The sequence below is a fragment of the Epilithonimonas sp. genome (assembly GCF_032054305.1).
In the GTDB taxonomy this organism is placed as follows: Bacteria; Bacteroidota; Bacteroidia; order Flavobacteriales; family Weeksellaceae; genus Epilithonimonas.
Genome location: NZ_DAMBSX010000002.1, coordinates 288,358 through 346,028 on the forward strand (window position 1 = coordinate 288,358; position 57,671 = coordinate 346,028).

Below are 57,671 nucleotides of genomic sequence, written 5' to 3' on the forward strand. Positions count from 1 at the left end.
GATGGCGCTTACGGACAATATATGTTGGTTTTGCCAGAACAGGATGCGGTTGTCGTTATAACAGCAGAAAGTAATAATTTGCAAGAAGAATTAAATGTCATTTGGGAAAATCTTTTACCAGCTTTTCAACCGAAAGCACTTCCTGAAAACAAATTGGCTTATCAGAATCTGAAAGATTTAGAAAGTAAGATTTCTATTGAAGCTTTAAAAAGTGACATCTTCCCGAAAATCAATAAATCGTATTCATTCACTGAGAATAACGATAAATATCAATCTGTTTCATTAATTTCAAAAGGAGAAAAATTAGAAATGAAATTGACCATTAATGGAAAAGCTTATCCTTTCGAATTCACTTCAGGTAAGTGGAATCAGCAAGAAACAATGAGGATTCAGCCAACATCGGATAGAAAATCTTTAACGGATAGTTACAAACTTTATCCTGCAAAAATCACAAATAGTTTCCGTTGGAAAGATGAAAATACTTTGGAGCTGAAAACAATTTATCTGGAAACGCCGCATTCACATTGGATGACGATTTCATTCAAAGATAATTCTATTGATTTCGAAATAAAAAACAGTGCAGATTTTGGTGCAAAAACAACGACTTTAAAAGCCACAGAAATAAAATAAATGAAACATTGGATACAAGCTGCAAGGCTTAGAACTTTACCACTTTCTTTGAGTGGAATTATTATGGGAGCTTTCATTGCAAAATGGAGACTTTCTGAAAATGGAGGAACTTGGGATTGGAGAATTTTCGCTTTGGCGCTTTTAGTGACATTATTATATCAAATCCTTTCCAATTTTGCCAACGATTATGGCGATGGTGTAAAAGGAACAGACAAAAATAGAATAGGAGAAGCTGAGCAACGAGCTGTGGCTTCTGGTAAAATTACAGCCAATCAAATGAAAAATGCTGTGATTTTGTTATCGATTTTATCTTGTATTGCAACGGTTGCATTATTATATGTTGCTTTTTATCCAGCGAATATCAAAGAATTCTGGATTTTTATTGGCTTAGGAGTGGCTTGTATTTTGGCTGCGATTGGTTATACGGTTGGTAAAAAACCTTATGGATATTTAGGATTGGGAGACGTTTTTGTATTCATTTTTTTCGGATTGGTTTCTGTTTGTGGAAGTTATTTTCTCTTCACAAAAACCTTCGATTATGATATTCTGATTCCAGCTTCCGCTATAGGAATGTTGAGTATGGCAGTTCTAAATCTCAATAATATGAGAGATATCGTGAATGACGAATTATCAGGTAAGAAAACTTTCGCATTGAGATTAGGCTACAAAAAAGCAATGATTTACGAAATCATCTTGTTACAATTACCAATTCTATTAATGCTAGCTTTTCTGATGTACAATGGATTTCAGGAAAGAGGTCTTTATTATCCTTTTATCGTGATGATATTGATATTTCCTTTCATGAAATTGAGAAGAAGTGTAATGGCAATCAAAGAACCCAAATTATTAGACCCATTTCTAAAACAAGTCGGAATCTTAACTTTTATGATGGCTGTTTTGACGGCTGTCGGACTTAATTTTGTTATTTAATGATATGAATAAATTCCAAAAAATAATTTCTTTTTTATCAATAGTAACTTTTGCAACCTTTTGTTTATTGTTGCTTAAAGAATTATTATTTAGTGGATTATCAATATCGGAAATAGATGTTCTTCCAATTTTTTTAGGAATTGTTTTGTTAATTGATTTTATAATTTCATTACAAATTTTAAAAGAAAGAATATCACACAATATAATTATTTTAATAATTCAAATTTTAATAATCATTTTTTGTTTATATCTGATTTATTATTTTAATTATGAAGCAGTAATAATTGATTAAATTTAGTATAAAATGAAAATAAAATTCTTAGGACAAAACTGTTTTTTGTTCACATACAATGGAAAAACGATTCTTGCTGACCCTTTTTACAACTATCAGAAAGAGCAATCTGGTTTTGATATCAAAGCTCAGAAAATCGATTATGTTTTGATTACTCACGCACACGGTGACCACATTGCTGATGTGAAAGAAGTCCTTGAAAATCACCCTGATGCGACCGTTATTGGGCAGCCGGAGATTTGCGGATATTTTGGACATTCTAATAATATTGATATTAATTTTGGAGGTTCTGCAAAAATCGATGATTTGAAGATTTCTATGGTTCCTGCATTACACACAAGTTCTTTCCCAGACGGAAGTTATGGAGGTTTAGCAGCTGGATATATTTTCAGATTTCCGGATAGAAGAAATCTTTATTTAGCTGGAGATACTGGTGTAAGTTCAGAAATGAGCTTGTTCCCGCAGGTTTTTGGGACTTTAGACCTTTCAATCCTTCCTGTTGGGAAACATTATACAATGTGTCCTAGAAAAGCGGCTTTTGCAGCATCAGAATTATTGAAGACACCAAAAGTTATCGGTTGTCATTTCGATACTTTTCCACCGATTGAAATCAATCACGAAGAAGCGAAAAAGCATTTCTCAGATAAAAATATCGAGTTTTCTTTACCAAAATTAGGAGAGGAGTTCGAATTCTAACAAAAAATTAAGAGATTAAGTAATTTCAAAATCTTGAATATTGCTTAATCTCTTAAAATATAGAAATAAAAAATGGCAAGCTACCTAAATCACACCGCTACAACCGATTACCTTTGCTGCGTTCCCACCCTGGAGGATTCTCAGGAGCTGGTTGTTTAGGACTTGCCAGGGCAAAGATAAAATTTAATATTGAATTAAAAAATGAGAAACACAGAATATTAAGATTATTAATCCAATTATGATTTTAAAAAACTGATTCTCAGAATTAAAAATTTTCAATTTTTTAGAAAAATAAAATTATGACAAAAAATCCGGTAGCCATTGGCTTTGGTTTATTTTTAGCGACAATGTTGACTTTCTTCGTTGTTTATTACTTTTTCGCAGATGCCAATTATTTTGATACTAGTATGAAAGTCAATGCTTTTGGGATGACTTTTCTTTACGTATTAGCTGGATTTCTTTCAGTTCTTTGGTTGCGTGGAAACAATAAAATCACTTATCCGCAAGCTTTCAAGCAATGTTTCTTGACTTTGTTCGTTGGAGGTGGACTTTCTATCTTGGCGATTTTTGCTTTTCTGAATTATGCAGATACAGAAGCAAGAGAAATGCTGAATCATCAATACATCCAAACAGAAATGAAAAATCTGGATGAGTCTTATGCAAAACTGAAAATTGAAGCGGCCAATCAAAAAGATAGAAATAAAGTAAAAGAATTAGAAGATAATTATAAAGAGCAAAAATTAGCAAGAGACATTGCAAAAAAGGAAAACAGAAACTATTTTTCTTTCCAATTTTTGTCAGCTATTTTTGGTGGATTTTTACTATTTTATTTACTTTTGTCTATTATCATCGCTGGATTTTTGAAAAACAAAAAACGATATGAGTAAGATGTTGGATAATAAATAATTATAGGGTTTTATTTAAATTAATGATTTACTCTAAAATTAAAAATCTAATATCTGATATCTAACATCTAACATCTTTTTATAAAAAATGAATCTTTCTATAATCGTCCCATTACTTAACGAGCAAGACTCTCTGGAGGAGTTGTTCACCAGAATCGACAACGTTTGCCGAGACAACAAATTATCTTACGAAGTCTGGTTCATAGATGACGGAAGTACGGATTTATCTTGGTCTATCATAGAAAATATGAAAATCCAAAATCCACAAATTCACGGGATTAAATTTTCCAAAAACTATGGGAAATCACAAGCGCTTCACGCCGCTTTTGAAAAAGTGAATGGTGACGTGATTATCACGATGGACGCTGATTTACAGGATTTTCCAGAAGAAATTCCTGAACTTTACGAAATGGTAAAGACAGGTAATTACGATATTGTAAGCGGTTGGAAAAAGAAACGTTTTGATAATGTGATGACCAAAAATATTCCATCAAAACTCTTCAATGCAGCAGCTAAAAAAGTGTCTGGAGTTTCGCTTCACGATTTCAATTGTGGCTTGAAAGCTTACAGAAAACAAGTTGTAAAATCCATCGATGTTTATGGCGATATGCATCGTTTTATTCCGGTTTTAGCAGCAAATGCAGGTTTCAGAAATATTACAGAAAAACCGGTTCAGCATCAGGCAAGACCTTATGGAACTTCGAAGTTTGGGACAGAACGTTTTATTCGTGGTTTTTTGGATTTGATAACGCTTTGGTTTGTCAGCAGATTTGGCGGAAGACCGATGCATTTTTTTGGTGCAGCAGGAACTTTGATGTTCATCATCGGATTTTTATCAGCCATTTGGTTAGGAATTTCGAAACTGATTGACGTTTACATTTTCAAAATCTATGGAAATCTGATTGCCGATAATCCTTGGTTTTTTATCGCATTGACGATGATGATTTTGGGAAGTTTACTTTTTGTAGCGGGATTCTTAGGCGAATTAATTATCAGGAGCAACCGCGACCACAAGAATTATCATATTGAGGAAATGATATAATTATTTCATTTTAAACGCTGTTTTTGTCATTCCGTAGGAATCTCAACAGTATTTATTAAACGATTAATTATAAAAATTTAGATTCCTACGGAATGACAAATATTATGTTTTATATTTCGTCAATTAACAAATTCAAAGAATGAAAAAAATATTATACTTATTTCTAATCCTAACAATCGTTTCTTGCGGAAAAGTCTCTCCAAAAGGAGAAATCCAATCTAAAGATGTAGAATTGTCTGAGTTTTCTAAATTAGATTTAAAAGGAAAATTCAGAGTGTTTTATGTTCAAAGTCCACACAACTTTGTGAATGTAGAAACTTATCCTAATTTCTTTGATAATCTTAATATTGAAGTTAAGGATAAAAATTTGTCAATCACAGAGAAAAGCGAAACAGACAAAGTGGATTTTTATAATATCACGATTTACGGAAAAAATCCTTTTGATGTGATTAAAATAGCTGATTCTGTAGAACTTAACATTTCAAGTCAAATGAAAGTTGAAAATTTCGCTCTTCATTTAAAAGATAATGCTAAATTTATCGGTTCAGTGATTTCAGAAAAATCTGAGATAGAAATGACGAACAAAAGCCGAGCTAATCTGTTGGGAAAAACAACTTTAGCCAAGCTTAATATCAAAGATACTGCGAGTATTATTTCGCCGTATTGGTATATCAAAGATTTGGAAATTGAGTCTCAGAACGGAAATTATGCAGAACTGAACGTAGATGAGGAGATCAAAGGAAAAATCGGTAATACATCAAAATTGATTTATTATGGAAATCCTTCGAAAAATCTGAAAGTGACTGATAAAGCGACTTTGGAGAATAAGAAAATTAATTAAGAAACAAAAACTATAAATAATGTCAGAATTATCAACATTAGATAAAGCAAAACTTTGGCTTGCAGAAGCATTTGATGTAGAGACCAGAAATGCAGTACAAACATTAATCGATTCTAATTCTCCGGATTTGGAAGATTCTTTTTACAGAGAATTAGAATTCGGAACAGGAGGAATGCGTGGCGTGATGGGCGTTGGAACCAATCGTTTGAACAAATATACTTTAGGTCAGGCAACTCAAGGTCTGGCAAATTATCTTCATCAATCTTTTCCGAATGAAGAAATCAAAGTAGCAATTGCTTATGACGTTCGTAATAACTCGAAAGAATTCGGAAAAATCGTTGCTGATGTTTTGACAGCCAACGGAATCAAAGTTCTGTTGTTCAAGGAACATCGCCCAACTCCGGAATTGTCTTTCACTGTTAGAGATAAAAAATGCAATGCGGGAATCGTTTTGACGGCTTCTCACAATCCACCGGAATATAATGGATACAAAGTGTATTGGAATGACGGCGCACAAATCGTACCACCAGACGACGAAAATATCATTAGAGAAGTGTATTCGACGAAATTTGAAGATATCAAATTTAACGGAAATGATGACCTTATAGAGTGGGTTGGCGAAGACCAGGATGATATTTACATCGATGCGTGTATGGAAAATTCTCTTTATCAAAATGTGGGAAGAGATAATCTGAATATCGTTTTCACATCCATTCACGGAACAACTTATACAACTGTTCCAAAAGCATTGAAAAAAGCTGGATTTACTAAATTGGATTTAGTTAAGGAACAAATGATTCCTAGCGGAAATTTCCCAACAGTAGCTTCCCCGAATCCGGAAGAACCCGCTGCTCTTTCTATGGCAATGGATTTGGCAAGAATTACTAATGCAGATATCGTAATCGGAACAGACCCAGACGGTGACAGATTAGGAATTGCAGTTAGAAACCTTGAAGGCGAAATGCAGCTTCTGAACGGAAATCAAACCAACACCATCTTAACTTATTATATTCTTGACCAATGGAAAAAAGCCGGAAAAATCACAGGAAAAGAGTTTATTGGTTCTACGATTGTGACTTCTGATGTTTTCTTTGATGTTGCTGGGAAATTCGGAGTGGACTGCAAAGTTGGATTGACTGGTTTCAAATGGATCGGAAAAATGATTCGTGATTTTGAAGGTCGGGAAAAATTCATTTGTGGTGGTGAAGAAAGTTTCGGTTTTATGACCGGAGATTTCGTTCGTGACAAAGATTCTTGTGGTTCAATTTTGACGGCTTGTGAAATCGCAGCTTGGTGTAAAGCCAATGGAACAACGGTTTATGAATATATGATTGACATCTACAAAGAAGTTGGTTTCTATTACGAAGGTTTGATTAATGTCGTGAGAAAGGGTAGAACCGGAGCTGAAGAAATTACGAAAATGATGAGTGATTTCAGAAGTAATCCCCCAAAAGAAATTGCAGGTTCTTTTGTAGAAGAAGTGAAGGATTTCAAAGAGCAGACTTGTTTTGTTGTTTCTAAGAATGAGAAAAAAGTAATGGACGATATTCCAAAGTCTAACGTATTGATTTTCTATACTCAAGATGGAACTAAAGTTTGTGTTCGTCCTTCAGGAACTGAACCAAAAATCAAATTCTATGTTTCTGTAAAAGACAGCATCTCTTCAAAAGAAGATTTTGTGGCAAAACTTCCTAAGCTTGAAGAGAAAATTGCTAAGGTAAAACAGGATTTGAATCTGTAATTGAAAATTTTTATCAGATAAAAATATAATCTAAAATATTTTTAAAATAAAGTTCTCAATTACTGATTTAATTTAGTTTTGAGAACTTTTTTGTTATGTAATTTGATTTACTCAGTTGCATTTAAGACTTTTGTAAATCATAAAAAGTAAAAATCCGAATTAAGTTTCGGAAAAACATCAAAAAATAATTAAGTGAAAGTATCTAAACTCGCATCTAACCTGATTGGTTCGGAAATTATCAAAATCGGAAATGAAGTTAACGATTTGAAAGCCAAAGGTGCACAAATCTCAAATCTTACAATTGGCGACCTTAATTCCAACATCTATCCAATTCCATCGGAATTGAAACAGGGAATTGAGAAAGCTTATAAAAATAATCTGACCAATTATCCACCGGCAAACGGTTTACAATCTCTAAGAACTTCCGTAAGCAATGACTTGAAAAAGCGTTGGAATCTGGATTATTCAGCTAATGATATTTTGATTACAGCTGGTTCAAGACCTTTGATTTATGCAATTTTCAAAACAATTGTTGACGAAGGCGATAAAGTGATTTACCCGATTCCTTCTTGGAACAACAATCATTATGCTTATTTGACGACAGCGAATGCTGTTGAAGTTCAGACTCAGGAATCTAATAATTTCCTACCGACAGCGGATGACCTTCGTCCTTATGTTGGCGGCGCAGTTTTGCTTTGCCTTTGTTCTCCACTGAATCCAACTGGAACGATGTTCACAAAAGAGCAATTATCTGAAATTTGCGAATTAGTTTTAGAAGAAAACAAAAAAAGAGGTGCAGACGAAAAACCGCTTTATTTGATGTACGACCAAATCTACGCAATGCTGACTTTTGGCGAAGACCATTACAATCCGGTTAGTCTTTTCCCAGAAATGAAAGATTACACAATCTATGTTGACGGAACATCTAAATGTTTTGCTGCAACCGGAGTTAGAGTAGGTTGGGGATTCGGACCGAGTTTGGTAATTGATAAAATGAAAGCTCTTTTAACGCACGTTGGAGCTTGGGCGCCAAAACCGGAACAAGAAGCAGTTGCTGAGTTTTTAGCTGATGATTCTGCAGTTGATACTTTCTTAGACGATTACAAACAAAAACTGAATACAAGTTTGAAAGAACTTCACGCAGGAATCCAGGATTTGAAATCAAAAGGTTTTGCTGTGGAAAGCATCTCGCCAATGGGAGCACTTTATTTGACCATCAAATTAGATTATTTAGGAAAAACTGCTCTACACGGTAAGGTTTTGGATGATTCTACAGATTTGGTTTTCTATCTGATTAATAATGCAGGAATGGCTTTGGTTCCGTTCTCAGCATTTGGAAATGATAAGTCAGTTCCTTGGTTCAGAGCTTCCGTTGGAGGTTGTTCTTTGGATGATATTAAGGATTGTCTTCCGAAGTTGGAGAAAGCTTTAAACAATTTAAAATAAATGGAAAAAATTCGTTTTATTTTTGGAAAAAATTCTATATTTGTATAAAGAAAAACAGAAATGGGAAATTATAAACAAAACGAAAATCCAAAAAAATCAAAAGTAGAAGAACCAATGGCCAATTACGGAGTGGGTACTTCCATTTTTAATCGGTTTTCTATACAAGACGATTACAAACTTTTGAAAAAAGCAAGAGAAGGCCTGAAAACAGATGTTTTTTACTCTCTCGCAGATGCTATCAAGATGCCGGAAAAAACTTTGGCGTCGGTTATCAATCTTTCTCCGAGAACTATTAGTAATTACAGAGACCAAGAGAAAGGCTTAGACCCGATTTATAGTGAACATTTATTAAAATTAATCAATCTCTATAGCTTTGGAAAAGAGATTTTCGGAAACTTGGATGAATTTACACTTTGGATGAACCGTCCATTTTGGAATTCCGAAGAAAAACCAATCGATTTTATCTCTACTTCGGGAGGCGTAGATTTGATTTATGAGGAAATAGAAAAATTGGCACAAGGTTATCCTGTATAATAATGCTTGTTTACAGAATTGTTCATAAAAAATACGCAGATTCACTTTTTGCAAGCGGATTAGAAGGTAGATGGAACTCGGAAGGTAAAAAAGTACTCTACACAGCAGAAAGTATTTCCCTAGCTTATTTGGAAACATTGGCTCATCGCAAAGGTTTGGGTTTTAATAAAGATTTCAGGATTATGGTCATCAAAATTCCTAATAATTCAGAATGTCAAACTGTTGAAACTTCAGAATTATCTGAAAACTGGCGAGATTTTAGGAATTATTCCGATTGTCAGAAGATTGGAAATGCTTGGTTTGAAGCTGATGAAAAACTTTGTCTGAAAGTTCCGTCGGCTGTGGTTCCTGAAAATTGGAATGTCGTAATCAATACATTTCATAAAGATTTCAAAAAAGTTAAGCTAATTGATGTACTCGATTTTGAACCAGATGATAGATTGGAACAAATTATAAAACAATATAAATAATGAAGACTATAGCAGTTATTCCTGCTCGTTATAATTCAACAAGATTTCCTGGGAAATTAATGAAAATTTTGAGAAATAAAACCGTCATTACGACCACTTATCAAAATGTGATGGAAACTGGTTTATTTGATGAAGTTTTTGTTGCTACAGATTCAGAATTGATTTTTGATGAAATTTCAAAAAACGGTGGAAAGGCCGTAATAACAGGCGAACACGAAACGGGAAGTGATAGAATTGCAGAAGCTGTAAAAAATATCGATTGTGATATTGTCATCAATGTTCAGGGTGATGAACCTTTTCTTAAAAAAGAACCTTTGAAGCAATTGATTGACGTCTTTCTTAATGATAATAAAAAAGAAATTTCCTTAGCTTCATTGAAGATTCAATTAAAAGAATCTGAGGAAATTCAGAATCCTAACAATGTCAAAGTGATTACGGACAATAATGGCTTTGCTTTATATTTTAGCCGTTCCGTAATTCCTTTTCTGCGTGAGCTTGATTTTAATGTTAAATATTACAAGCATATCGGTGTTTATGCATTCCGAAAAGAAGCTTTGCTGGAGTTTTCGAAACTTCCGATGTTGCCATTGGAAACCTCTGAAAAACTGGAGCAACTGCGTTATCTGGAATATGGAAAACGTATCAAAATGATAGAAACGGATTTTGTAGGTGTCGGTATAGATACACCGGAAGATCTGGAGAAAGCTAAAAGACTAATTAGCTAATTGCAAAAGCCAATTGCTAATAGCTAATTAAAATCCTATCTTTGAAATCCTAAAATTTTTGAATGAAAAGAATTATCGTCCTTTTTGCTATCATATTTTCACAAATTATTTTTGCTCAAACTGCAAAGGAAATCATCGATAGAAATATTGAAAGCTCCGGAGGTCTTACCAATTGGAAACTCCTGAATACTGTTCAGATACAAGGGCGAGTAACGCTTGGCGTGAATGATTCGTATATGATGAAAATCTACCAACAGAGACCAAATCTTACAAAAACGGCCATCATTTTAGCCGGAAAAGAGACACCTGTTGAAGGTTTTGACGGAAAGAACGGTTATGCGATGAACTATGCTCAGAACAAACTTCAGCAATATAATGACTACGTTCCTGAAAACTTCGATAACGACTTTATTGATTATGAAAGTAAAGGTTTTGAAGCAGATTTGTTAGGGAAAGAGAAAATTGGAGAACAATATTATTTCAAAGTAGAATTGACGAAAAACGTTAATAAAACCATCTATTACTTTGATGTGAAAAACTATTCGCTTTTCCGTGAAATCAAGAAAGATGAAACTCTGACCTATTCCGATTATAGGAAAGTTGGCCAATTATTAATGCCCTATAGAATTGAGTCGTCTTCGCCAAAAAAAGATAGCGATTATGTGATGATGATTAATAAAATCGAAATCAACAAAGAACTTCCGAAGAATACTTTTAAGTTCTAATTTCATAAAATGGAAATAGAAGAAATCCGAGATTACTGCCTGCATAAAAAAGGAATTACCGAAAGTTTTCCTTTTGACAATGAGACTTTGGTGTTCAAAGTTGGTGGTAAGATGTTTCTTTTGATTTCCTTAGAAAAACATCCTGAAACTTTTGCCGCAAAGGCTGACCCGGAGTGGAGCGAGGAACTTCGTGAAAATCATCCTCAGATTTCCGGAGCTTATCATATGAACAAAACGCATTGGAATTCTGTTACTTGCGAAGGTCTTAAAAAAGAGTTGATTCTCAAACTCATTGACCATTCCTACAATCTGGTATTTGATTCTTTGACAAAAAAATCAAGAGAAGAAATTAGCAACAGTTAATTTCTTTTTTTCGTTAATAAAGCGTTTATCTAACAAATTTCTAATTTTAATTTTAACTTTCCAGTTGCCTTAATTCTTACAAATTTTTATTTTCTCATTTTGAGATAATAAATTAATTTGTATATTAGGCATTCAAAAATTTTGATTAGAAAAGTGTAAAATTTATGATAAAAAAATTAATATTACTTTCTGTATTGGGCTGTATGATGCAATTTGGCTTCGCTCAGAAAAAAACACCAATTTATCTGGACGATTCCAAACCTGTGGAGCAACGTATTGAAGATGCCTTGTCAAGGATGACTTTGGAGGAGAAGATCAACGTTATCCACGCGCAATCCAAATTCAGTTCACACGGCGTTCCAAGATTAGGAATTCCTGAACTATGGACTGCTGACGGCCCTCACGGTGTGCGTTCGGAAGTGCTTTGGGACGAGTGGGATCAAGCTGGCTGGACCAATGATTCTATTATTGCTTATCCGGCTTTGACGGCTTTGTCTGCAACCTGGAACCGAAATATGTCCTCTATCTATGGAAAATCTCTTGGTGAGGAAGCAAGATATAGAAACAAAAACGTAATTCTCGGTCCTGGTGTCAATATTTACAGAACACCGCTCAACGGTCGTAATTTCGAGTATATGGGAGAAGACCCGTTTTTGACTTCCCAAATGGTCGTTCCTTATATCAAAGGTGTTCAGGCTAACGGCGTAGCGACAAGTGTGAAACATTTCGCCTTGAATAATCAGGAGACTTTCAGGCATTCCAGCAATGTGATTGTGGATGACAGAGCATTGTACGAGATTTATTTACCACCATTTAAAGCGGCTGTTCAGGAAGGTGATTCCTGGACGATAATGGGTGCTTACGATTTATACAAAGGACAACACGCCAGTCACAATCAATATCTGTTGAATGATATTCTGAAAGGTGAGTGGGGCTATAAAGGTGTTGTGGTTTCCGACTGGGGTGCAGTTTTGGACACCAATCAGGCTATTCACAATGGTCTTGATTTAGAATTTGGAACCTGGACCAATGGTCTTTCTCAAGGGACAAGCAACGCTTACGAAAATTATTACCTGGCAAAACCTTATCTTGATTTGATCAAATCAGGAAAAGTCGGAACCAAAGAGTTAGATGATAAAGTAAGAAGAGTTCTTGGTTTGGCATATAAAACCTCGATGAACAAAAATAAGCCTTTTGGTTCTATCGCTTCGGAGGAGCATATCGCAGCGGCAAAACAAATTGCTTCTGAGGGAATCGTTCTGCTTCAGAATCAAAAAGCGACATTGCCAATTAACTTAGCCAAGACTAAAAAAATCGCAGTAATCGGAGAAAACGCTATCAAAATGATGACCGTTGGTGGAGGAAGTTCTTCTTTAAAAGTGAAATATGAAACTTTACCGCTCGACGGAATCAAGGAACGTTTCGGAAAACAAGCCGTAGTTAAGTATGCGAGAGGTTATGTTGGTGATGTTGGCGGCGATTACAACGGTGTAAAATCTGGTCAAAATCTGAAAGAAACACGTTCTTCCGCCGAGTTAATCGCAGAAGCTGTGAAACTGGCAAAAGAATCGGATTTCGTAGTTTTTGTTGGCGGACTTAATAAAAGTGATCATCAGGATGCAGAAGGAATGGACAGAGAAAGCTATGGTTTGCCTTATGACCAAGATAAATTGATTTCTGAATTGTCTAAAGCCAACAAGAATTTGGCAGTAGTTTTAGTTTCTGGAAATGCGGTTGCAATGCCTTGGATCAAGAATGTTCCGTCGGTTCTGCAATCCTGGTATTTGGGTTCGGAAGCGGGTCATGCAATTGCAGCCGTTTTGGCTGGCGATACCAATCCTTCCGGGAAATTGCCTTTCAGTTTTCCAGTGAAGTTGGAAGATAATTCGGCGCACGCATTGGGAGAATATCCCGGGAATAAAGAAGAATTGGCTGCCGGAAAAGGAAAAGATTTGAAAGACCCGATTAACATTACTTATAATGAAGGAATTTTTGTAGGTTACCGTTGGCACGATACGAAAAACATCAAACCATTATTCAGTTTCGGACACGGTTTGAGTTATACAACTTTCGAATATGGAAAAGTAAAAGCGGATAAATCGGAACTGACTTCGAATGATAAAATAACTTTTACGGTTAATGTTAAAAATACTGGTAAAGTAGATGGTGCAGAAGTGCTTCAATTGTACATCAGCGACTTAAAATCATCTTTGCCAAGACCTTTGAAAGAACTGAAAGGTTTCGATAAAGTCTATCTGAAAGCCGGAGAATCCAAAGACGTTTCTATCACAGTTGATAAATCTGCATTGAGTTTCTTTGACCCTGTAAAACACGATTGGGTTGCAGAACCGGGAGATTTCGAAGCGTTGGTAGGGAGTTCATCTTCTGACATCAGAACTAAAATCAAGTTTACTTTGAAATAAGATTCATTGAAATATAAAATTAAAGGATAGCAGCTGCTATCCTTTTTTGTTTCTTAGAATTGAAATTCTTCAGTTAATCTCTTATCTTCATCCAGTTTTTCAACCAGTTTTTCCAAACCTTCAAATTTGATTTCATCGTGGAGAAAATCTCGAAATTTGATTGTTATTTCCTTATCATAAATATCCTGGTCAAAATTGAGAATGTAAACTTCGGTATGTAAAGATTCGTTTTGGTCATCAATAGTTGGATTCGTTCCGATGCTCAGCATCCCTTTATAAAATTGATTATCAATATAAACTTCGACAATATAAGCGCCTTTTTTTGGAAGTAATTTATTGATTGGAACTTCGATATTTGCGGTTGGATAACCAATTGTTCTTCCCAATTTTTTTCCATGGATTACTTTTCCTGTTAAAGGATAATGGTAACCCAGCATTTCATTAGCATCAGTGATTCTGGCTTCCGACAGCGCCATTCTGATTTTGGTAGAACTGATATTAAGGTCATTCGTCTGAACGGCTTCCAGTTGATTTACTTTAAAGCCCAATTCATCAGACAAAGATTTCAGCAATTCGAAATTCCCGCTTTTATTTTTCCCGAATGTATGGTCGTGTCCTATTATAATATGCTTCACATTGAGTTTATCTACCAAAACTTGTTCACAAAACTCAGTTCCTGTCAGATTTCTGAATTCTTCATCAAATGTCTTTAGAAAAATATTCCTGATGCCGCTTTTCTCAAGTAATTCTAATTTCTCTTCAAGTGTATTGAGCATTTTCACGTTATCATCAGGATTCAGGAATTTTCTTGGATGTGGCCAAAAACTTAGAATTGCAGATTCAAGATGTTCTTTTTCTGCAATTTCATTTAATTTATCAATAATAGACAAATGTCCCAAATGAACACCGTCAAACATTCCTAATGATAATGCTAATGGTATTTTTAAGTGGTAATCTGTAAGATCTCTGATGATTTTCAAATTCTGGATTTTTGCTTGCACAAAAGTATCTCTTTTTTGACTAATATCGAAAATTGATTATATTTAATTTATTTGATTTATTGTTGATTATTTTTCAAAAATCATTTACATTTTAATTTTTATTTTTCATTATATTTATTAAATAAACCATTAAACAATAATCGTATGAAAACAAGGGTCTTTTTTTTATTATTATGTATAATATTTTGCTTTTCAAATGCGCAAAACAATTATTATTACTATTACAAGGGACAAAAAAAATATTTGACTCTTGACAAAAAATCTTTTTATATTTTTACTAATAATCAATTTCAGACTTCTTCAACCAGTCGTCTTGATGTTAAAGATTATGTCCTAGTAGATGACTCAGGTTCTGAAAACTCAAAATTTGCACACATAGAATTAAATGCAGAACCTAAGGATGCTTTAGCCTACAATCAAAAGCTTGAAGACTTGAAGAAATTACCGAATGTAAATCATGTGGGTATGTTTTTTGAAAATGGTGATGCAAAATCTGTTGGTATTTCAAAATATTTTTATGTTAAACTGAAGGACAATAAGGATTATAAGATTCTACAACGGATAGCATCAAGAAAAAATGCAGATATTGTAAAACAGGTACCATATATGTCCAAATGGTATATCATGGCAGTATCTAATGGAAACACCGCTTCATCACTGGAATTGGGAAACCAATTTTATGAGACAGGATTATTTGATGCTGTAGATCCGGCTTTTATGTTAAATTTCACTAGTGATCTAGATGAAAGGGAAATAACGGATAGTAATTCTAACAAAGCAGTTCCTATTGGTGGGGGAAATAATGACGCAACGTGTTCTTATGATCCCGATTTTTATAGATTATGGGGATTAAAAAACAGCGCAAATTCTGCTATTGATATTAATGTTTGCCAGGCTTGGCAAGTTTCACAAGGAATGAATGTCAAAGTTGCGGTTGTAGACCAGGGTATTTATTTTCCTCACTCTGATTTGAGTGCAAATATAGGAAGTGCAGGCTATGATGCACAGTCTGGAAATAGTGGCAGTGTTTATATTGCTGGAAATACACACGGAACAAGAGTAGCAGGAATAATAGCTGCAGAGCGTAATAATCTACAAGTCGTAGGTGTCGCACCAAAATCCAAAATTATTCCGATTAGCCACGATTTAAAAAAAGATACGAATGATGCAATTGTTCTCAATACTTTTTCAGCTCAGCTTGCATCCGGAATCAGTTGGGCCTGGGAGATGGAGAATGCGGATATAATCAATAATTCATGGTATTCTAGTGCAGGATGGCTGGATAGCCAATTATTAGAAGATGCAATAATAAATGCTATGGAATATGGCCGTGACGGAAAAGGATGTATAGTTGTTTTTTCTGCGGGCAATAATGGGTCGAATGTACTTTATCCGGGTAGTTTCGACGATAGAATTATAACTGTTGGCGCAATTGCAAGTAATGGTGCCAAGGCTTCTTTTTCAGCGTATGGTACCAAATTAGATGTTGTTGCCCCTGGTGTCGGAATCTGGACAACTACTCCTACACAAAGTATCATATCAGATGATGGAACATCTTACGCTGCTCCTCACGTTTCCGGTGTAGCAGCTTTAATTTTATCTGTTAATCCTTGTTTAACGGGTCAGCAGGTCAGGGATATTATAGAACAAACCTCACAAAAAATCAGAACAGATTTATATACATACAACAATAACCCAGCAAGATCCAATGGAACTTGGAATGAACAAATGGGCTATGGTTTGGTAGATGCTCAGGCTGCTGTTTTGATGGCTAAAAATATGCTTTTATCTGATCCATGCACGTCAGATATACCAAAAATAAGAAAAAGAGGTGCTTTAGAAATCATTGCTCCAAACCCTTCAAGTAACAATATTAATGTAAAGTATAATTTGAAAGGGGCAAATTCTGCATCTCTAATGATTGTAATGCAAGCTGGCAATAATTTATCATATAATTATACTTTAGATGTTTCTAAAACAGAAAGCAATATAAATATAAGTAATTATTTTACTGGATATTATATAGTTACACTAATTGTGGATGGAGAAGTAGTAGATTCTAAAACTTTAATTAAAAAATAATTAAAAACATTTTTTCCAAAGATAAAAAAGGAGATAAAGAATATGATAAAAATCTTTTTTTCTGACAATGCTCATTTATAAACTTTTATTATCTTTGCGCACAAGTAAAAATTTAGTAATGGCAAACCAAATTAAAGGAAAAATTTCACAAATTATTGGACCAGTTATTGACGTGGTCTTTAATGAAGTCGAACAATTACCAAAAATATATGACGCTTTAGAAATCATTAAAACTAATGGTGAAAAAGTTGTATTGGAGGTAGAGCAGCACATTGGAGAAGATATGGTAAGATGTATCGCAATGGATGCTACCGATGGACTTCAGAGAGGACAAGAGGTTACTGGTACTGGTCTTCAAATTACTATGCCAATAGGAGAAGGTGTTAATGGACGTCTTTTCAACGTGGTTGGAGATGCTATTGATGGAATTCAGTCTTTATCTAAAGAAGGAGGTTTGCCAATCCACAGAGAAGCACCGAAATTTGACCAGTTATCAACTTCTGCTGAAGTTCTTTTCACAGGTATCAAAGTTATCGACCTTGTTGAGCCTTATGCAAAAGGAGGTAAAATTGGATTGTTCGGTGGAGCTGGTGTAGGAAAAACAGTATTGATCCAGGAATTGATCAACAATATCGCAAAAGGGCACGGTGGTCTTTCTGTATTCGCAGGAGTAGGAGAAAGAACAAGAGAAGGAAATGACCTTTTAAGAGAGATGTTGGAATCCGGGATCATCAAATATGGTGATGACTTCATGCACTCTATGGAAAATGGAGGTTGGGATCTTTCTAAAGTTGATCTTGAAGCTATGAAAGATTCTAAAGCTGCTTTCGTTTTCGGACAAATGAATGAGCCGCCTGGAGCAAGAGCTAGAGTAGCATTGTCTGGTTTAACTTTGGCAGAATATTATAGAGATGGTGGAGAAAGCGGACAAGGTAGAGATGTATTGTTCTTCGTAGATAACATCTTCCGTTTTACACAAGCTGGTTCTGAGGTGTCTGCACTTTTGGGGCGTATGCCATCAGCGGTAGGTTACCAACCAACTTTGGCTTCAGAGATGGGAGCTATGCAGGAAAGAATTACTTCAACTAAAAACGGATCTATTACATCTGTACAAGCAGTTTACGTACCTGCGGATGACTTGACTGACCCAGCTCCGGCAACTACATTTGCCCACTTGGATGCAACTACAGTATTAGATAGAAAAATTGCTTCATTAGGTATTTACCCAGCGGTAGATCCATTGGCTTCTACGTCAAGAATCTTGGCTCCTGAGATTATCGGTGAGGAACATTATAACTGTGCTCAAAGAGTAAAAGAAATCCTACAGAGATACAAAGCATTGCAAGATATCATTGCTATCCTTGGTATGGAAGAGCTTTCTGAGGAAGATAAATTGGTAGTTTACAGAGCCAGAAAAGTACAGAGATTCTTATCTCAACCTTTCCACGTTGCTGAGCAGTTTACAGGTATCCCGGGATCTTTGGTTGATATCAAAGATACTATCAAAGGTTTCAATATGATCATCGATGGGGAATTAGATCAATATCCGGAATCTGCATTCAACTTGAAAGGAACTATCGAGGAAGCTATTGCTGCAGGACAGAAAATGCTTGCTGAGAACGCTTAAGAAATTTTAAATGTCAAATTTTAGATTTTAGATTGAATTTCAATAATTTATAATTTAAAATCTACAATCTATAATTTCATAAAAATGAATATAAAAATTTTAACTCCGGAATTTGTTATCTTTGAAGGTGAGGTAGATTCAATTCTTCTTCCAGGAAAAAGTGGACAATTCCAGATTTTCAAAAATCACGCTGCTATTGTATCAGCTTTGGTTGGTGGGAAAGTAAAAATCTATACGGAAAAAGTAGGTTCTGCTTACCAAAAATATCTTACTAAAGAAAATGAAGCTAAATCTTCTTATTCTTATGAGATTAAGAGTGGAGTGTTAGAATTCAATAATGATAAAGGAATTATTCTTTGCGAATAGATTTCCAATTCATATAAATCAAAAATCCCGAAAATTATTTTCGGGATTTTTTGTTTTTTACTTAGATTACAAATGATCTAATTTTTAAAGTATTAGAATCACCCCATTTTCCTTCAACTGTTGAATAGGTTTTGAGAACCAGAACAATTCAAAATCTTCAAATCTTTCTTCGAAGTTAGTTTTGAGCTGACCAAGAATTATTTTTTTTGGATTGATGATAGAATTTTCATGCATCACTCTCATTAACCAATTTGCTTTTTCTTGATCCAATTCGATTTTTATAATATTGGTTTTCAAATGGAACGTCAATCTGCTTAATTCCCAAGAATTACCTTTTTTAGTTTTAATAAAATCTTCTTTGATAGCATTTTTATCAAGGAAAGTTACTTTGGAATTAGTATTAAATTTAAGGTCATTTTCTTCCAAAAGACAGTCATGAATATAATCCGGATGAACTGTTGTTCTCGGAATTTTAAAATCAAACCAATCCTGCAAAGGCAATTCGAAATTGATTCCGTGCATATAATTAAACAAAGATTTCTTCAGTCCAAAACTGAATTTACTGTGATCAATTCCTGTTTTATCAATAAAATCAATATCATTATTTGCAAATAAAATTTCTTGTTTTACAGGAATCACACCATATTCTTCAGGGTTAATACCAACAGGTGAGTGCGCAGTCATTGCAAACTGATGCCAAAAACCACTTTGCAGAATTCCCATTTCGAACAATTGTCGAACCATTTCCAAGGAGTCAATTGTTTCCTGAATGGTTTGAGTCGGGTAGCCGTACATCAGATAAGCATGAACCATAATTCCAGATTCAGTAAAGTTTCTTGTAACTTTTGCCACTTGATCGACAGAAACACCTTTGTCGATCAATTTTAGAAGTCGGTCACTTGCCACTTCCAATCCACCGGAAACAGCTACACAACCCGAAAGTTTTAATAGAAAACAAAGATCTTGAGTAAAACTTTTCTCAAATCTGATATTAGTCCACCAAGTTACAACCAAATTACGTCTTAAGATTTCCAAAGCAATTTCACGCATCAAAGCTGGAGGTGCTGCTTCATCTACAAAATGAAATCCGGTTTCGCCAGTTTTTGCAATAATTTCCTCCATTCTGTCAACTAGAATTTTAGCAGAAACAGGCTCGTAAATCCTAATATAATCGAGAGAAATATCACAAAAAGTACATTTTCCCCAGTAGCATCCGTGCGCCATCGTAAGCTTATTCCATCGCCCGTCACTCCATAAGCTGTGCATTGGATTAGCAACTTCTATTACAGAGATATATTGATTTAATTTCAAATCAGAATAGTCCGGTGTTCCGACTTGAACTTGTCTATAATCGTGTCTGGTAGAATTGTTTTTATAAGTAATTTCTTCATTTTCAATTAAAAAAGTACGCTTATAGGTTCTTTCAGAGTTTAATTCTTCCTTATTAATTATTAATTCCAAAGGTAATTCCCCATCATCCAAAGTAATAAAATCAAAAAATTCAAACACTCTTTTGTCTTTTATTTCTCGAAGCTCAGTATTCGGGAAACCACCACCCATTGCCGTTGTGATGTCAGGATAATTTTCTTTGATGAATTTTGCACACCTGAAAGAAGAATATAGATTTCCTGGAAAAGGAACCGAAAAACAAACCAATTTTGGCTGAATCAAGGCTAATTTCTCATCGAGGATCTTTAGTGTTATCTCATCAATAAAAGTTTCTTTAGAATTGATCTTTCCATATAATTCATCGAAAGAATTGGCACTTTTCCCAAGTCGCTCCGCATACCTGCTGAACCCGAAATCAGAATCAATGTTTTCTACAATATAATCCGAAATATCTTCTAAATATAAGGTCGCCAGATGTTTTGCCTTATCTTGTAAACCCATATTTCCAAAAGCAAATTCCATATCATCGAGTTGATTAAAACGAGAAGCTTCTGGAAGGAAATTCATAGAAAAGATCTGTCTTGCCAACGTCGGGTTTTGATTCTGCAAAAAAAGAATGACCTGATCTATGGTTTTGATGTATTCATTTCTTAAGGCAAATATCCGTTGAGAATTTTCAGAGATATCTTTAGTATCAATTTCTTTATCAAATATTTTATGGAGACCATTTCTAGAAAACAACTTCAAAATCACTTCTATACCAAGATCCATTTGATAGCTGGAAATATTCTTGGTATTCAGGAAACCTTTTATGTAGGCTGTTGCCGGATATGGCGTATTAAGTTGAGTAAAAGGTGGTGTGATAAGAAGCAGATCTTTCAAAAGATGAATTTTCTTGCAAAGGTAAGGTTTAAAAAAAAGAAATCTATATGCTTCTATGATATTAAAAATGAAAATAAAATGTAGCCTCACCAAGAATCGAACTTGGATCTAAAGTTTAGGAAACTTCTATTCTATCCGTTGAACTATGAGGCCAAAATTATATGAATAAAGTTAACTAATTTTCATAAGTCTCAAAAGTTCCGTCATCATAAAAAAATACAATCCGTCTGATTTTTTTTGAAGAGTTTTCTTGTGTTTTATCAAAATTCTCTAATGGCCGAGAATCCGCTAAAATATTTTTCACTGACATTGGCTTAGAAATATCAGATTCTCGCGGTTTTGATTTTTCGGATTTATCTTCACTTTCTGTGAGTCCAAAATTCTCATCACTAATCAAAGAGAAAAGATCTGGCAGTGATGATTTCTTTTTTTCAACAATTTCCGGCTTTTCTTCGATAATAGGATTAACTAATTTTTCGGAAACAAGCATTTCACCTTGTCCATTGATTAGCCAATCCCATTCGATATCGGGAAAGGCAACTTTGATCTTGGTAATGAAATCTAAGGACGGTTTGTTCCTCCCAGAAATAATATGAGAAATACTTGAACGCTGAACATTGATCTCTTCTGCAAATTCTGCCGGAGACAGCTTAGAATACTCGATTACTTTTGTAATTCTATCATTAAAATCCATATTACAAATGTAATAAAATTAATTTTAATTGTTTTTACATTTGTAATGCGCACTATTTACTTTTGTAATTATGCTTATAATGTATATAATTTACTGATATTTAGTAAATTATGATTATAAATGTTAATAAAATATTATTGTTTGCTTATTTAGAAGGTTTTGTGAAAAACTATCTGTGGAAAACAAATATGTATATAAGAATCTATTCTATCTCTAAAGAGATATTCCTATTTATATAGCTTTAAATTAATCCATCTATAATACTTAAAATCAATAAATTAAATTTTAGTAAGTTTGAATTATCTTGTAAATATTAACAATTAACCATTAATAAATAAAGTTTTAGCTTTTTATAATGATATTCGCCATTTCCATTATATATTTTTCGGTTGATTGATTGGATACTTCATTTAATTATATCTCTATCCAATATAAATCAAGTATTAAAACTTTATATATACTTTTTTTAAGCTTATTGATTATGAGTGGAGCAGGGAAGTGTTGGGTAGAAATTTAGTTAATTGTGAGTAATTCTGCATAATATATTCTTTTCTAAATATTGAATAAAAAGATAAGGATTTTAACTGTAATTTAATTATTTATACATTTGTAAAAATCTATAATTTTTCCTAAATTTATGTTTAATGATTTGACAAACAGATGAAGTAAATAAACATTAAACTACATTAAAGTAAATTTATAAATTTACTTTATATAAATTTTATAAATGACTGATATTCAATAAATTGATTTTTATAAATACTAATAATGTAATCCACAAAAAAATCAACAGACAAACTGTCAATAAGCAGTGTTTAGGTTTTTTCACAAATGTAATTTGGTTTTATGGATGATTAAATCTTATTTTTGAAAAAATCAAAGAGTCAAAAAATGAATTTTAGTTTTCCATATTTTAAAAATGTAAATTTCCCTGAACGCTATATTTTCCCTGAAAAATTATTTTCTTACCTACAGAGCAGCTACAACGATTATATAAAAGAGGTCGGAAGATCCAGTTTGGGGAAACCTATCTATATGATGACTTTAGGAAATGGCAAAACCAGAATTGCCGCATGGTCTCAAATGCATGGTAACGAATCTACGGCAACATTGGCAATGCTAGACTTGTTATCAATCTGGGAGAAACATCCGGAACTGAAAGAAAAGCTTTTTGATTCGATTCAATTGGATTTCATCTTTATGCTGAATCCTGATGGTTCTGAGGTCTGGACAAGAAGGAATGCTTTTGATATCGATATCAACCGGGATTTTCTGAGAATGTCAAGCGTTGAAATGAAGATTCTGAAAACTATTGTTCTGGAAGGAAATTATGATTATGCACTGAATCTCCATGATCAGCGTACAATTTTTACAACAGATGGTAAACATCCGGCAACCTTATCATTTCTTGCACCGTCGGAAAATATGGAAAGAACCGTTACGGAAAACAGAAAAAAAAGTATGGCTGTAATTGCTGCGATCTATCTGCAGATGAAACAAATTCTACCAAACAGAATCGCTAAATATACAGACGAATTTTATCCGACATCCAGCGGTGACAATTTTATGAAAGCTGGCGTTGCACCGATTTTGTTTGAAGGTGGTTTTTTTGAAAATGACCTGAACAGAGAAAAAACCAGAGAGTTTTATACGCATGCATTGTATTTTGCTTTGAAGGCAATCTCAGTACTTAAAGGCGATACCTATAGCTACGAAACTTATTTTGATATTCCGCAAAACAAGGAAACCCATTTTGATCTGATCTACAGAAATGTCAAGCTCAATACTGAGTTTGAATGTATTTTAGATATTGCTGTACAATACAGAGAAATTTTAGACAATAATAAAATTTTGACATATCAGCCATTTGTCGTTGAAGTTGGTGATTTGAACCATAAAAAAGGCTGGTCAGAAATCGACTGTACTGATAAAAAGTTTGTATCTGTTAAAAGATTTCCAAAGCTGGACGCTTTAGTAGATTTTAAAATCGAATAAATTTTTTAATATGTAATATATTATAATCACATGATAATATATGAGTTATACACTCTATTTAACATAATATAAATTATAGGACGTTTTATGACTGTCGAAAAAGTAGAGATATACCTCTATCTCTGTCGAATATTTTGGTATAATATTTTCTAAATTCATTCTATCCTAAAATAAACTATTATGAAAAATTTATTTTTAGTTCTTTCCGGAATCATACTTTTAAATTCCTGTGAAAAAAACGACGGCAAACAAAAACACGTTGAAAATAGAAAACCTGATACGTTAGCCACACCAAACCAAGAAAAAAATGTTATTTCAAAAGCCGAAAATATTGACTATTGCTATCTTAATGTTCTGGCTAAGGATTCCATGTTTATGACTTACAAAGTTACTAATGGCATTGTTAAAGGAAAACTGAAATACAAGAATTTTGAGAAAGATTCATCATCTGGTGAAATTACAGGAACCATTTCAGCAGATACATTAAAAGTAAATTATAAGTTTGTTTCTGAAGGTATTACAAGCGAACGAGAAATCTATTTTTTGCAGGATAGCGGCGTTCTATTGGAAGGAATTGGAAGCTATGCTGATAATAATTCTGCAAAACTCGTTTATCAATCACCAAAAGCAATCAATTATTCCACAGGACGCAGACTGAATCCAGTTGATTGTAAATCGATTAAATAAAAACAGCAGCTAATCAGCTGCTGTTCGTACCCTTAAAATATATAATTTATAAAACTATAGTCTGTATAGAATGTGCCGGTGCAGACAGCTTAGAAGCCTTACCTTCAATCCAAAGATTGAAATCTGTATTTGCATCGCCTTCGTTCATTACGATTACCACCAATTCTCCATTTTCATTCATAAAACTTGTTGACAGAAGGAAATCCTTATTGGTCGAAGTTCCTATTCTCTGAGCATTGGGTTTTACGTATTTTGAAATGTGCCCGATATAGTAATACTCGTAAGTATAATGTAGCTCCCCTGTTCTCGTATCTGCAATAATTGGCGCAAAACAAAGATTGTTAGCATGATTCGGACCGCCTTTTTCATCCAAAAGAATGTTCCAGTCTGTCCAAGCTGCTGTTCCTTTGTTAAAGTCATTGATCATATTCCTTCCGTAAAGTTCACCCAGACTTACATCATAGATTTTGTTAAAATCAAATTGTTCTTTGCAGCCTTCTGTAAAGATCAGGAATTTGTCAGGAAAAGCTCTTTGTGTTTCAGCAAGATTGTCGAATAACTGAGATTTGTTGTTCCAGGTCTCATACCAATGATAACCTATTCCGGAAGCATATTTCGAAGTTTCGGCGTCTTGTAAGGTTGTAGTTGCTCTTTGATAGATCAGATCTCTGTTATGGTCCCAGATAATCACTTTTTTATCTTTATAACCATTTTTCCACAGTGTCGGGCCAAGATTTTCTCTAAGGAATTTTCCTTCCTCATCAGCTGTATAGATACAAGATTCCCACGTCTGTGTTGCCATTGGCTCATTCTGAACCGTCAATCCCCAGATTGGAATATTTCTCTTTTCATATTCCTGAATGAATTTAACATAATAATGTGCCCAAACCTGATAATAATTATCCAATAATCTTCCGCCTTTCAGCATGCTGTTATTCGATTTCATCCAAGCTGGCGGGCTCCACGGGCTAAAATAGAACCTGAAATCTTTTGGGTCAATTTCTTTCTGAGCTAATTTGATCAGAGGAATTTTGTATTTTTCATCGTGCTTTATGTCAAAGGAATTCAAAGATGTATCACTATCTTTTACGTAAGTGTAATTGTCGCTGGAAAAATCACAGGAGTTCATATTGGTTCTAACAAGATTGTAGCCAATTCCGGATTTACCATAATAAGCTTCTATGAATTCTTTCTGTTTGTTCTTTGGTAATTTGGCGAAAACCTCTGCTGATGCATCTGTAATGGCACCTCCGATTCCGATCAATTTCTGATATTTGAAATCAGGGTCAACAAAAACACAAACATCGGTTTCCTTTGGCTGAGGAAAATCTACGAATTTTGCGTTCCCTTTTTTCGCAAATTTTTCATTGTTTTTTTGAGAAGTGATGATAACTCTCCCCTCTTTTACGCCATTTTTCCAGTAATTCTGCGCATTACTATTAATGATAATTCCTGTCATAAAACAAGATATGATCAATCTTTTCATTCGTTGATATTCTAATTAATAGAATTTTTATTAATTAATTATTTAATTTATAGATTCTTACATAATCGATCAAGAACTTCTGAGGATAAATTCCGGAATCGACGCCCTCTTTTCCTCCCCAATTTCCACCAACAGCTTGATTCAGTATCAGATAAAATGGCTGGTCAAATGGCCAAGCACCGTAAGTCTTTTCTGTATTGATGTAAGTAAAATATTTTTTGTTATCCACATACATTTCGATTTTCTCAGGTGTCCAATCTGCTCTGTAAACATGGAAATTTTCCGCAACATCTTTGATGAAAATCGTATCCGTCTTTTGAGTATTAATGATATGATTATACTTTTTGGTATGAACCGAAGCGTGGATAAAACCTTCATTATAGCCAACATGTTCCATAATATCAATTTCTCCATCGTCCGGCCATTCTTTGATATTCTCGCTCAACATCCATATTGCCGGCCATGTCCCCTTCCCTTTTGGTAACTTTGCTCGTACTTCTACACTTCCATATTTGAAAGGAAAAGTTTCCTTGGTTACTAATTTTGCAGAAGTATAATCATTGTTTTCCCATTTTTCTTTTCTGGCTTCGATAACGAGTTTTCCATCTTCGATTCTTGCATTTTCCTTTCGGTCTTTGGTATAGAATTGAAGTTCATTATTCCCGAAACCGTTACCCCCAACTTCAAAAGTCCACTTTGATAGATCAAGAGAGTTTTCATTGAACTCATCCTGAAAGATCAAAACTCGCTTTTCCTTTGCTACAGAGCAAGAAAGCGTAATTGAAAATAGAATGATACCAGAAATTAAAATGATGTTCTTCACTATAAATGATTTTTCAGATTAAAAAATGAAAGTTGCTACAGACCTTGGAGACAAAGAAGTTGCTGCACTTTTATTGTTATATCTGATATTGAAGTTTTCGGTATTGTTACCTTCATTCAGAACAATAAGTGTGATTTTTCCGCCAGGTGTTACAAATGCTACAGAACTTAGACTTCCAGGTTGTGTAGAAGCAATTCTTTGGGAATTCTGAGGGACAAATTTTGAAGCCTGTGCAATAATATAATAGGCAACATTTTTTGTAAACATTTCACTGGAGTTGATCGTTATCGCTCCCTTACATTCTGTACAACCACCAGGCGTATGAGGATTATAGGAAGCATCGTTGGCAACATTCCATTCGAGAGCAACTTTGCTCCAGTTTCTCATAGAGCCGATAATGACATTTTTCGTGTGCCAGATCAGATCATCAGAAAATTTGGAATTCGCACCCGTCCATTGCTCTGTGAAATAGAGATTCTTTGTTGGATATGCCAAATGGACATTGCTAAGAACACCAATATTCCCCGCATATAAATGGAACGCAGAACCATCAACATACTTCGCTGCTTCTGCATCAGCTAAGATATCCATCGGATAATCCGGCTTGTCACAGTTGTGGTCATAAAGAACAATTTTGGTATTGATTCCTGCATTCTGAAAAGCAGGACCCAAATGATTTTTTATAAATTCACCTTGCTGTGAAGATGTCATATACATACTTGGATTATTGCCCGGATGCAAAGGTTCATTCTGAGGTGTAATGGCATCAATAGTAATGCCTTGCGCTTTCATTGCTTGAATATATTTAACAAAATATTGAGCATAAACTCCGTAATATTGAGTTAAGAGACTTCCACCAACACTGCTCTGATTGTCTTTCATCCAAACCGGTGGCGACCAAGGTGTTGCAATGATCTTGATATTTGGATTGATGGTCAGAATTTTTTTCAGCATATCAATAACCGCTTGGTCTTTGGCTAAAGAAAATTGGGCTAGAGATGTATCGGTTTGACCTGTTGGTAAATCATTATAAGAGAAAACTTCTCCATTAAGGTCGGATGCGCCAATACTTAATCTCAAATAACTGACAGCTATAGAATTATCATTACTATTTGAAAAAAGCTGTTGCAACAATTCCTCTTTCTTGGCAGAAGATAGTTGATTGATTACCTGAACACTTCCGCCAGTCAGAGTATAACCAAAACCATCGATGATCTGGTATTTTTGTCCTGCATCAATCTCAATGATCTGATAATTATTAGAAATATTTTTAAAATAAATATCGCTTTGCTTCTGAAGTTTTACGGTTTCATCTGCTTTTGTGAGCCAAACGCTTGCAGCAACATAACTTCCATTATCCTCACCATTGTTTGAAGAAGTATTGGATTGGTCATCTACACTGCTACTTTGGCAAAACAATAATGAGAAAAATGTGACTCCTAAAAAGAATAATTTATTGGGAGATATTTTGTTATTATACATTTATTAGATATATAGATATCAAAGCTTTTATAAAAGAATTGTATTGAAATAATGATTTTTTTCAATACAGCACTTTTTTAAGAGAAGCTTATTGATATTGGTTTGAAAAGAAAAAATGAAAGAGGTTTTTTGAGGACCTCTTTCACCCTAAGAATATGATAAGAAAAAATTAGTTTACTCCTCGGAATTCAACTTTTGTAATAGAAATCCCATCTTTCATATCGTTACCACCAGACCTGATTGCAAAATAGGCTACTCCGCTTTTGGTTGCCGTAAAAGTCCCATCAGGATTGTTTGCATTTTTGGATCCTACATTTGAGATTTTCCCTTCAAAGGCAGAAGTTCCGCTACCAGCCCAAGTATTGATAGCTCTCAACCAAGTTGAATCATTGCCATCCCCAGTATAATCATTATTAGCGGTAGGTTTTGCATAACCGACATAAATTTCAAACCAAGAATCAGCAACACCTTTAGAGCTAACAACAGCATCTGCTGTATATTTACGTCCTTCTACAACATTCACTTCCTGATACATTACATTTCTATCCCAATTTTTTGCGGTAAAAGTAGCTTTACCATTTGTAAAATCCCAAATCCATAAAGCAGTATTAGAAGGATTAGGAAAGGTCAAAGACCATTTTGCCACATCTGTTGCGTCTGCAAATTTCCCTCCTTGGATCATATTTCCGGCAGCGGGATCTGATTTGTCAACAGTAATTGTTTGACTTGCTGTACCGCCAACAATTCCTCCTTGTCCGATAATTTGGTGCTGGACAGTGTAAGTCCCTTCATCAGGAATAAAGACATCATAGACATTTGGACCAACTCCTAATCCGCCTCCGTCACCTAAATCCCATCTGGATTGGATATAGTTGTTATTGGAAGCACTTAATCTATAGTGATTTTCAGAAGTTTTTGTAACTGTAAAAGAAGCATCTGAATTGGTAGGTGTAAGGCCATTACCGTCTCCTTCTACTCTATCTGGAGTACAGGAAACTGAAAGTATTGCAATAGCTGTTCCTAACAATATTTTTGTAAAATCTATTTCCATTGTTTTATTATTTTTAGTTATAGCCTGGATTTTGCTTTATTGCTGTGTTTTGCAATTCAGTATAAGGAATTGGAAGTATTTCATTTTTACCAGCAACAAATCCCTTAGCTGCTAAGACAGAAGGAGCATCACCCCATCTTACCAAATCAAACCAGCGAATACCTTCTCCGGCAAATTCTCTTCTTCTTTCACTTTTAATTGCCTGCAATGAAACAGGAACGGAAGAAAGCCCCACTCTTGCTCTTACTGCATCTAATAAAGCTTGAGCTCGTGCTCCTGTTGCACCTAGAGCTTCGGCTTCCATAAGATAGGTATCTGCCAGGCGGATAGCTACATAATTTTGATAAAAATTTAATTCCATAGCTCCTGGCTCAGGTGATTTTGCAGCAGTATATGGCGCATATTTTTTAAGAAAGTAACCTGTATCTAAATAAGCGGCAGAATAGCTGATTTTTCCATCTTGCACTAATTTTTTGGCATCTATAATAGTAGCATCAAAGCGAGGATCTCCTGCCATGAAATTATACAAATTTCCTGTGACAGTATTAAAAGACCAACCAGCCACCAAATCTGGTGCATCGTTGTTGGAAACATTTTTTAATGTATAAGATCTTGGACCGGTCATAATACAAATAGAGTTACCTTCATCCCTACCTTGACCCCAGAAATCCCAATCAGAATGTCCTTTGTAGCTATAAACTGCCTCCAAAACAGATTCTGTGGTAAATCTGTTATCATATTTAAAAAGGCTGCTGTAATTATCCACTAATTTATATCCATATTGGCTTGTTTGTCCTGGAGTTCCATTTACTTCTGCAAATTGAGCTGCTGCAAGATCATTCTTCTTATCATATAGATAAATTTTTCCCAGGATTGCTCTCGCACTCCCTTGTGTTATACGGCCCCTCTCAGAAGGTGTAGTGGAAGGAATTGTCATTGGTAAATCTGCAATTACTGCAGCAATATCCCCCTCAATCTGGCTGTACACATCTTTAGGATTCGCTTGTGGTATATTCCAGTAATCGTCATTAGAAGTGATAGGTTTAAGAATCAACGGGATATTACCGAACATTCTTACAAGTTCAAAGTAATATAATGACCGTAATACCGTCACTTCTGCAAAAATCCTTTTTTTGAAGTTTTCTGAAACCGGCGCATCAGGTATTCTGCTAATTACCCAATTTGCTCTTGCAATTCCCTGATAATAGTCTTTCCAATAACTTGCAGGCATTGTAATTGGATTAATAGTATAATTATTAAATCCTTGAATTCCTGCTCCATCTCCAGAATTACCACCACCAGAATAGAAATCGTCCGATCCGGCATTGAAAAAGGTTACCATATTCTCAAAACCTCCAGCATACTTTTTCATAATGTCGTATACAGATGCTGTAGCACTAAGGCACTGCTCCTCGGACAAGAAGTAATTTGTATCATCAAAAGTTCCTGTATTTTCTATATCCCCGATATAATCTCCAGTACAGTTTACACTCCCAAAACTTAGTCCGGTTAACATAATTATTGCCAATCCTTTATATATAAATCTTTTATTTTTCATTTTTTTCTACTATTAAAATTGAATGTTTGCTCCTAATAAGAATGTTCTTGCCTGTGGATAATAGGCACGGTCTATACCATATTCATTGCCTCCCGCAATTTCTGGGTCATAGCCTGTATATTTTGTAAAAGTAAATACGTTCTCTCCAGTAATATAAAGCCTTACCTTATTGGATCCAAATTTTTCAGAAACATCTTTTGGAAGTGTATAACCTAACTGAATGAGCTTCAGTCTCATATAATCTCCTTTTTGAAGATAATAATTAGACATTCTGTTATAATTGTGATTGGGATCCTCTCTTGTTATTCTAGGGTTATCATTGGTAGATCCTTCACCTGTCCATCTATCGAGAATAGAGGTTTGCCAGTTGGCATCCAACATATCAAATCTTCTAAGCCCCTGAACAATTTTATTTCCACCTTGTCCCTGCGCAAAAACCATTAAATCAAAGTTTTTATAATTCAAATTCACTGTAAAACCATATGTGAATTTTGGAAGGGAACTTCCAAGGTCCACCATATCACCAGCAGAATCTAAATCAATTTTTCCATCCCCATCGTTGTCTTGCCAAATAAAATCTCCGGGCTTAGCATTTGGTAAAAGCTTTACTCCATTAGAATTGACATAAGCGTTGATTTGTTCCTGATTTTGGAATACACCACTGTATGTATAACCATAAAAAGTCCCCATTGGTTTTCCTACCTGTAGTCTGGAAACTGTTCCCAAAGTGTGTATAGATGAAAAATCTCTCCATTCAACATCATCTTCGAGACGAAGAATCTTATTTTTATTATAAGAGAAATTACCATTAACCGAAATACTGAAATCCTCCCAATTCTTTTTATAACCTAGCTCAAACTCCATTCCTCTATTTTCCATATCACCAATATTGGCAAAAGGATTTACAGGAACACCAACGTATCCTGGAATCGCAACTCTACGAAGAATATCAGTAGATTTTTTATAATAATAATCCACACCAAGTGTAAAATTATTTAAAAAACGAATGTCTGCTCCTATATCAGTTTGTGCAGTTTCTTCCCATTTTAAATCTGGATTTCCAAGCGTATTAGGCGCATACCCAATTATAATCTCTGTATTATCAGGGTTATTACCATTAGGATAATTACCGCCTGAAACCAATGAACTTCTAAACATAAAATTATCAATTGCATCATTTCCTAAGACTCCATACCCTCCTCTTATTTTAATTGTATTTATAATATTATTATCTCTCCAAAAATCTTCTTTATGTACATTCCATCCTAAAGAAAAAGAAGGGAAATTTCCCCAATATTTTAGGAATTTCGAAGAACCATCACGTCTGAAGGTTCCAGTAAATAAGTATCGATCTTTGTAATCATAAATTAAACGTCCAAAATAAGAAGCTCTTCTAGTCTGTACGTAGTCCCATGCATCACCTAATTTGTACTTGGCATCAACTGCATAAAAAGCGGCATCTTCCCAGTTGTTCACAGGAAGATGGGTATAGGTTATACTTTCTCCTGAGCCTATGTCATATCGATAAACTCCCTGTCCAACTAATAGACTGAAATTATGATCCTCTAACTTTTTTTGCCATGTTAAAGTGTTTTCAAAACTCCATTCAAATTTTGTATTAGTTGTTCTGTTCAGGCTATTAAATCCAAGGTTACTTAAAGTAGAACTCAGATAGAACAAAGGAGTAAATCCTTGACTTCCCCAAAAAGATTTTTTACCATTTAGTGTTGTTTTAAAATTCAGACCTTGTGCAAGCTTAAGATCTGCAAATACATTACCCACAAAGTCATCAGACCAATTATTTTTACCTTGTTGAGTATATCTATAGGCCAAAGGATTTGACATTTCCTGGTTTACCCAAGGAGAAATTCCATAAGGATTCCCATTTGCATCGTAGATTAAAGGTCTATTGTTAGGATAAGTATCCGAATCTACTAATGACCAGTCTGTCACTACAGCCGGAGTTGTAGGGTCTAGATTTATCGCTGAACTTAAAGGTCCCCCGAATGTTTCATTGACGCCAATTCCTTGGTTTTTCTGATGTGTATATAAAAATGTCTGACCAATAGTTAAGTAATCCATTACCTTATGAGTAGAATTTAACCTGGCATTTATTCTTTTATAGTTGGAGATATCGCCCATTACAATACCTGTCTGATCAAAATAACCAAAAGAAGCGTAATAAGTGGATTTGTCACTCCCTCCATTAATTCCTATTTCGTGGGACTGTCTCTCCCCCGTATTAAAGATTGTGCTTTGCCAATCTGTACCTACTCCAAATGATGTAGGATTTGAAAATCTCGGAGCTTTACCATCGTTTACAAAACCTTCATTGATTATTGTCGCATATTGTGTAGCATTTAGTAAGTCAAGTTTCCTAGCAGCATGAGATACACCATAACTACCATTATAAGAAAGACTTAATAATCCCTTCTTACCTTTTTTAGTTGTTACCAATATTACACCTCTTGCAGCTGAAACTCCATATATTGCAGAGGAGGCACCATCTTTTAGAACTTCAATACTTTCGATATCGGATTGATTTAACCATCCAATACCATCTACAATGATACCATCCACAACCCACATTGGATCATTACCTCCAGCTCCAAAACTAGTAATACCACGTACTCTTACAGTTGCTGCAGAGCCTGGTTGTCCGGAATTAGTTACAACAGAAACACCCGCTGCCCTACCTTGTAGAACCTGTTCCGGTTTACCTGCGGGGATGTCTTCAATATCCGATGCTTTGATACTGGAAATAGCTCCTGTCACATTGCTTTTCTTTTGAGTCCCATAACCGATAACCACTACTTCTTCTATTACTTTTTCTTTAGAAGCCGTGTCGCTTACCCGTTGCTGAGCTGAGTAGTTTGCTGTGAAGTAAAGTACAGCTGCTAACCCAAGACATTTTGAATACTTTAAGTTCATATTTTAATTAATTTTTTGTTAATCTCAAACTGAGACAATAAAAGTATCTTTTTTTTTGATATGACAAAATAATTTTTCATTTTTTTTAATAACCCTTTTATTTATAGGGCATTTAACGGTATAAATAATATGAAAAATCATTATTTTTATTATATTTGGAATCCCCAAAAATGCTACTTAGTGTTAATTTAAAGTTAATAAACGTATAATGAGTGTTAATACAAATCGAATTAAGCTTCCCTTGATGCTTAGCTTTTTGATATTCTCCATGCTGCTGAATAGTATGGGAGTTATCATATTACAATTATCAAATCAGATCTCTTATAAAGGGCTTGGTATTTTGGAGTCTTTTAAAGATATTCCAATGGCGATAGTTTCTTTATTATGTGTCAACTGGATCGCTAAAACGGGAAATAAGAGAGCACTCATTTTTGCTTTGGTCTTTATAATGGTCAGTTCCACCATTCTTCCGTTGGTGGATGCATTTTGGTTTTTCAAGATCTGGTTGAGTATCGTAGGCGTTGGATTTGCTTTGGCAAAGATCTCGGTTTTTAGTATTATCAAGAATAATTTCAAGGATAAACAATTGGCAAGCGCTGTTTCCAGTGTAGATGCATCTTTTATGATCGGTATCTTCTTTGTGAATATTGGTTTTGGAAGTCTGCTGACGAGCAGTTATGCACAATATTGGAAATACGGATTTTGGGTCATAGCCATTTTAAGTATAATCAATGTTTTGATGCTTAGAAATTCTAAAATTGAAGAAGAACAATTCCCTGATACCAAAAAAGAATCTGGTGGATGGAAGTTCTTTTTGAAACCAAAGCTCATTTATTTCTTCATCATCGTTTTTTTTATGGTCTTTGTGGAGCAAAGCTTTAATTCCTGGCTGCCTAGTTTTTTCAAAAATAATCTCCATGTCAATTCTTATTTTGCCCTTCAGTCATCGGCTTTTTTGGCTTTGTTCTCCTTTCTTGGGAGATTCGCCACAAGCAGATTGGTCTTGAGATTTCATTGGCTGAAGATGGTTTTCGTTTGCCTTTTTATGGTCTTTTTCATATTAGGAACATCTCAAGTATTAATATCGCGTTTTTATAATGAATCCAGATTTTTATTGATATTTATAATTCCTGTAATCGGATTGTTCCTGTCTCCTCTTTTCCCACTTTACAATTCGGAAGTTTTGAACCAGGTTTCCAAAGACAAAACGCATTTATTTGTTTCATTGATAGTAGTATGTTCATCTCTCGGGAGTTCTATTGGATCGCTTTATATGGCTGTTATTTTTCACAAAAATGCAAGTTCTTATTATCCATTGTTCATTTCTTTACCATTATTAATTATATTTGGTCTCACTTTTTTTCTAAATAAAACAAAAATAAACTATGACCGAGATCAACAAGAATAAACAAAATCTAAAAGAGTTAATAGACACCAATGATTTTGTGGAGCACGTATCGGTAGATTGCGTGATATTCGGCTTTCATAAGGATACGCTCAAAGTTCTTTTGTTGAAATATCATGACCTGGACCTGTGGTCTGTCCCTGGAGGATTTATTTTCAATGATGAGAATCTCAATGATGCTGCTGCCAGAACTTTATATGAGAGGACGCATCTCTCTGATGTGTTTTTGGAACAGTTCTACACATTCGGGGATATTAAAAGAACAGAGAATAACACTCACCAAAAACTTCTGGAAAATAAAAATATAGAAGTCGATAAAAACCACTGGATCTACCAGCGTTTTATATCCGTAGGCTATTGTGCCTTAATAGATTATACGTTGACTTACACATTTCCGGATTCTTTCAACGAAGTTTGCCAATGGTTCAATATAAACGAATTGCCAAATATGGCTTTCGATCACAAAGAAATGATAGAAAAAGGACTACTCTATCTCAGGAAAAATATTGATTATCAAGTAATGGGAAGCAATCTTCTTCCAGACAAATTCACAATGAAAGAACTTCAGCATCTTTATGAAGCCATTCTTGGTGAACCATTAAGACGCAACAACTTTCAGAGGAAAATACTGAGTATGAACATTTTAGAAAGGTTAGAAAAACATTTTACAGGTTCGGCTAACAAAGCGCCTTATCTATATCGATTTTTGGAAGGTTCTGAAATCAAACAATCGGATTTTGATAAATAGAATTATGAGCTTACAAATGAAAAAGGCGACAAATATTTGTCGCCTTTTTTGTTAGATAATTCGATAAATTCACAATTATCTGTTATTTTTTCCATCAACTACAATTCTGTCTGGTCTGTTAGCCAGCTCCCAAGCAGTTGTGAAAACCAGTTGCGTTCTTTTCTGAAGCAATGGATAATCGATCTTATCAGGTGTATCGGTTGGTTTATGATAATCCTCGTGGATGCCGTCAAAGAAAAATGCTACGGGAATATTATGCTTTGCAAAGTTGTAATGGTCTGATCTGTAATACAATCTTTGAGGATCTTTTGGATCATCGTATTTATAATTAAGTTCAAGTTTTACAGTCTTATCATTGGCTGCAACATTGATCTTCTTAAGTTCAGAACTCAACATTTCCGAACCGATCACATAAACATATTGTTTTCCTCTGTTTTCAGGGTCATCACGTCCGATCATATCAATATTAAGATCTGCAACAGTATTATTCAAAGGAAAAACCGGATGATCCGAATAATACTCCGAACCGAAAAGTCCGTGCTCTTCACCTGTTACGTGCAGGAAAAGGATAGAACGTTTTGGTCCGTAACCTTTTTTCTTTGCTTCCTGAAATGCTTGCGCAATTTCCATTACAGCAACAGTCCCGCTTCCATCATCATCTGCACCGTTATAGATCTCTCCTTTCTTCATTCCGACATGATCGTAATGTGCCGAAACTACAATAACCTCGTCTGGTTTTTCAGAACCTTCTATGAAAGCCATAATATTCTCAGAATCCGGAAGTGTTTCGCCATATTTCTTCATTGCATCAGATGGAACTTTTTGATAATAAGAACCTAAGCTTGGAGGGAAGCCAATGCCATTTTTTTTGTATTGCTCAATCATGTAAACACCTGCTTTTTTCTGACCTGCACTTCCGGTATCTCTACCTTCCATATCGTCCCCTGCAATTACATAAAGGTTGGTTTTTAGTTCTTCCAAAGTAATGCTGTTATAAGCATCTTTGAAACCTTTTCCGTCATAAGAAAAGTTCTTTGTTGAAGCACAGCTATTAAAAAGAGCAATGCCTATCAAAAAACCATACAGTTTTATATTTTTCATAGATTAAATTTAATATTAAGTCGGAAATAAAAAAATATTGTTACAATAAATTTATATTTTTTCTCCAAAGCTTAACAATGTTCCATTGGGGTCAAGTAGAGAAAACTCCTTCATTCCCCAAGGTTTTGTTTCAAGGTTTCCGTTTGGATGGATCTCGATATTCTTTGCTTTTATCTGTTCAAAGAATTTATCAATATTATTCGAAATTTTCAGATAAAGCATAAAATCTGATTTTGAGGGAATCAATTCCTTAAACTCAAAAAAATGCAATTCCGAATTGTTATAGGTCGCAATCAGATAATTATCGTAATCCGCAACAAATTCGAATCCCAGATTCTTATAATAATCAATCGTTTTTCCTTTGTCAATAAAAGGAATTTTTGGAATTATCTGTGAGATCATAAATAAAAATTTTTAAGCTAATTCATCATTCCATTCTCTGATGGTGACTTTAGCTATCAAACCTTCCTGTACAAAAGGATCGCCATTCACAAATGCTTCTGCAGATTCTTTATCTACAAAAATAGCCATTGCGCCTTCTCCAGGATTACCAAAAGCACCGGTTCCCAAAACTCTTCCAGACTTTATAAACTCTGCCTCGAATTCCTCGTGGCGTGGGAAAACTGCCATAAATTCGTCCATTGTTTTGTCAGTTGCGTGTTCGTAAAAAATTACTGCTTTCATATTTTTATGTGTTTTATAATTAATCATTTATAATTTTAGAATTCGATTAGTGCGCTTCCAGCCAATTATCGCCTACTCCAACTTCTACAAGCAAAGGAACTTTCGTTTCAAAAGCAGATTCCATTTCTTTTTTGATGAGTTCTGTTGCGGTTTCCACTTCGTCAATTGGCGCTTCAAAAAGTAATTCATCGTGAACCTGCAAAAGCATTTTGGTTTGGAGTTTTTGATCTTCCAATTCGTTTTCGATTTTTATCATTGCGAGTTTGATGATATCGGCTGCACTTCCTTGGATCGGTGCATTCACAGCGTTTCTTTCTGCGTGCGCTTTAACAACAAAATTGCTGGAATTAATATCTTTCAAATGGCGCCTTCTCCCAAGAATGGTTTCTACATAACCTAAATCTTGCGCTTTTTTCACTTGCTCTGCCATATATTCTTTCAAACGTGGATAAGTCTCGTAATAAGAATCAATCATCTTTTTGGCTTCGGTTCTGGAAAGTCCGGTTTGTTCTGCTAAAGCAAAAGCACCTTGCCCATAAATGATTCCGAAATTCACTGTTTTTGCCTGGCTTCTCTGTGTTTTTGAAACTTCGCTCAAATCAATACCAAACAATTTTGCCGCAGTTGAGGCATGAATATCTTCTCCGTTTTGGAACGCTGCAATCATATTTTGCTCGCCGGAGATTTCTGCAATCAACCTTAATTCGATTTGAGAATAATCGGCAGAAATGATTTTTTTGCCTTCATCCGCAACAAAAGCGCCTCGGATTTGTTGTCCTCTGAGTGTTCTAATTGGAATATTCTGAAGATTCGGATTCACACTCGCCAAACGTCCTGTCGCTGCAACAGTTTGTGCAAAAGTGGTATGAACACGGTTATCTTTTTTATCAATCTGACCTGGCAAAGCATCAACATAAGTTGATTTTAGTTTTTGTAAAGTTCTGTATTCCAGGATTGAAGTAATGATTTCGTGCTTCGAAGATAATTTTTGAAGGACATCTTCCGAAGTTGCGTATTGTCCTGTCTTGGTCTTTTTCGCTTTCGGGTCAAGCTGCATTTTCTCGAAAAGAATTTCTCCCAATTGCTTTGGCGAATTCATATTGAACTCTTCTCCGGACAATTCAAAAATTTTTGATTCTAATAATCGTAAATCATTTTCCAAATCAATACTTTCCTTCGCCAGCCAATTGCTATCGAGTTTCACACCGGTCAACTCTATTTTGGCAAGAACTTTCATCAATGGCATTTCTACGTTGTAGAACAATTCCTCCAAACTTTCTTTAGCTAATTGGGGCGCAAATAATTCATATAATTGAAACGTCACATCCGCATCTTCTGCAGCATAATTGGTTTGTGTTGGAATATCAACTTCACGAAGCGTCAACTGATTTTTTCCTTTTTTTCCAATTAAAGTCTCGATAGAAACTGGTTTGTAATCAAGATACATTTCTGAAAGATAATCCATTCCGTGTCTTCCGTCAGGATTCAGGAGATAATGTGCAATCATTGTATCAAACAATTTTCCTGTCACATCAATATTGTAATTCTGAAGAACTTTAGCATCATATTTCATATTATGAGCGATTTTCAGAACATTCAGGTCTTCAAAAAACGGACGGAAAATCTCAACTGTTTCCTGTGCTTCTTCCTGATTTTCAGAAATAGGGACGTAATAGGCCAAGCCTTTTTTATAGGAAAAACTCATTCCAATCAATTCAGCTTCCAGTTCATTAAGCGAAGTTGTTTCTGTATCAAAACAAACCGCTTTTTGTTTCAGAAGGTTTGCTAAAAGGATTTTCTGGGCTTTTGGAGAATCGATATATTGATAAACATGGTCATTTTCAGTAATGGTAGACTTGGTCGTTGTTGCCTGTTCCAGTTGTTCAAAACTAGCAAAGAGATCCATTGTTCCGTTTTTATGAGAAGTGACTTTCGTTTCTATTTTTCCACCAACAGGATTCTCTACTTCCATCAGTTCTTCCACATATTCTTTATTGGAGAATGCGCGATAAAGATTTTCATAAAGCCTTCGGAATTCCAATTCATCAAAAATCTCTTTTACTTTTTCAAAATCAGGAACATCCAGGTCATATTGTTCTTCGATAAACTCAATCGGTGCATCGCAAATAATGGTAGCTAACTTTTTGGATAATAGACCTTTCTCCGCACTAGCTTCAACTTTCTCTTTAAGTTTTCCTTTCAGCTGGTGCGTATTTGCCAATAGATTTTCCATCGACCCAAACTCTTGAATAAACTTCTTGGCCGTTTTCTCTCCGACACCTTCCAAACCAGGGATATTATCAACAGCGTCACCCATCATTCCGAGATAATCGATAATTTGTTTCGGATCATCAATCTCATATTTAGCTTTGACTTCTTCAACACCTAAAATCTCAATATCACCGCCTTTCGAACTTGGTTTATACATTTTGATCTTGTCTGTAACGAGCTGAGCAAAATCTTTGTCAGGTGTTACCATAAAAACATCATAACCTTGTTTTTCCGCTTTGCAGGCAATCGTTCCAATCACATCATCAGCTTCATAACCTTCAACACCTAAAATCGGGATATGCATTGCTTCTAAAATATCATTGATATAAGGTTTTGCTAAAAGAATAGGTTCCGGGGTTTCCAGACGGTTCGCTTTATATTCTGCATAATCGTTGTGACGAACGTTGGTTCTTCCCACATCAAAAACAACTGCCAAATGCGTTGGACGGTCTCTTTTTATTAATTCTATCAATGAATTGGTAAAGCCAAAAATCGCCGATGTATTTACACCTTTTGTCGAAATCCTAGGGTTTTTGATGAATGCAAAGTATCCACGAAAAATCATGGCATAGGCATCAATGAGATATAATCTTTTGTCTGTAGAAGTCATAGAAACAAAAGTAATAATTTGTAATTGATTTCAATAATTAATGCATTTAAAAAATCAAAAAAACTATCTGTTAAAAAATCTTAATTTTTTATTAGAATAAATGAAATTTGGTTGTATTTTTGCAACATCAATACAATGAAGAAAAACTATCCTTTTTATTCTGTTTTTATTATCTGCTTTTTTATTTCCTGTGCCAATTATGGAGACAGCTTACTTTATTATAATAAAAATATCAAGATCTCTAAAGTTAAAACTGTTCTCTACTTCAATCCGGAAGTTTTTCCTGATATCACAGAGATCAAAGAACCAACCTACACTGCATTTTATACAGCAACTTCTGATAAAATGAAACTTGGGAATTTTAAATATCTACAAGTTGACACTCCAATTTCTTTTGACGAAGTGGATGAAAAAATGGTGAAGGAGATATGTAAAAATAACAATGCAGATGTTGCCATAATTCCTAAAGTAAAATATTTCAAGGTTGGTTTTGGAAAATATGTCTTCTCCAATCAGGTTGTTGTGAGCATGAAACTTTACAATTCCAAAGGAGAATTCGTGATGGAAACAGCTTACGATACTTACAAAGGTAACGGAAGATTGTTGGGAAGTGCAGAAAACTCAGTGATCATCGGAACAAAAGGAGCCATCAGAAAAATTGAAAAAGAACTGAGAAATCGTCAAATGATCTACAACAAAGCGTCTTAGTTTACATAATTTTAATTTGCTTTTTCTAAGTAATTATTTTGATTTTAATACTTTTGCAAAGCAAAAAATTCTAGAAGATCGAGAATCAAGAAATCATATTAAATCCTGCGGATATTGCGGAGTCTCTGAGCAAATTGCCAGCGGAAGAACGCATCTTACAGTTTTTGAAACTTCCGAAATCTGAAAAGGCAGAAATATTTTCTCATCTCGACCCTGATTTTCAAGAAGATACCATCAGAAGTATTGCGAGTCACGAAGTTTCTGACATCCTGAATGAAATGTCACCCGATGATAGAACTCAACTTTTCGAGGATTTTCCCGATGAATTAATCAAGTATTCCATCAATCTGCTGAATCCACAGGAAAGACGTGTTGCTCTCAAACTTCTAGGTTACGAAGCGGATTCTATCGCTCGTCTTATGACACCTTATTATGTCCAGATCCGAAAAGAATGGACCGTTAAAAGATGTTTCCAGCAAATCAAAAAGGTTGGTAAAAAGGTGGAGACGCTCAATTTTCTTTATGTGGTTGATGAGAGAAACCGTTTAATAGATGATATCACCATCGGTTCTCTATTATTGGCTGATGAAGAGCAATTGATCTCCGAGTTATCTGATAACCATTTTGTTGCTATTACAACCACAACTTCTAAAGAAGATGCGGTTCCTTATTTCGAAAAATATGACCGAAGTGCATTACCTATCATTACAGAAAATGGTGTTTTGGTAGGTATTGTAACCATTGATGATATCTTGGATCAGATCGAATCCCAAAATACAGAAGACATCCAGAAATTTGGCGGTTTGGATGCTTTAGATGTCCCTTATACACAGACTTCTATCTTCGAAATGGTCAAGAAAAGAGGATTTTGGCTGGTCGTTCTTTTCTTTTCCGAGATGCTGACTGCTTCTGCAATGGGTTATTTCGAAGATGAGATTCAAAAAGCCGTCGTTTTAGCTCTTTTTGTTCCACTGATTATTTCCAGTGGGGGAAATACCGGCTCACAAGCTGCTACATTGATAATCCGTGCGATGGCATTACAGGAAATCACCCTTAAAGATTGGTGGTATGTTATAAAAAAAGAGATCTTTACGGGGATTTTCCTTGGAAGCATTCTAGGTATCATCGGATTTCTAAGAATTGCTCTTTGGCAGGAAACAGGGCTTTTCAATTATGGTGAACATTGGGTTTTTGTAGGATTTAGCATTGCTTTTTCCCTGATGTTGATTGTTTTGTGGGGAACAATTTCCGGTTCTATGGTTCCGTTTGTTCTTAAAAAACTGAAACTCGACCCAGCTACTTCTTCCGCCCCATTTGTTGCCACATTGGTTGACGTCACAGGATTGATCATCTATTTCTCTGTTGCCGGATTGTTTCTTACGGGGAAATTACTTTAATTGATTTTGTTAATCTATAATCATTGACAAATCCTCGATGATTGCGAAGCGCGCTCCGACCTGAGTAGAGCTCTTTTTCTGACATTACGATTGTCCGAAAGTTCAGCAGATTGCTTCACTTCTTTCGCAATGACAGAAAAAAGCAGACTCAGGATAAACTACAGGAAGATAAAGGCGCCCGAATTCTTTAAAATAAAAAAACCTTCTTATTGAGAAGGTTTATATATTCAGAAAATAGAATTCTATTTTGAATAGTTATCGTTGTAATCTTTTTGAGAAGCAACGATCACTTTCTTAGCATGATCTGCTCCATAAACCAAATCGATTTTCACTTTTGCTGGTTCTGTCGGTAAGTTTTTATAACTCAAGAAATAGTGCAACAAACGGTTGATCTCTGCTTTTGGCAACTCAGAAATATCTCTGATATGGCCATAAACCTGATCTTCTACCAAAACTGCAATGATCTTATCATCCGCTTCTCCTTTGTCGATCATTTGGAAACCTCCGATCGGAATAGCCTCCATAAGAATATTACCGGAAGTGATGTTATGCGAACTAAGCACACAAATATCCAACGGATCATGATCACCTTCTGTAACATCTGTAGCACCAGTTGCCACTGCCAGGTTTTTAACTTCTTCTTCACAATAGGTTCTTGGAACAAAACCGTATAGAGCAGGGATAATATTGGAAAATTTCTGTGGGCGATCTACTTTAAGATATCCAGTTTCCTTGTCTACTTCGTATTTTATAGTATCTGTAGGAACGATTTCTACAAAAACATTGACAACTTCTGGAGATTTTTCTCCAGCAGAGATTCCGTGCCAAGGGTGTGCTTTAAAATTAGGGATCATGTTTATTTTTATATTATTTTGTTAAGTTCTTTTCTAAGATTCTCAATCGTATCCGAGATGTAATCTTCTGAGTTGACGTAGTTCATCAGGAATATCGTTTTGAAATCTTCTAATTTTGAGTTCTCATTCATATCCTCATAGGTCTTGTGAAGCAGTTGCATAATATTGCTTTTACTTGTCAGGATATCTTGCCAGGATGATTTTGATATATATAATTGCTGAGAAGCATTATATTCGAATTCTTCCGTAATATTCTTTTCTGTAAGGAAAACAAATTCGTGTGTCTGGAGGCCTTTATCAAATTTCATAACAAGATTTGAGGGTTTCAGGCGTTCGAGAAACAATGTCATTCTTTCCAGAGCTTGTAATTTTATTTCACTATTAGATTTAGTCGCCAAGAAATTAATTTCCTGTTTTTTGAGTCTGACAAAGCTGTTCACGAATTGTTTCGTAAAAACCAAAAAAGGTAATGCGATGATAACTGCAACAGCGTAAGGTAAATAATCTGAATCAAACATATCTGAAATCGGTTTGCAAAACTAAGACTTTTTGTGCTAAAAAAGAACTTTTAATTAAGAAACAGTGTTTTCTTAACAATTCGTTTCAACAGGTCCTTCTTATTAATCTGAATACAAGGATAAGGTCTCAGTTCCGGACGAAAACCTCGGAAAAATTCTTCTATAGCAGGAATCTCGCTGCCTTCAAAATCGAAGATCTTGGTTTCTATATTTTCAGAAATCACTTTATCTATCAAATAAGATGATCCGCTCAGCTTCACAAATTCTCTATCATTATAGGTCCCTAACAAAGCCAGAGAATAATCTTCTCTATAAACAGCGATCATATTGATCAGTTTCTGGTGATAGAAAAATCCGTAAAAATCTAGTTTATCATTCAAGAAAAACTTCGAAAGAAGATCAATAAACTGCTCCATATCCTTTGCATCTGCGCCTAAACCAGTGCTTCGAATGAATTCTTTAATTGTCTGTAAATCAAAATTTTTAATGATTTCTGAATTATCTAAGACCTCCTGATCAAGTCTGAGTTTCCGTTTTCTTTTTGGAGAATATCTTTGTCTTACAATTTCGTATTTGTCCGGAAAGATCAAAAAATTCTTTCTTGTAAGCAATACCTTTGAAAAAGAGTTAATATCATTAAAAGTATAATATCTGATAATAAAATTCTTCGTAAGATAATTATAAAACAAATCATTGATCTCTCTAGAATCGGTATTAGAAAAAATTCCCAATTGTTGACAAAGTTTCGGATTGTGGACGATTTTCACTGCAAATTTCTTAACAAATGGGATAGGCATCATTGCTTCATAATCTTTATAAATCAATAATTCCCAATTTTTATCTGTACTTATGTCCAGGAACAAACGTTCTGCGTAGAATTTTTTCTGAACAGAATTTTCCAAACAATAATTATATTTTTCAAAATCGATCTCGTGATATTTCAGTCGTTTAATCATAAAATCCCTTCTTCTTTGAAGCTGTAAAATTTATTTTGAGCAATAATGATGTGGTCTAGCAATTCTATATCCAATAATTTTCCAGCTTCATTTATTTTATTTGTGATATTAATATCTTCCTGACTTGGTTTTAAACCACCTGCAGGATGATTGTGAGCCACGATGATTCTTGTGGAAAAATGCTCCAATGCTGTTTTAAAAATCACTCTTACATCTGCCACAGAATTTGCAATTCCACCTCGGAAAAGACAAGTTTTATAAAGAATTTTATTTTGATGATTCAGAAAAACAGCCCAAAATTCTTCCGTTGGTAAGTCAGACAAATGTGGTTGTAAAACTTCGAAAACTTCTTTGCTGCTACTGATTTGTTGTCTTTCCAAAACTTCCTGCTGAGACCTTCTGTTTCCGATTTCCAAAGCTGTTGCTATAGATATCGCTTTTGCCTCGCCTACTCCTTTGAATTTCATCAAATCTTTAATTGATAATTGGCTTAACCTGTGCCAGTTGTTTTCAACCGAATTTAAAATCCTTCTTGCCAATTCCACAGCAGATTCTTCCCTATTTCCGCTTCCCATAATGATGGCCAACAGTTCCGAATCCGAAACTGCAGCTTTTCCTTTCAGCAGGAATTTTTCTCTTGGGCGGTCGTCTTCCGCAAGGGATTTGATGCTCATCAATTATAGGCGTAAAGAATTATTTTTTTATCCGATTTATCAATATGTTGCTCTAGAATTTTAAAGAAATTATCCGAAACCATCGGGCAACCCCAACTCAGGCAGATTTCTTCTTTTTGTTCTGTATCCGGAACGCAATCTAATCTATGAAGTACAATTGCCCGCTTTCTAGCATTACTGTTGGTTTCATCGAGTCCGTCCAATCTGTAAGACAAACCGAATTGACCTTTATATTTTTCTGAAATTGCATACTTTCCAAGAGATGAACATCTGGAATTATTTTGATTATTGAATTTCAGTTGTTCTTTTTGTTTTCCGGCTTCCGAACCTGAACCGTGAGCAACTAAAGCTTTCTGGAGAACTTTTCCGGTTTTCAAATCGATTACAAAAAATCGAAATTGTGAAGACTTGATTGAGAAATCAATCAAAAAAGCTTTATCCTGATTATAATCTGAATCTTTTATAAATGTCTTTAAATCTGATATTTTTTGAGAAAGATTATTTTCTGATTTTACAGATACAAATGATTGATTTTCCTGAGATTTGACTTCGCAGGAAATTAAGAAAAACGAAAAAATAAAAAATAGAATTTGTTTCATTTGTGTTGATAAATAGAAAATTATTTCTTCAAAACTACAATTTTATTATATCTAAAAATTTTTTCTTTCTCACCACCTTTATATAAATATTGTTTTGTAAAATATTCAGGATAGTCGTTTTCACTAATTAAGTTTCCAGTGACTTTAACAGTTAATGGAAGATTATTTCCATCCCAAAGTTTGTTAGCATTTACTAAATTTTTATTTAAAGGCTCTAAATAGAAATATTCATTTTCACCTTTTGTGTTTTTGTCAAACCATTGTGCACAAGTGCAACCAATTGCGGCATAACTTAATATTTTAATTATGTCAGCTTGTTTTGAATCAACCAAAATTTCGACAATCTTATTTCTCGGAATAAATAAATTTACTAACTCAGATTTAACAATTTTATTATTTTTTAGATGGTCTAAAAATGCAGTAACGTATATTTTTTTATCGTCAAAAATTCGTATCTGAAATTTTGAAATTTGCAATTTTTTATCTTCTGAAATCAAAGATTGTTGTGAGAACCAGTTATTGTGACCATTATCTTTCCTAACTTCTATAAATTTTATAATTTTTTGATCAATATTCAATTCTATCGTATCACCTTTCTGTGCTAGAAATGATTTATTGTAAAAATCAAAATGAACAAATTTTCCAATCAGTTCTTTATTAAGATTTGAAGATTTTACGTATTGAATATCAGAACCGTCTTGCGAAAAAATCAAGTTCGGAATTAATATTATGAAAACTAAAAATCTAAGAAAATGATTCATCACAAAACAATCTGACCATCTTTCATTACCAGTTTTCTGTCCGTACTTTCTGCTAAAACAGAATTATGCGTAACAATCACAAATGTCTGTTGATACTTATCTCTCAAATCAAAAAATAATTGATGAAGTGCATCAGCATTTTTAGAATCGAGGTTTCCTGTTGGTTCATCGGCAAAAATAATCTTTGGAGAATTGATCAATGCTCTTGCAACCGCAACTCTTTGTGCTTCTCCACCGGACAATTCTGATGGTTTGTGATGCAATCGGCTGGCAATATTCAAATCTTCGAAAAGAGAATGGGCTTTTTCAATGACTTCTTTTTCAGCAATTCCGCCGATTCTTGTTGGTAATAAAACATTCTCTAAAGCCGTAAATTCTGGTAACAATTGATGATTCTGAAATACAAAACCGATATTTTTATTACGGAATTTCGACAATTCTTTGTCTTTCATTTTCAGGTAAGAATTGCCATCCAGCGCAATTTCAGTTCCGAATTTATCAATTTCAGAAGGGTTATCCAACGTTCCCAAAATCTGAAGTAAAGTCGATTTTCCAGCGCCGGATTCTCCAACTATAGAAACTACTTCGCTTGCTTTTATATGAATATCAACACCTTTCAGAACCTCGAGGGCTCCATAAGATTTATGTATGTTTTTTGCTCGAATCATTTATTTATGTGATATTGAGTTATATTTTCGTCAATTTAGCAAATTTCAAGATAAGATTTTTCTCGCCTTCGTTGGCAAAAATTACTTTAGCTTTGATATTTTGCGGGTCGGTTCCGTCCAAAAACTCCACTTTTCCTATTCCGAAACGGTCGTGTCTCACGTTATCTCCAACCTGTATGTCTTCTGAAGATGAACCACTTGGGTTGATGATTCTTGCCGTTGCAATCGGTTTCAACTGTTTTGGAACTGGCGTATTTACGTTGCGTTCAATCGTTTTCTTTTCCTCTTTCTTTTTATAAAATCGAGGTTCGGAAGGTGTGTCGTCAAAGATATTAGAATCAATTCCCGAACGGTTGATGAATTTCAATTCGTTAACAGGATTAACCAATTCTAGATATTTCGAATCAATTTCGCTCAGAAATCTGGATGGCTCTGCATCGGTAATTTTTCCCCATTGAAATCTAGAAACTGCGTAAGTGAAAAATACTTGTTTCTCAGCTCTTGTTAAAGCCACATAAAACAGACGTCTTTCCTCCTCTAATTCTTCTCTTGTGGATGAACTCATAAAGCTTGGGAAAAGATTTTCCTCGAGTCCAACTAAGTGAACTACAGGAAATTCCAAACCTTTTGATAAGTGGATGGTCATTAATGATACTTTATCTCCATCATCATCTTTATCGGTTTGAGTATCTGCAGATAAGGCAATGTTTTCCATAAAGTTGGACAAACTTGGGTCGCCACCTTCAATCTGGATTTGTTCTTCAATGAAACCTTGCATCGAGTTTAATAATTCCTGAATATTCTCTACTCGGGAAATACCTTCCGGTGTTGCATCTTCTTTCAGGAATTTGATGAGTCCACTACGTTTTGCTACTTCCATCGCCACATCGTAAACATTTTCTGTTTTCAACATTACTTGGAACGCTTTTATCATTGCCCAGAAATCGCCTAATTTGGTAAGAACGCCATTATTTAATCCTAATTGTGGCGCATAAAAACCGAGATTATCAAGAACTTGAGCAACTGGAACATTCTGAGAATCTGCAAAAACAATTAATTTATTCTGAGTGGTTTCACCAATTCCTCTTGCCGGATAATTTATGATTCTTGACAAAGCTTCAGAATCATTTTCATTGACCAAAATTCTAAGATAAGCTAGTAAATCTTTCACTTCCTTCCTTTGGTAGAAAGATAATCCGCCATAAACTTTGTACGGGATATTCTTTTTTCTCAACGCATCTTCAAATGCTCTGGTCTGCGAATTGGTTCTGTAAAGAATCGCAAAATCCGAGAAGTGACGTTGTTGCGTGTTGTGTAATTCGAAGATGTTGGCAGAAACGAAATTAGCTTCGTCCGCATCGGAAAGACTTCGGTAAACTTTTATTTTGTCTCCAATTTCATTCTCACTGAAAACATTTTTCTTGAACTGCTGTAAGTTTTTAGAAATTACAACATTCGCCGCATCCACGATATTTTGGGTTGAGCGATAATTCTGTTCCAAAGAAACTGTAATTGCATCAGGATAATCTTTCTTAAAATTAAGAATGTTATGGATGTTCGCACCACGGAAAGAGTAAATCGATTGAGCATCGTCTCCAACAACACAAATATTCTCAAATTTTGAAGCTAAAGCTTTGACAATCAAATATTGGGAATGGTTGGTATCTTGGTACTCATCCACCAAAATATATCTGAATCTATCTTGGTATTTTGCTAAAACTTCAGGGAAGCGAGTTAGTAATTCATTGGTTTTCAATAATAAATCATCGAAATCCATTGCGCCATTTTTAAAACAAGCTTCAACATATTTACGATAAATATCGCCCATCAATCTCATATTCGCTTTTTCATCAGCTTCCATCAGGTCAGGATTGTTGAAATAAGCATTGACCGTGATAAGATTGTTTTTATACTGAGAAATCCTTGATAAAACTTTCTTCGCTTTATATATTTCTGAATCGATGTTCATATCCTTGATGACTTTCTTCATCACATTCAGAGCGTCTTGCATATCGTAAATCGTGAAATTCGAAGGATAACCGAGATGATGACCTTCGCTTCTCAAAATCCGAGCAAAAACTGAGTGAAAAGTTCCCATCCAAAGCGACCGCGCATTGCTGTCTCCAACGAGTTTCGCAATACGTTCCTTCATTTCCTTCGCCGCTTTGTTGGTAAAAGTCAAAGACAAAATATTGAAAGGGTCTACACCATTCGTAATCAGATGCGCAATTCTCATCGTAAGCACACGCGTTTTGCCAGAACCTGCCCCTGCCAAAACCATCAAAGGTCCTTCTAATGTTGTAACTGCTTCAAACTGTGGCTCATTCAATCCTTTCAGATAATCCATTTTGGTCTCAAAATTTTAAGGTAACAAAAATAGCGTTTTTTATGCAATTTCTCATTTACTGAAAGTTTGAATTTCGACATTTATAGGGTAATTTTGCAAATGAAATATTGAATCTAATAACATTCTAAAAATCAATCAAAGTAATTTTGAAATCCGAATATATCCAGAAAGAAATTCTTTCTTTTTTCAAATTGAAACCTTCGCCTAGAAGTTGGCACATTCCTTTTTTGGCTGGACTAGCAGTTGGGATTCCGCTGATGTTTGGCTACTTTTTGGGCGATGTTAAATCTGCTCTCACAGCTAGTCTGGCAGGTTTAGTCATCATTTATATTCCTAGCAACAGCGACTTTATTGAGACGATGATGAAGATGTTTGTCTGTTCTTTCGGGATGATAATTTCGTATGGTTTGGGACTAACTTTTAGTTTTAATCTTTGGATTGCTTCTTTAGTTTTCGGGATTTTTTCGGCAATTGCTTATTACATCGCAAGATATTTTAATCTGAAACCACCAGGCAGTTTTTTCTTTATTATGATGGCATCAATGGCTATCGGACTTCCGCATCATCCGGAATTGATTCCAAAACGAATCGGTATTTTCACGATTGGAACTGTGAATGCTTGTATTATTTGTTTAATCTACAGTGTTTTAAATTCTAAAAAAGAAACCAAGAAGAACCTAACAACTTTTCATTTTAATCCTTATGTCAATCTTGTAGAATCTTTTATCATCGGGATTTGTATGTTGGTTTCCGTTTTTATTGGAAAGTTTTTCAATCTAGATTATCCGTATTGGATTCCGATTTCCAGCTTGGCGGTTTTGCAAGGCGTGAATCGATATCATATCTGGAAACGCGGTTTGCATAGGATTATTGGAACAACAATCGGACTTGGAATTGCTTGGGTAATTTTCTCTTTTGTGACTTCTCCATTGTTGATTTGCGTTTGCATTATCATTCTTCAAATCATTGTAGAGATGTTGATTACAAGACATTATGCATTAGCTGTAATGTTCCTTACACCAATGGGAATTTTACTTGCTGAAACCGGAAGCTCTACTTCACTTAATCCCGATTATCTTTTACAAATGAGATTGTTAGAAATTTTAATCGGTAGCGCAATTGGATGTATTGGCGGTTGGTTTTTGTACAACGAGAGAATCAGATTTAATTCCATCAAACATCTTAGAAAATCAAAAATTGTTTTGAGAAAAAGTTTTCAGAAAGAAAAGATGAAAAAATAATCTATCTTATGCTTGCAATAAGCATTAGAATCATTAATGTTGCTAGCCCTATTAAAACCGAATTAGCTTGCGATAATTGAGTTTTATTACTCTTCTTCAATCTGGCAGTTTCCATTATCATCAAAGCAAACCAACCAACTACGATTACGAGCGCTAAAATCCCCAGCATGATTTGCGAATCGTAAGCCGCAATAAATAAAAGTACACAAGTCGCGACAGCTCCAACTAGCAGAATCACAGCTCTTATCAGGGTGTGAATTACAACTTTTTGAGTTGTAATTTGTATGTTTGGTTTATCGTCTTTGTCCTCCTTGATATCAAACAATTCATTAAATTCTTTATTCATACTATTTCTGTTTTTGATATAATTTAATGAAAAAAGCAGTTAGTCCGGCATAAGCCAAAACCTGCAACATACTCGTTATCGTGTAGATATTTTGTGAAAATCCAATCTGAGGGAATATATAAACTAAATGGGTTAATGTCAGGATTGATAAAGAAATAATCGCTATTAATGTGTGATTTTTCATCTAGATATTTTTAGGAATTAATGTATCAACTAATATCGCTATTTTTTTTGAAATGTTTCCTTCGGATAATTATTAATTTATAATGTCAATCAATACCATTTTTCATATTTTTGTGAAAAATTCAATCAAATAACTATGAAAAAAATCCTACTCATTCCCTTTCATTTTTCTCTATTTCTTGGAAATGCTCAAGTATTGAATACTCAAAATGCCTTGTCAGGGCAGGCAGAAAGACATTTACAATTTAAAATTTCAGACGCTGCAAAAGATGTATTAGAAATTGGTAATTCAACTTCTCTGAATGCTCAATTTCAACCTACTATTTGGGCTCACAAAGAATCTTCGCAAGGCCCAGTGATTGTTTTCTCTGCCAATACAGTTACAAGTATGGATAATGGAACAGTACCAATGCTCAATTTTGTTGCCGGAAAAGATATTTTTGACAATAATGCGCCGAATACTTCGCAATTTCCTTGGGGAGATGGAGGAACTGTGCAACCACTGATCAATAGACCAATCGTTGCATTTTCAAATGCTTACAACAATCTAGTTTTATTAAAAGCTAACGGAAATTTTGGTATTGGGACTACAAATCCCGATGCAAAGCTACATACTGTTGGCAATTTAAAATTTGAAGGTTTAACAACGTCAAATAGTGGCTGTCCGCTTTTGTTAGATACTTTTGGAAATGTATATAAGTCAACGGTTTGTCAAATAAGTGCAACTGAAATATATGATAAGAAGCCAATACTGAATGCTTTAAATACAATTAAATCTTTCCCAACTTATAATTATTCTGAAATTTCTAATAATACTGTTTACAAAAGTACGGCTGATTATGATGCAATTGCCGCATTATACCCAAATTATAGAAATGGAAAAAATGATGACACTCAAATAATTGCATTATTAATAGAGTCTATCAAAGAACTAAAAGTAAAAGTAGATGCATTAGAAGAACAATTAGGCACTAAAAATGCCAGCTCTAATACTGGAATAAAAATCTACCCAAATCCTGTAAAAAATGACCTTACAATCTTCTTTGATAAGGAAATCAAGAGTTATGTAAGAATTAATATTTATAATCCAGAGGGTAGAAAAATCAGCAATTATCAAGTAATACCTACTAATCATAAAATCACTATTAACGTTTCAAATTTGCCAACAGGAAATTATTTGTATGAAATTATTGCTGATGGCAACCAAGATATATCAAAAGGAAAATTCATAAAAGAATAATAAATTTTTAAAATACACTCGAGAAGCTGGAATTAATTTTTCAGCTTTTTTTTTGATCAAATTTTTGTTTGTTTTTTACAGATTCAAGAAAATCTCTTTGATTGAAAAGCTTGATATACTCTTGGATAAAATGAAATAATGCAAATATTGAATGGTGCTTCTTTAAAAAATATTTGCCCATTCCAAAAACATTGACCAATCCAGCTTTTAAACTTTGAGATTTTGAAAAATTAGGATTTAAGAAAATGCTAAGTAATTTTATTTTAGATAATTTTATAGATTTCTCAAGAGACATTTTTTGTTGCCTGTCGTGCAAGACTTTTGTTCCTTTCAAAATTTTAATAGAAAAATTATGAAATAAAACTCTGTCACAATAGTTTCTGTCTTCTCCATAATGAGAAAAAATCGGATTGAAATTACCCGTTTTTACCAAACATTTTTCACTTATGAGCCATGCTGCAGCATTTGCAAAAGTAGTTTCAAAATAAAGGCTCATATCTTTAGAAAGTGAAATATATTGTTTAAAATTATTATCAATACAATCGCCATTCCCATCATATTGAATAGGAACAACTATTCCAGTATCTATATGATCAATAGAAAATCGAATTAATTGTTCCAAAGTATTTTCTTCTATGTAAACATCTTGATTAATTAGAAAAAAATAATCATATCCTAATTTTAGAGCTTTGTTTAAAGCAATATTATTTGCAGCACCAAAACCCAGGTTACTATCGGAAATCTCAAGATCAAAAATATTATATGATTCCAACAACGATAATGTATTATCCGTAGAAGCATTATCGACCACGAAAATATCAGACGGATAGTTAGAAGATTGCACAGAATTTAAACATTTTTCTATCCATTTTCCTCCATTATATGTTACAATTATTGTTGCTACTTTTTTCATTTAATTTCCAATTGTTTGTAAAATTAAATTAATTTTGGAAGAATAATAAAACTTTATGCTCTGTAGGATTTGTGATCATCAAAATGAAGATTGTAACATGTACAATATCAATGATAAAATGTTTGATGGAAAAGAAAATTTTGAATATTTCGAATGTAAAAATTGTGGTACTCTGCAAATTTCTAAAATCCCAGAAGACATAGGATCTTTTTATCCGGAAAATTATTACAGTTTAGCGTCTAAAATCGGCTTGAAGGACAAATTGCTTTTCAGACTCAGAGACTATATTTTTTATTACAATTTCCCATCATTTCTCGTAAAGAAACTGAAAATAAAAATGTCTAATCTCTCTCTGGAAGCATTTCTAAAATTGGACCCGGACAAATCTTCAAAAATACTGGATGTTGGTTGTGGAGAAGGTAAGTTTTTGAAAAGTATTTTTAATTTAGGATTCCGCAATGTGCTTGGAATTGAGCCTTTTGCTCTTAAAGAACAGGAGAGTCCTTTCCCTATCTATAAAAAAAACTTGACAGAACTTAATGAAAAATTCGACATCATAACATTTAATCATGTTTTTGAACATGTAGAAGACGTTAATGACACTCTAAAACTTTGCTATAATTTATTAGAAAAGGATGGTAAAATAATTATAAGAATTCCTGTAAAAGATTCTTTTGCTTATGAATTCTATAAAGAAAATTGGATCCAGTGGGACGCTCCCAGACATTTTCAGCTTTTAACGAAAAAAGCAATGACAATCCTTACAGAACAAAACAATTTTAAGTTAAGAGATTATTATTGTGATAGTTACAAATTACAATTTACAGGAAGTGAAAAGTATAAGAGAAATTTATCATATCAGACTCCCAATTCTGTTTTTACAAAGGCCGAATTAAACGAATTCACTAAAAGATCAATAGAATTAAATAGACAACATAAAGGAGATCAAGTTGTTGCTGTTTTACAGAAATTATAAATTTTCAAAAAAAATTCCCAAAGAATTCTTTCCAACGCAGATCTCGAATAAATTTGATTTCTTCTTTACTGAGATATCGTTTGTCTTTTTGTTTCAGAAAAGATTTAATTGTCGTGAAAAACTCTTTTGCAGAACGATTTTTAAAGCTTGATTTGGCGGACGAGATCATTGTTAAAGGCAAACTCAAACCGATATTATAAAAATACTGGCCGAGTTTCTCTGCTTTTTGAGATCTGTATTTGTAAGCTGTCGGACGAAGATGTTTTACCCAAAGTTCTTTAATGGTAACAACTTCCCAATTGTTTTTTTTGGCCAATAAAATATCCAGATTGTCCCATCCAAGAACAGCTCGCAAGCCATTCATATCTTCGAAACATTCTTTTTTGTAAGCTTTTATCGGACCACGAACGTGATTTTTGGACGACAGATTTTCGAAAACCCAATCGTGATTTTTATTGCTGAAATCTGCCCAGTTCTCATTAGGATTTCTCAGGTTCTTTATCTCGGGATTTTGTTTGTAGTTCCTGATGTAAACTAGACCTGAAACAATTCCAGCTTTTGGATTAGATTCAAAAACCTGATTGATTTTCTCCAGATAATTTCGGGGAAAAACAATATCTGCATCATATTTGCAAACCACATCAAAGCTTTTCCAATCCTCGGAGTCTAAACCTTCGTTGAACGTCCTCACAACTTTTGCGCCCGGCTGATGCTCAGATTCTTCTAAATTTAAAAGTTTGAAGTTTGAAGTTTGAATTAAAAGATCCTCAACAATATTTTGAGTTTTATCAGTCGACCCATCATTCACAATCACGCAAACAAAATCTCGGAAACTCTGATTTTTCAGAGATTCCAAACATTGAGAAATATTTTTTTCTTCGTTGTGAGCCGGAATGATAATGAGGAATTTCAAATCGAATTCAAAATTTAGACGCCGAAAGTTACAGAATTTTCTAATATTCCTGTATTATTGATTCCATCTATAAAAAATTATTGTTTAATTAACCGTAAACATTATTATTGAGATTTTTATAAGAAGTATTTTTGCACCTTGATATTTAATGTTATGGATGCAACGATTGAACAAAGCAGAAAATTCTCAAATTCCATCATTTCGTATGTCTTTTTCACGTTTATAGGGTATTTTATCATCGGATTATCATTATCTGTTTTACCTATTTTCATTAGCAAAGGTCTTGGATTTAGTATGCTGGTTGCCGGAATAGTGATTAGTTTGCAATATATGATGACATTTCTGATGAGAGCTTACTCTGGGAAAATAATTGACAGCAAAGGACCAAAACCAGCAGTTTTAATCAGTATGCTGGGATTTGCTTTTACAGGATTAGTTTTGATAATGGCTTATTATTTCAGATTCTCTCCTATCATAAGTTTGTTATTTTTAATTATCACACGACTTTTTACTGGCGGTGCAGAAGGAATGGTTGGCGCAAGTCCAATTAACTGGGCGATTATGACTTTTGGAGAAAAACATACAGCAAAAATCATTTCTTATAATGGCGTTGCATGTTATGGCGCTTTGGCGTTAGGCGCTTCTTTAGGCGTAACAATTGTAAAATACTCCAATTTTTACGGATTGGGAATTTTAATTATTCTGCTAGGATTAATTGGATTTTTCATAGCAAGAAACAAAGAAAATCGAACCGGAAAACAATCCGAAGAAAAACAAAAATCCTTTTGGAATGTTCTCGAAAAAGTCGCTCCTTTCGGACTTTGTCTGGCTATGGGAGGTTTAGGATTTGCTACGATCTCTACTTTTATAACACTTTACTACGACTATTATCATTGGCAAAATGGAGCAATGTGTCTGTCGGTTTTCGGGATTTTGTTCGTTGCGGGAAGATTGGTTTTCAATAATGCGATTAATCGATTTGGCGGAATCAACGTTGCGATTGCAAGTCTGGCGGTTGAAGCATTGGGATTAACAATAATTGCATTGTCATATCATCCTTATTTTGTTTTGATTGGTGCAGGAATCACAGGTTTAGGATTTTCATTGATTTTTCCAGCTTTGGGCGTGATGGCGATGAAGACCGTTCCATCTTCCAATCAAGGTTCGGCGTTGGCAGGTTATGGTTTATTCATTGATATTTCCCTGGGAATTACAGGTCCGTTGATTGGCGGTGTTGCTGATGCATTTGGGTTGCCTTACATTTTTCCCTTCAGTATCGGAATTGTGATGTTGGGGTTGTTTTTGGCTTATTATTTGAAAATGAATCAAACAAAATAGTACAATTTCAACTATTTTTGCCTTTTAAATTTTTATGCAGAAAGTTCTCAATCTTTTTGATTTCTCCCGAAAAGTAAATTACCGAAACGAAATATTCGCTGGACTGACCGTCGCAATGACGATGATTCCGGAATCTTTGTCGTTCGCCATTCTTGCAGGATTTTCGCCATTAACAGGTTTGTACGCCGCTTTCATAATGGGATTGGTCACCGCAATTTTAGGCGGTAGACCGGGATTAATTTCCGGAGGTGCTGGTGCAACCGTGATTGTTTTGATTCCACTAATGATTTCCCACGGCATCGAATATGTTTTTGCAACAGTTGTTTTAGCTGGAATTATTCAGATCATTATCGGAATTTTTAAATTAGGAAAATTCATCCGATTGGTTCCTCAGTCAGTGATG

Annotated in this window: 53 protein-coding genes, 1 tRNA gene and 1 other RNA gene (2 of these 55 only partly in view); 28 read left to right on the forward strand and 27 right to left on the reverse strand. The window is 34.4% G+C overall.

Annotated elements, in window-relative coordinates:
* The 3 genes from RTX21_RS05280 to RTX21_RS05290 all read left to right on the forward strand — a co-directional run.
* Positions 1 to 630, forward strand: partial view of a serine hydrolase gene (locus RTX21_RS05280; RefSeq protein WP_312765811.1) — the end only. It extends 912 nt beyond the left edge of the window; the window shows 630 of its 1,542 coding nt (coding positions 913-1,542); its start codon lies off the left edge, out of view; the stop codon is at positions 628 to 630.
* Positions 631 to 1,560 carry a 1,4-dihydroxy-2-naphthoate octaprenyltransferase gene (gene menA, locus RTX21_RS05285; RefSeq protein WP_312765812.1) on the forward strand — a complete coding sequence of 310 codons (930 nt, stop codon included), beginning with the start codon at positions 631 to 633 and terminating at the stop codon, positions 1,558 to 1,560.
* A gap of 304 nt (positions 1,561 to 1,864) precedes the next feature.
* Positions 1,865 to 2,548, forward strand: a complete 684-nt coding sequence (locus RTX21_RS05290; protein WP_312765814.1) for a metal-dependent hydrolase — start codon at positions 1,865 to 1,867, stop codon at positions 2,546 to 2,548.
* A 70-nt stretch (positions 2,549 to 2,618) separates the two neighbouring features.
* Here the strand turns inward: RTX21_RS05290 and ffs are convergent.
* An RNA gene (gene ffs, locus RTX21_RS05295) (signal recognition particle sRNA small type) lies at positions 2,619 to 2,716 on the reverse strand.
* A 131-nt stretch (positions 2,717 to 2,847) separates the two neighbouring features.
* Between ffs and RTX21_RS05300 the strand changes: the two genes are divergently transcribed.
* The 11 genes from RTX21_RS05300 to RTX21_RS05350 all read left to right on the forward strand — a co-directional run bounded on the left by RTX21_RS05300 (position 2,848) and on the right by RTX21_RS05350 (position 13,763).
* Positions 2,848 to 3,435, forward strand: a complete 588-nt coding sequence (locus RTX21_RS05300; RefSeq protein ID WP_312765815.1) for a DUF4199 domain-containing protein — start codon at positions 2,848 to 2,850, stop codon at positions 3,433 to 3,435.
* Positions 3,436 to 3,541: 106 nt separating this feature from the next.
* The gene (locus RTX21_RS05305; RefSeq protein WP_312765816.1) at positions 3,542 to 4,495 is read left to right on the forward strand and encodes a glycosyltransferase family 2 protein; all 954 of its coding nucleotides are present in this window, start codon (positions 3,542 to 3,544) and stop codon (positions 4,493 to 4,495) included.
* Between the two features lie 139 nt (positions 4,496 to 4,634).
* Complete coding sequence (locus RTX21_RS05310; protein WP_312765817.1) at positions 4,635 to 5,336, forward strand: GIN domain-containing protein; 702 nt, start codon at positions 4,635 to 4,637, stop codon at positions 5,334 to 5,336.
* A gap of 19 nt (positions 5,337 to 5,355) precedes the next feature.
* The gene (locus tag RTX21_RS05315; protein WP_312765818.1) at positions 5,356 to 7,077 is read left to right on the forward strand and encodes a phospho-sugar mutase; all 1,722 of its coding nucleotides are present in this window, start codon (positions 5,356 to 5,358) and stop codon (positions 7,075 to 7,077) included.
* Between the two features lie 192 nt (positions 7,078 to 7,269).
* Complete coding sequence (locus RTX21_RS05320) at positions 7,270 to 8,523, forward strand: aminotransferase class I/II-fold pyridoxal phosphate-dependent enzyme (protein ID WP_312765820.1); 1,254 nt, start codon at positions 7,270 to 7,272, stop codon at positions 8,521 to 8,523.
* A 60-nt stretch (positions 8,524 to 8,583) separates the two neighbouring features.
* A complete protein-coding gene (locus RTX21_RS05325; RefSeq protein WP_312765822.1) occupies positions 8,584 to 9,057 on the forward strand; it encodes an antitoxin Xre-like helix-turn-helix domain-containing protein in 474 nt (157 codons plus the stop codon).
* Positions 9,058 to 9,059: 2 nt separating this feature from the next.
* Positions 9,060 to 9,527, forward strand: a complete 468-nt coding sequence (locus RTX21_RS05330) for an RES family NAD+ phosphorylase (protein ID WP_312765823.1) — start codon at positions 9,060 to 9,062, stop codon at positions 9,525 to 9,527.
* Positions 9,527 to 10,252, forward strand: coding sequence for a 3-deoxy-manno-octulosonate cytidylyltransferase (kdsB, locus tag RTX21_RS05335; RefSeq protein WP_312765826.1), 726 nt, complete (start codon positions 9,527 to 9,529; stop codon positions 10,250 to 10,252). Before RTX21_RS05330 ends, kdsB begins: the two co-directional genes overlap by 1 nt.
* A gap of 62 nt (positions 10,253 to 10,314) precedes the next feature.
* The gene (locus RTX21_RS05340; protein ID WP_312765828.1) at positions 10,315 to 10,977 is read left to right on the forward strand and encodes a histidine kinase; all 663 of its coding nucleotides are present in this window, start codon (positions 10,315 to 10,317) and stop codon (positions 10,975 to 10,977) included.
* 9 nt (positions 10,978 to 10,986) lie between these two features.
* Entirely contained in the window at positions 10,987 to 11,340 is a 354-nt protein-coding gene (locus RTX21_RS05345) for an MmcQ/YjbR family DNA-binding protein (RefSeq protein WP_312765830.1), read from the forward strand.
* Positions 11,341 to 11,504: 164 nt separating this feature from the next.
* Positions 11,505 to 13,763, forward strand: a complete 2,259-nt coding sequence (locus RTX21_RS05350; RefSeq protein WP_312765831.1) for a glycoside hydrolase family 3 C-terminal domain-containing protein — start codon at positions 11,505 to 11,507, stop codon at positions 13,761 to 13,763.
* Between the two features lie 53 nt (positions 13,764 to 13,816).
* Here RTX21_RS05350 and RTX21_RS05355 read toward each other — a convergent pair whose 3' ends face one another.
* Positions 13,817 to 14,743, reverse strand: a complete 927-nt coding sequence (locus RTX21_RS05355) for a bifunctional riboflavin kinase/FAD synthetase (protein WP_312766307.1) — start codon at positions 14,741 to 14,743, stop codon at positions 13,817 to 13,819.
* 165 nt (positions 14,744 to 14,908) lie between these two features.
* Here RTX21_RS05355 and RTX21_RS05360 point away from each other — a divergent pair, with 165 nt between their 5' ends.
* The 3 genes from RTX21_RS05360 (at position 14,909) to RTX21_RS05370 (ending at position 18,839) form a co-directional block, all read left to right on the forward strand.
* On the forward strand, positions 14,909 to 16,846 hold the full coding sequence (locus RTX21_RS05360; RefSeq protein ID WP_312765833.1) for a S8 family serine peptidase: 1,938 nt from the start codon (positions 14,909 to 14,911) through the stop codon (positions 16,844 to 16,846).
* A 118-nt stretch (positions 16,847 to 16,964) separates the two neighbouring features.
* Positions 16,965 to 18,473, forward strand: a complete 1,509-nt coding sequence (gene atpD / locus RTX21_RS05365; protein WP_312765835.1) for a F0F1 ATP synthase subunit beta — start codon at positions 16,965 to 16,967, stop codon at positions 18,471 to 18,473.
* A gap of 84 nt (positions 18,474 to 18,557) precedes the next feature.
* Entirely contained in the window at positions 18,558 to 18,839 is a 282-nt protein-coding gene (locus tag RTX21_RS05370) for a F0F1 ATP synthase subunit epsilon (RefSeq protein WP_312765837.1), read from the forward strand.
* Between the two features lie 84 nt (positions 18,840 to 18,923).
* Here RTX21_RS05370 and RTX21_RS05375 read toward each other — a convergent pair whose 3' ends face one another.
* The 3 genes from RTX21_RS05375 to RTX21_RS05385 all read right to left on the reverse strand — a co-directional run bounded on the left by RTX21_RS05375 (position 18,924) and on the right by RTX21_RS05385 (position 21,804).
* Positions 18,924 to 21,110, reverse strand: a complete 2,187-nt coding sequence (locus tag RTX21_RS05375) for a B12-binding domain-containing radical SAM protein (RefSeq protein ID WP_312765839.1) — start codon at positions 21,108 to 21,110, stop codon at positions 18,924 to 18,926.
* An 81-nt stretch (positions 21,111 to 21,191) separates the two neighbouring features.
* Positions 21,192 to 21,263 (reverse strand) — tRNA-Arg (locus tag RTX21_RS05380).
* A 22-nt stretch (positions 21,264 to 21,285) separates the two neighbouring features.
* Complete coding sequence (locus RTX21_RS05385; RefSeq protein WP_312765841.1) at positions 21,286 to 21,804, reverse strand: helix-turn-helix transcriptional regulator; 519 nt, start codon at positions 21,802 to 21,804, stop codon at positions 21,286 to 21,288.
* 891 nt (positions 21,805 to 22,695) lie between these two features.
* Between RTX21_RS05385 and RTX21_RS05390 the strand changes: the two genes are divergently transcribed.
* A complete protein-coding gene (locus RTX21_RS05390; protein WP_312765842.1) occupies positions 22,696 to 23,799 on the forward strand; it encodes a M14 family zinc carboxypeptidase in 1,104 nt (367 codons plus the stop codon).
* Positions 23,800 to 23,979: 180 nt separating this feature from the next.
* Positions 23,980 to 24,486, forward strand: coding sequence for a hypothetical protein (locus RTX21_RS05395; RefSeq protein WP_312765843.1), 507 nt, complete (start codon positions 23,980 to 23,982; stop codon positions 24,484 to 24,486).
* Positions 24,487 to 24,532: 46 nt separating this feature from the next.
* Here the strand turns inward: RTX21_RS05395 and RTX21_RS05400 are convergent, their stop codons facing one another.
* The 6 genes from RTX21_RS05400 to RTX21_RS05425 form a co-directional block, all read right to left on the reverse strand.
* The gene (locus tag RTX21_RS05400) at positions 24,533 to 25,972 is read right to left on the reverse strand and encodes a glycoside hydrolase family 30 protein (RefSeq protein ID WP_312765845.1); all 1,440 of its coding nucleotides are present in this window, start codon (positions 25,970 to 25,972) and stop codon (positions 24,533 to 24,535) included.
* A 34-nt stretch (positions 25,973 to 26,006) separates the two neighbouring features.
* The gene (locus RTX21_RS05405; protein WP_312765847.1) at positions 26,007 to 26,795 is read right to left on the reverse strand and encodes a glycoside hydrolase family 16 protein; all 789 of its coding nucleotides are present in this window, start codon (positions 26,793 to 26,795) and stop codon (positions 26,007 to 26,009) included.
* 18 nt (positions 26,796 to 26,813) lie between these two features.
* A complete protein-coding gene (locus RTX21_RS05410; protein ID WP_312765848.1) occupies positions 26,814 to 28,277 on the reverse strand; it encodes a glycoside hydrolase family 30 beta sandwich domain-containing protein in 1,464 nt (487 codons plus the stop codon).
* Positions 28,278 to 28,446: 169 nt separating this feature from the next.
* Positions 28,447 to 29,328 (reverse strand): hypothetical protein, encoded by an 882-nt coding sequence (locus RTX21_RS05415; protein WP_312765849.1) that lies wholly within the window; start codon positions 29,326 to 29,328, stop codon positions 28,447 to 28,449.
* A gap of 13 nt (positions 29,329 to 29,341) precedes the next feature.
* Positions 29,342 to 30,844: a RagB/SusD family nutrient uptake outer membrane protein gene (locus tag RTX21_RS05420; RefSeq protein ID WP_312765850.1), complete on the reverse strand. Its 1,503-nt coding sequence runs from the start codon at positions 30,842 to 30,844 to the stop codon at positions 29,342 to 29,344.
* A gap of 54 nt (positions 30,845 to 30,898) precedes the next feature.
* A complete protein-coding gene (locus RTX21_RS05425; RefSeq protein ID WP_312765851.1) occupies positions 30,899 to 33,817 on the reverse strand; it encodes a TonB-dependent receptor in 2,919 nt (972 codons plus the stop codon).
* A gap of 244 nt (positions 33,818 to 34,061) precedes the next feature.
* On the opposite strand from RTX21_RS05425, the gene RTX21_RS05430 reads away from it, so the two are divergent.
* Both RTX21_RS05430 and RTX21_RS05435 read left to right on the forward strand, forming a co-directional pair.
* Complete coding sequence (locus RTX21_RS05430) at positions 34,062 to 35,225, forward strand: MFS transporter (RefSeq protein ID WP_312766309.1); 1,164 nt, start codon at positions 34,062 to 34,064, stop codon at positions 35,223 to 35,225.
* A complete protein-coding gene (locus RTX21_RS05435; RefSeq protein WP_051230370.1) occupies positions 35,203 to 35,970 on the forward strand; it encodes an NUDIX hydrolase in 768 nt (255 codons plus the stop codon). The genes RTX21_RS05430 and RTX21_RS05435 overlap by 23 nt, the downstream gene beginning before the upstream one ends.
* Positions 35,971 to 36,045: 75 nt before the next feature.
* On the opposite strand, the gene RTX21_RS05440 is transcribed toward RTX21_RS05435, so the two are convergent.
* Genes RTX21_RS05440 through polA form a run of 4 tightly spaced genes read right to left on the reverse strand, consistent with a single transcriptional unit; the run spans position 36,046 to position 40,636 of the window.
* Positions 36,046 to 37,071, reverse strand: a complete 1,026-nt coding sequence (locus RTX21_RS05440; protein ID WP_312765854.1) for a M28 family metallopeptidase — start codon at positions 37,069 to 37,071, stop codon at positions 36,046 to 36,048.
* Between the two features lie 51 nt (positions 37,072 to 37,122).
* On the reverse strand, positions 37,123 to 37,473 hold the full coding sequence (locus RTX21_RS05445) for a VOC family protein (RefSeq protein ID WP_312765855.1): 351 nt from the start codon (positions 37,471 to 37,473) through the stop codon (positions 37,123 to 37,125).
* Between the two features lie 12 nt (positions 37,474 to 37,485).
* Entirely contained in the window at positions 37,486 to 37,755 is a 270-nt protein-coding gene (locus RTX21_RS05450; protein ID WP_312765856.1) for a YciI family protein, read from the reverse strand.
* A gap of 46 nt (positions 37,756 to 37,801) precedes the next feature.
* Positions 37,802 to 40,636, reverse strand: a complete 2,835-nt coding sequence (polA, locus tag RTX21_RS05455) for a DNA polymerase I (RefSeq protein WP_312765857.1) — start codon at positions 40,634 to 40,636, stop codon at positions 37,802 to 37,804.
* Between the two features lie 135 nt (positions 40,637 to 40,771).
* On the opposite strand from polA, the gene RTX21_RS05460 reads away from it, so the two are divergent.
* Together RTX21_RS05460 and mgtE are read left to right on the forward strand one after the other, a co-directional pair.
* Positions 40,772 to 41,344 (forward strand): pyruvate decarboxylase, encoded by a 573-nt coding sequence (locus RTX21_RS05460; protein WP_312765858.1) that lies wholly within the window; start codon positions 40,772 to 40,774, stop codon positions 41,342 to 41,344.
* A gap of 77 nt (positions 41,345 to 41,421) precedes the next feature.
* Positions 41,422 to 42,741 (forward strand): magnesium transporter, encoded by a 1,320-nt coding sequence (gene mgtE, locus RTX21_RS05465; protein ID WP_312766311.1) that lies wholly within the window; start codon positions 41,422 to 41,424, stop codon positions 42,739 to 42,741.
* Between the two features lie 242 nt (positions 42,742 to 42,983).
* Here mgtE and RTX21_RS05470 read toward each other — a convergent pair whose 3' ends face one another.
* From RTX21_RS05470 to RTX21_RS05505, 8 genes are read right to left on the reverse strand one after another with little or no spacing between them, the layout of a single operon-like run.
* Positions 42,984 to 43,595 carry an inorganic pyrophosphatase gene (locus tag RTX21_RS05470; protein WP_312765859.1) on the reverse strand — a complete coding sequence of 204 codons (612 nt, stop codon included), beginning with the start codon at positions 43,593 to 43,595 and terminating at the stop codon, positions 42,984 to 42,986.
* Between the two features lie 8 nt (positions 43,596 to 43,603).
* A complete protein-coding gene (locus RTX21_RS05475; protein WP_312765860.1) occupies positions 43,604 to 44,113 on the reverse strand; it encodes a hypothetical protein in 510 nt (169 codons plus the stop codon).
* 50 nt (positions 44,114 to 44,163) lie between these two features.
* Entirely contained in the window at positions 44,164 to 45,069 is a 906-nt protein-coding gene (locus tag RTX21_RS05480; protein ID WP_312765861.1) for a hypothetical protein, read from the reverse strand.
* Positions 45,066 to 45,743 (reverse strand): RadC family protein, encoded by a 678-nt coding sequence (radC, locus tag RTX21_RS05485; protein ID WP_312765862.1) that lies wholly within the window; start codon positions 45,741 to 45,743, stop codon positions 45,066 to 45,068. The genes RTX21_RS05480 and radC overlap by 4 nt, the downstream gene beginning before the upstream one ends.
* Positions 45,743 to 46,342, reverse strand: coding sequence for a murein L,D-transpeptidase catalytic domain-containing protein (locus tag RTX21_RS05490; RefSeq protein ID WP_312765863.1), 600 nt, complete (start codon positions 46,340 to 46,342; stop codon positions 45,743 to 45,745). The genes radC and RTX21_RS05490 overlap by 1 nt, the downstream gene beginning before the upstream one ends.
* A 20-nt stretch (positions 46,343 to 46,362) precedes the next feature.
* On the reverse strand, positions 46,363 to 47,103 hold the full coding sequence (locus RTX21_RS05495) for a hypothetical protein (protein WP_312765864.1): 741 nt from the start codon (positions 47,101 to 47,103) through the stop codon (positions 46,363 to 46,365).
* Positions 47,103 to 47,771: an ABC transporter ATP-binding protein gene (locus tag RTX21_RS05500; RefSeq protein WP_312765865.1), complete on the reverse strand. Its 669-nt coding sequence runs from the start codon at positions 47,769 to 47,771 to the stop codon at positions 47,103 to 47,105. Before RTX21_RS05500 ends, RTX21_RS05495 begins: the two co-directional genes overlap by 1 nt.
* A gap of 19 nt (positions 47,772 to 47,790) precedes the next feature.
* The gene (locus tag RTX21_RS05505) at positions 47,791 to 50,118 is read right to left on the reverse strand and encodes a UvrD-helicase domain-containing protein (RefSeq protein WP_312765866.1); all 2,328 of its coding nucleotides are present in this window, start codon (positions 50,116 to 50,118) and stop codon (positions 47,791 to 47,793) included.
* 146 nt (positions 50,119 to 50,264) lie between these two features.
* Between RTX21_RS05505 and RTX21_RS05510 the strand changes: the two genes are divergently transcribed.
* A complete protein-coding gene (locus tag RTX21_RS05510) occupies positions 50,265 to 51,359 on the forward strand; it encodes an FUSC family protein (RefSeq protein ID WP_312765867.1) in 1,095 nt (364 codons plus the stop codon).
* 1 nt (position 51,360) lies between these two features.
* Here the strand turns inward: RTX21_RS05510 and RTX21_RS05515 are convergent, their stop codons facing one another.
* Positions 51,361 to 51,705: a hypothetical protein gene (locus RTX21_RS05515; RefSeq protein ID WP_312765868.1), complete on the reverse strand. Its 345-nt coding sequence runs from the start codon at positions 51,703 to 51,705 to the stop codon at positions 51,361 to 51,363.
* 1 nt (position 51,706) lies between these two features.
* On the reverse strand, positions 51,707 to 51,889 hold the full coding sequence (locus tag RTX21_RS05520; RefSeq protein ID WP_312765869.1) for a hypothetical protein: 183 nt from the start codon (positions 51,887 to 51,889) through the stop codon (positions 51,707 to 51,709).
* A 135-nt stretch (positions 51,890 to 52,024) separates the two neighbouring features.
* Between RTX21_RS05520 and RTX21_RS05525 the strand changes: the two genes are divergently transcribed.
* Complete coding sequence (locus RTX21_RS05525; RefSeq protein ID WP_312765871.1) at positions 52,025 to 53,128, forward strand: T9SS type A sorting domain-containing protein; 1,104 nt, start codon at positions 52,025 to 52,027, stop codon at positions 53,126 to 53,128.
* Positions 53,129 to 53,168: 40 nt separating this feature from the next.
* Here RTX21_RS05525 and RTX21_RS05530 read toward each other — a convergent pair whose 3' ends face one another.
* The gene (locus RTX21_RS05530) at positions 53,169 to 54,041 is read right to left on the reverse strand and encodes a glycosyltransferase family 2 protein (protein ID WP_312765872.1); all 873 of its coding nucleotides are present in this window, start codon (positions 54,039 to 54,041) and stop codon (positions 53,169 to 53,171) included.
* A gap of 97 nt (positions 54,042 to 54,138) precedes the next feature.
* On the opposite strand from RTX21_RS05530, the gene RTX21_RS05535 reads away from it, so the two are divergent.
* Positions 54,139 to 55,017, forward strand: coding sequence for a class I SAM-dependent methyltransferase (locus RTX21_RS05535; protein WP_312765873.1), 879 nt, complete (start codon positions 54,139 to 54,141; stop codon positions 55,015 to 55,017).
* Between the two features lie 4 nt (positions 55,018 to 55,021).
* Here the strand turns inward: RTX21_RS05535 and RTX21_RS05540 are convergent, their stop codons facing one another.
* Positions 55,022 to 55,930 (reverse strand): glycosyltransferase family 2 protein, encoded by a 909-nt coding sequence (locus tag RTX21_RS05540; protein WP_312765874.1) that lies wholly within the window; start codon positions 55,928 to 55,930, stop codon positions 55,022 to 55,024.
* Between the two features lie 153 nt (positions 55,931 to 56,083).
* Here RTX21_RS05540 and RTX21_RS05545 point away from each other — a divergent pair, with 153 nt between their 5' ends.
* On the forward strand, positions 56,084 to 57,268 hold the full coding sequence (locus RTX21_RS05545) for an MFS transporter (protein WP_312765875.1): 1,185 nt from the start codon (positions 56,084 to 56,086) through the stop codon (positions 57,266 to 57,268).
* Positions 57,269 to 57,302: 34 nt separating this feature from the next.
* Positions 57,303 to 57,671, forward strand: the beginning of a protein-coding gene (locus tag RTX21_RS05550) for a SulP family inorganic anion transporter (RefSeq protein ID WP_312765876.1). Its footprint extends 1,143 nt past the window's final position; the window shows 369 of its 1,512 coding nt (coding positions 1-369); its start codon is at positions 57,303 to 57,305; its stop codon lies off the right edge, out of view.

Bases quoted from the DNA above. Each gene is read 5' to 3' on its own strand.
- menA (WP_312765812.1), top strand. From the start codon at position 631: ATGAAACATTGGATACAAGCTGCAAGGCTTAGAACTTTACCACTTTCT.
- RTX21_RS05290 (WP_312765814.1), top strand. From the start codon at position 1,865: ATGAAAATAAAATTCTTAGGACAAAACTGTTTTTTGTTCACATACAAT.
- RTX21_RS05300 (WP_312765815.1), top strand. From the start codon at position 2,848: ATGACAAAAAATCCGGTAGCCATTGGCTTTGGTTTATTTTTAGCGACA.
- RTX21_RS05305 (WP_312765816.1), top strand. From the start codon at position 3,542: ATGAATCTTTCTATAATCGTCCCATTACTTAACGAGCAAGACTCTCTG.
- RTX21_RS05310 (WP_312765817.1), top strand. From the start codon at position 4,635: ATGAAAAAAATATTATACTTATTTCTAATCCTAACAATCGTTTCTTGC.
- RTX21_RS05315 (WP_312765818.1), top strand. From the start codon at position 5,356: ATGTCAGAATTATCAACATTAGATAAAGCAAAACTTTGGCTTGCAGAA.
- RTX21_RS05325 (WP_312765822.1), top strand. From the start codon at position 8,584: ATGGGAAATTATAAACAAAACGAAAATCCAAAAAAATCAAAAGTAGAA.
- RTX21_RS05330 (WP_312765823.1), top strand. From the start codon at position 9,060: ATGCTTGTTTACAGAATTGTTCATAAAAAATACGCAGATTCACTTTTT.
- kdsB (WP_312765826.1), top strand. From the start codon at position 9,527: ATGAAGACTATAGCAGTTATTCCTGCTCGTTATAATTCAACAAGATTT.
- RTX21_RS05340 (WP_312765828.1), top strand. From the start codon at position 10,315: ATGAAAAGAATTATCGTCCTTTTTGCTATCATATTTTCACAAATTATT.
- RTX21_RS05345 (WP_312765830.1), top strand. From the start codon at position 10,987: ATGGAAATAGAAGAAATCCGAGATTACTGCCTGCATAAAAAAGGAATT.
- RTX21_RS05350 (WP_312765831.1), top strand. From the start codon at position 11,505: ATGATAAAAAAATTAATATTACTTTCTGTATTGGGCTGTATGATGCAA.
- RTX21_RS05360 (WP_312765833.1), top strand. From the start codon at position 14,909: ATGAAAACAAGGGTCTTTTTTTTATTATTATGTATAATATTTTGCTTT.
- atpD (WP_312765835.1), top strand. From the start codon at position 16,965: ATGGCAAACCAAATTAAAGGAAAAATTTCACAAATTATTGGACCAGTT.
- RTX21_RS05370 (WP_312765837.1), top strand. From the start codon at position 18,558: ATGAATATAAAAATTTTAACTCCGGAATTTGTTATCTTTGAAGGTGAG.
- RTX21_RS05385 (WP_312765841.1), bottom strand. From the start codon at position 21,804: ATGGATTTTAATGATAGAATTACAAAAGTAATCGAGTATTCTAAGCTG.
- RTX21_RS05390 (WP_312765842.1), top strand. From the start codon at position 22,696: ATGAATTTTAGTTTTCCATATTTTAAAAATGTAAATTTCCCTGAACGC.
- RTX21_RS05395 (WP_312765843.1), top strand. From the start codon at position 23,980: ATGAAAAATTTATTTTTAGTTCTTTCCGGAATCATACTTTTAAATTCC.
- RTX21_RS05400 (WP_312765845.1), bottom strand. From the start codon at position 25,972: ATGAAAAGATTGATCATATCTTGTTTTATGACAGGAATTATCATTAAT.
- RTX21_RS05410 (WP_312765848.1), bottom strand. From the start codon at position 28,277: ATGTATAATAACAAAATATCTCCCAATAAATTATTCTTTTTAGGAGTC.
- RTX21_RS05415 (WP_312765849.1), bottom strand. From the start codon at position 29,328: ATGGAAATAGATTTTACAAAAATATTGTTAGGAACAGCTATTGCAATA.
- RTX21_RS05420 (WP_312765850.1), bottom strand. From the start codon at position 30,844: ATGTTAACCGGACTAAGTTTTGGGAGTGTAAACTGTACTGGAGATTAT.
- RTX21_RS05425 (WP_312765851.1), bottom strand. From the start codon at position 33,817: ATGAACTTAAAGTATTCAAAATGTCTTGGGTTAGCAGCTGTACTTTAC.
- RTX21_RS05430 (WP_312766309.1), top strand. From the start codon at position 34,062: ATGCTTAGCTTTTTGATATTCTCCATGCTGCTGAATAGTATGGGAGTT.
- RTX21_RS05435 (WP_051230370.1), top strand. From the start codon at position 35,203: ATGACCGAGATCAACAAGAATAAACAAAATCTAAAAGAGTTAATAGAC.
- RTX21_RS05440 (WP_312765854.1), bottom strand. From the start codon at position 37,071: ATGAAAAATATAAAACTGTATGGTTTTTTGATAGGCATTGCTCTTTTT.
- RTX21_RS05445 (WP_312765855.1), bottom strand. From the start codon at position 37,473: ATGATCTCACAGATAATTCCAAAAATTCCTTTTATTGACAAAGGAAAA.
- RTX21_RS05450 (WP_312765856.1), bottom strand. From the start codon at position 37,755: ATGAAAGCAGTAATTTTTTACGAACACGCAACTGACAAAACAATGGAC.
- polA (WP_312765857.1), bottom strand. From the start codon at position 40,636: ATGACTTCTACAGACAAAAGATTATATCTCATTGATGCCTATGCCATG.
- RTX21_RS05460 (WP_312765858.1), top strand. From the start codon at position 40,772: ATGAAGAAAAACTATCCTTTTTATTCTGTTTTTATTATCTGCTTTTTT.
- RTX21_RS05470 (WP_312765859.1), bottom strand. From the start codon at position 43,595: ATGATCCCTAATTTTAAAGCACACCCTTGGCACGGAATCTCTGCTGGA.
- RTX21_RS05475 (WP_312765860.1), bottom strand. From the start codon at position 44,113: ATGTTTGATTCAGATTATTTACCTTACGCTGTTGCAGTTATCATCGCA.
- RTX21_RS05480 (WP_312765861.1), bottom strand. From the start codon at position 45,069: ATGATTAAACGACTGAAATATCACGAGATCGATTTTGAAAAATATAAT.
- radC (WP_312765862.1), bottom strand. From the start codon at position 45,743: ATGAGCATCAAATCCCTTGCGGAAGACGACCGCCCAAGAGAAAAATTC.
- RTX21_RS05490 (WP_312765863.1), bottom strand. From the start codon at position 46,342: ATGAAACAAATTCTATTTTTTATTTTTTCGTTTTTCTTAATTTCCTGC.
- RTX21_RS05495 (WP_312765864.1), bottom strand. From the start codon at position 47,103: ATGAATCATTTTCTTAGATTTTTAGTTTTCATAATATTAATTCCGAAC.
- RTX21_RS05500 (WP_312765865.1), bottom strand. From the start codon at position 47,771: ATGATTCGAGCAAAAAACATACATAAATCTTATGGAGCCCTCGAGGTT.
- RTX21_RS05505 (WP_312765866.1), bottom strand. From the start codon at position 50,118: ATGGATTATCTGAAAGGATTGAATGAGCCACAGTTTGAAGCAGTTACA.
- RTX21_RS05515 (WP_312765868.1), bottom strand. From the start codon at position 51,705: ATGAATAAAGAATTTAATGAATTGTTTGATATCAAGGAGGACAAAGAC.
- RTX21_RS05520 (WP_312765869.1), bottom strand. From the start codon at position 51,889: ATGAAAAATCACACATTAATAGCGATTATTTCTTTATCAATCCTGACA.
- RTX21_RS05525 (WP_312765871.1), top strand. From the start codon at position 52,025: ATGAAAAAAATCCTACTCATTCCCTTTCATTTTTCTCTATTTCTTGGA.
- RTX21_RS05530 (WP_312765872.1), bottom strand. From the start codon at position 54,041: ATGAAAAAAGTAGCAACAATAATTGTAACATATAATGGAGGAAAATGG.
- RTX21_RS05535 (WP_312765873.1), top strand. From the start codon at position 54,139: ATGTACAATATCAATGATAAAATGTTTGATGGAAAAGAAAATTTTGAA.
- RTX21_RS05545 (WP_312765875.1), top strand. From the start codon at position 56,084: ATGGATGCAACGATTGAACAAAGCAGAAAATTCTCAAATTCCATCATT.